Consider the following 56,881-nt stretch of genomic DNA (forward strand, 5'->3'; position numbering starts at 1 on the left):
CTCGGAGCAGACGGCTTCGGCTTCTCCGACACCCGCCAAGCCGCACGCCGCTACTTCAAAAACGACACCCACTCCATCGTCGCCAAAACCCTCCAACTCCTCGCCGCCAAGGGAGAAGTTGAAGAAGGTGCGCTGGAAAAGGCGATCGATAAGTACCGTCTCCTGGATGTGAATGCCGGGACCACCGGCGGATCAGGCGGCGACGCCTAGCAGGCAGCGACACGCAGCAATAACGCCAGCACCAACCGGACGGCGGCTTCCACCAACAGGTGGGGGCCGCCGTCGGGCTTTAATCAGCGCCTGTTCCGGCGCCGACAGGACGTGACCGCCGACAACTCGAGTTGTAGCCTTCTCACAAATGGAGCTTGCCAGCGATGCACCGTATGCTCGTTCCATGGCAGAGTCGACACAGTCCCCTTCAAAGCGCAAAGCAGCTACCCCGGCGCTTTCGCCGGAAAAGGCGGAGACTCTGAAACAACTCCGCGCGAACGTCGGACAGCTTTCCACCTCCACCATGCGGAAACTCGAGAAGTCCCTGCCTTGGTACAGTCGCCTGAGCTCGGACGAACGCTCCGCCCTGGGCCTTGTGGCGCAGAACGGCATTGCAGCTTTCGTGACCTGGTACGAACGCCCGAGTTCGCCGTCCTGGATCCTTACTGACGTCTTCGGGAACGCGCCCACTGAACTGACACGCTCCATCAGCCTGCAGAAAGCGTTGCAACTCATCCGGATCGTGGTGGAAGTTGTTGAAGACCAGGTTCCGGTGATCGCACCGGAGTCCGACCAGCCATCCCTGCGTGAGGCCGTACTGCGGTATTCGCGGGAAGTCGCGTTCGCTGCCGCCGACGTCTACGCCAGGGCAGCCGAGTCGCGAGGTTCGTGGGACACACGGCTGGAAGCCCTCATTGTGGACGCAATCCTTCGCGGTGAGAATACCGACGCCCTGCGGTCCCGAATCGCGGCCCTCGGCTGGAAGGCGCAGGAACGGTTCACGGTTATGGTAGGCAACTCGCCGTCGGAACCGAGCGCCAGCTACGTCAGTGAGCTGCGGCGTACCGCTGGCCGGTTCGCCGAGGACGCGCTGGTCGGTATCCAAGGTGACAGGCTCATCCTCATTCTGGGCGGTGTACAGGATCGTGATACGGCCTACGTGAAGCTCAGCGAGCTTTTCGCGCCGGGTGCTGTTGTTTATGGCCCCGAAGCCGGTTCATTGCTGGAGGCGAGCAGTTCAGCGCAGGCGGCATTCGCCGGCCTCACGGCCGCCCGCGCGTGGCCGTCGGCTCCCCGCCCCGTTGCCGCAGATGACCTGCTGCCGGAGAGAGTGGTATCCGGCGACGATGCCGCCCGCCGGTCACTGATCAAGAACATCTACAGGCCCCTGCTGGCAGCCTCGAATGGACTGGTGGAAACACTGGGAACGTACCTCGAACTCGGACACTCACTGGAGGCCACGGCGCGTGAACTGTTCGTGCACGCCAATACGGTGCGCTACCGTTTGAAGCGTGTCTGCGATGTCACAGGCTGGGATCCGCTCCTTCCAAGAGAAGCCTTCGTGCTTCAAACGGCCTTGGTAGTGGGCAGGCTTTCGGCCCAGCCGAAGGCCTCTCCCGAGCGTCACGCATCGCGTTCACAGAACTGAACCGTTGTAGACTTCCTACAAAGTGACCCAGTGAGCTTGGTGTACGGAAACACCACTGAATCACGTGGCAATTTGGAAAGCTGGATACGTGCTTGCAATCGTCTGCCCTGGACAGGGCTCCCAGACCCCAGGATTTTTGGCCCCTTGGCTCGAACTTCCTTCCGTAGAAGGCCAATTGGCCGCCATGAGCGAGATCGCAGGCATTGACCTCAAGGCCCACGGCACCACCTCCGACGAAGAAACCATCAAGGACACTGCCGTAGCGCAGCCCCTGATTGTCGCTGCCGGGTTGGTCGCCGCAAAGTCTTTGTTCGACGTCGAACTCAGCGCCTTGCCCGTCATCCTCGCGGGACATTCAGTCGGCGAAATTACCGCCTCGGCCCTTGCCGGCGTCCTCACCGAAGAGGAAGCAATGAGCTTTGTTCGGGAGCGCGCCAACAGCATGGCTGCCGCCGCCGCTGTCACACCCACCGGCATGAGTGCCGTAGTTGGCGGAGACCCTGCAGAGGTACTTGCGGCCATTGAGGCCTCGGGTGCCACTCCCGCCAACGTCAACGGAGCAGGCCAAACGGTAGCCGCCGGAACCTTCGAGCAGCTCCAGGTGCTTGCAGACAACCCGCCGGCCAAGGCCCGGGTTATCCCGCTCAAGGTTGCAGGAGCATTCCATACCTCACACATGGCACCGGCCGTGAGCGCCCTCGAGGCACTCAAGCCGTCGCTGAGTCCACAGAACCCGGCTGTCCCCCTGCTTTCCAACTTTGATGGCAAGGAAGTCACAGCGGGTACTGCTGCAGTCGAGAGCCTGATCGCACAGGTGTCCCGACCCGTCCGATGGGATCTCTGCATGGAAACATTGACCCAACGCGGCGTCACGGGCGTCATTGAATTGGCCCCGGCGGGTACGTTGGCCGGACTCGCCAAGCGTGGCATGCCCGGCGTAAAGACCGTCGCAGTCAAGACCCCGGACGATCTGTCCGCGGCACTCGCACTTTTCGCCGAACTGGAGGGTCAGGCATGAGCGCCCCCGTACTGAAGCAAGCGCCGGTCAACGAAAACACACGCATCCTTGGCATTGGCGCCTACCGCCCGGACGTCATTGTCACCAATGACGATGTGTGCCAGTGGATTGATTCCTCGGACGAGTGGATCCGCCAGCGGACCGGCATCATCACCCGCCACCGTGCCGCCGCCGACGTCAGCGTCATCGACATGGCCGAAGGCGCAGCACGTGAAGCCCTCCAGCAGGCCGGCATCGAAGCATCCCAGCTGGGCGCGGTCATCGTCTCCACCGTGACGCACCCGTACGCGACGCCGTCCGCTGCCGCTGCACTCACCGACCGTTTGGGCGCGACGCCGGCACCCGCGTTCGACATTTCCGCCGCCTGTGCCGGCTACTGCTACGGCGTAGCACAGGCAGATGCGTTGGTCCGCTCGGGCGCAGCACAGTATGTCCTGGTGGTGGGAGCCGAAAAGCTTTCCGATGTCATCGACAACCATGAGCGCACGATTTCTTTCCTGCTCGGCGACGGCGCAGGAGCAGTGGTGGTCGGCCCGTCCGACACCCCTGGCATCGGCCCCTCGGTGTGGGGATCGGATGGCAGCAAGTGGGACGCCATCGGCATGACCCACTCCCTCGAAGACGTCCGCAAATTGGGCGAATCTGCCCGTCACTCGGATGAAATCGACGACCCCGCCATCCTCTCCGCTACCCAGGATGTCTGGCCCACGCTGCGCCAGGATGGCCAGACCGTGTTCCGCTGGGCTGTATGGGAAATGGCAAAGGTCGCCCAGCAGGCACTTGACGCCGCAGGCATCGAGGCCTCCGATTTGGCCGCATTCGTGCCTCACCAAGCCAACATGCGCATCATCGACGAGATGGTGAAAAAGCTCAAGCTTCCCGAAACCGTTGTGGTTGGCCGCGACATCGCACAGGCCGGCAACACTTCGGCCGCATCCATCCCCTTGGCCACGCACCGCCTGCTGAAGGAAAACCCGGAACTCAGTGGCGGTTTGGCTCTGCAGATCGGCTTCGGCGCCGGATTGGTGTTCGGCGCGCAGGTAGTCGTTCTGCCGTAGACCTGGACCGGCCCCGGTGGCCTCCAGCCAACTGAATATGACTTACAGACCCAAACCGTATCCGCGGTTTGCCCCCTTTCCGGCAGCAGCCGGCACAACAAGAAAAGGAGCCAACAATGGCTAGCAACGAAGAAATCCTGGCCGGCCTGGCTGAAATCGTCAACGAAGAGACCGGCCTCGCCACCGAAGCCGTCGAGCTGGACAAGTCCTTCACCGAGGACTTGGACATCGACTCCATCTCCATGATGACCATCGTCGTCAACGCCGAAGAGAAGTTCGGCGTGCGCATTCCGGACGAAGAGGTCAAGAACCTCAAGACGGTTGGCGACGCAGTGAGCTTCATCGCCAACGCACAGGCCTAGTCCTGGCACCAGCTGTGCCGGGCCGGGATGCTGAATCCTGACCCGGCACAGCCGCACCACCACCCAAAGATTTTTCCAGCCGCCCTCGCCTTGAACCGTGACCGGACCGGCTGATCCGACAGAGAGTGATCGCATGGCACGCAAAGTAGTCATAACCGGTCTGGGGGCCACCACTCCCATCGGCGGCGACGTCCCCACTATGTGGCAGAACGCGCTTAAAGGGGTCTCCGGTGCCCACACGCTCAACGACGAGTGGGTGGCCAAGTACGACCTCCCCGTCCACTTTGCTGCCCGGTGCTCGACGCCGGCACTTGAGGTCCTGAGCCGCGTTGAAGCCAAGCGTATGGACCCGTCCACGCAATTCGGCGTCATCGCTGCCCGTGAAGCCTGGGCAGATTCCGGGATCTCGGAGATCGACCACGACCGCTTGGCGGTGGCTTTCGCCACCGGCATTGGCGGAGTCTGGACCCTGCTGGATGCGTGGGACACGTTGCGGGAAAAGGGACCCCGCAGGGTGCTGCCCATGACCGTTCCCATGCTGATGCCCAACGGCGTGGCCGCTGCGGTCAGTCTTGACCTCGGCGCCCGGGCCGGCGCGCACACTCCGGTGTCCGCGTGCGCGTCCGGAACAGAAGCCCTGCACTTGGGCCTTGACCTCATCCGCTCCGGCAAAGCCGACGTCGTGGTCTGCGGTGGAGCTGAAGCAGCAATCCACCCCATGCCGCTGGCCGCGTTCTCCTCCATGCAGGCTTTGTCCCGTCGTAACGACGAGCCCGAGCGTGCTTCGCGCCCCTACGACATTGACCGCGATGGCTTTGTCATGGGTGAAGGTGCAGGCGCGTTGGTCCTGGAAGCCGAAGAACACGCGATCGCCCGTGGTGCGCGTATCTACGCTGAACTGGCAGGCACGTCGGTGACGGCCGACGCCTACCACATCACAGCTCCGGACCCCGAAGGCCTCGGCGCCACCCGCGCACTCAAGGCCGCGATGTTCGACGGCAGGATCCAGGCGGAGGACGTCGTGCACGTCAACGCCCACGCCACCTCCACTCCCGTTGGCGACAAGCCCGAGTACACGGCCCTCCGTGCCGCCCTGGGGACCCACGTGGACAATGTGGCGGTCTCTGCCACCAAGTCGCAGATGGGACACCTCCTGGGTGCTTCAGGGGCCGTGGAGGCAGTCCTTACCGTTCTGGCGGTCTACGAACGCAAGGCTCCAGTTACCATCAACCTCGAGAACCAGGATCCCGAGATCCCACTCGACGTCGTGACCTCCGTGCGAGACCTGCCCAGCGGCGACATCGTGGCACTGAGCAACTCGTTCGGCTTCGGTGGACACAACGCTGTCATTGCAGTCCGCAACGTTTAGGGTTCACGCTCGAGTCGCTTGATGCCCGGCATGGTTTGATGCCTTATATAAAGGAGGGCCCCACCGTTTGGTGGGGCCCTCCTTTTGCTATGGGGATGAAGCCGGCGGGTCATCGATCGACCCGACAGTTTCTTTCGTAACGAGGCTAGCCGACTTGGTGCAACCAGCGGACGGGGGCACCTTCTGCTGCGTGGCGGAATGGCTCCAACTCCTCGTCCCAGGCTTCGCCCAACGCCAGTGACAACTCGTGGTAAACCGCAGAGGGATCTCCGGCACCAGACTCGTAGGCGTACCGGATGCGGTCTTCGGTGACCATGATGTTGCCGTGAACATCAGTCACGGCGTGGAAAATTCCCAGTTCAGGGGTGTGGGACCAGCGCGCGCCGTCTACACCTTGGCTCGGCTCTTCGGTCACCTCATAGCGCAAGTGCGCCCACCCACGGAGGGCGGACGCCAATTGAGCTCCGGTGCCGGGCGTGCCGACCCACGAAAGCTCTGCGCGGAACATTCCTGGCGCTGCAGGTTGAGGGGTCCACTCAAGATCGGTCCGCTTGTCAACGACCGATCCGATGGCCCACTCAACGTGCGGGCAGAGTGCCGTAGGGGCCGAGTGGATAAACAAGACACCGCGGGTTGTTGCAACAGACATTCCATCCTCCATAGCTGTAGGTACGTCTTCCCCAACGACCTCTGCACGGATGGCTTCTGCTGCGCCCGATGCCACGAATGTTCCATGGACCTTGCCAGGCTATTCAGTTTTTAAGGCATTACCTTGATTTTGGCACGGACAGAACCCTCAACTATGAATTGAAGGTTCCCCCGTAGTGCTTTCATTTTGCCGTACGCTGGCCGATTGCGCCAGTGCGGTCAGCCGTCAAGCCCTCGGGTGTGCCTGCTTGTAGCTGTTCCGCAGCCTGTCGACCGAAACGTGCGTATAGATCTGAGTGGTTGCAAGGCTGCTGTGACCCAGGATTTCCTGCACTGCGCGCAGATCCGCTCCACCGTCCAGCAGGTGTGTCGCTGCGCTGTGCCGTAAGGCGTGCGGGCCGGTTGCTGACGTATCTCCGAGTGCTTCCAGAAGTTCTTTGACCACGGACCGGACCTGGCGGGGATCCACGCGGTTTCCCCTGGCCCCCAGAAAGACTGCCGGCCCGCTCGAGCCGGTAACGAACGTGGGGCGGCCTCTTCGGAGCCAATCATCCACAGCGACTGCCGCCGGAACGCCATATGGCACCGTGCGCTCCTTATTCCCCTTACCGATAACACGCAGTGTCCGGCGGTCCGGATCCAGGTCATCGATGTCCAGCCCCGCGAGTTCTCCCACGCGGACTCCCGTGGCGTAGAGGAGTTCCACCATGGCCCGGTTCCTCAACGCCATGGCGCCGCCCTGGGCCGCTGCACTGTCCAAATCGGCCACCATCCGCGATATTTGCTGCTGGTGAAGGACCCCAGGAAGCGACTTCTCCCGTTTGGGTGCCTGAAGTCGGATGGCAGGGTCAACGGCTATCAGTTCCTCGCGGAGGGCCCAAGCCGTGAAGGACCGCGCGGTGGCGGCCCTTCGTGCCAAGGTTGCCCTGGCCATGCCCGCCTCACTTTGTGCACCCAGCCACCGACGCAAGGAGCCAAGCTCCACTTGATCGAGCGCGTCGATTCCCTCGCGGACGGCGAAGCCCAACAAGCTTTCGACATCGGCGACATAGGCCCGGATGGTATGGGCGGACCTGGCACGTTCGCCCTCAAGGTATCGCCGGAAACCCTTGAGGGCGTCCTGCATCTGGGCTGGCAAAGTCGTTGAATCCACTCTCCAACTCTGCCAGCACCAGCGCCTTTCGCCACGTATCAACATGCACCAGAAGAGCCCCTAGGCTTTCTTCGTGCGTTTCCAAGCGCCACGTTCCGAAACGGCCAACCCCAGCAATCCAAGCCTGCCCAAACCCGCCCGCACAGCGTCCGCGCTCAGACCGGCCACCACGGTGAGTTTCTCCACCGAACTGGCCGATCGGAGTGGCAATGCATCCAGCAGGATCAAGTCCTCCAGCGATAAGCCATCGTGCGCTGCGGCAGGCGAATCGACATCGCGAGGCATTGCTGTGCCACTCGGACTGGCCAACTCCAGAATCTCGCCTACATCCGTTACGCAAACGGCCCCACCTTCGCGCAGGAGCCGGTGACAGCCAGCCGAGTTCGCGCTGTGGATCGACCCGGGAACCGCGGCCACAGCCCTGCCCATGGTCTCCGCGTGATGCGCAGTGTTGAGGGCACCTGAACGCCACCGCGCTTCCACCACTACCGTGACCGAGGCCAAGGCAGCGATGATCCGGTTGCGCTGCAGGAACCTGTACCGGGTGGGGGCCGATCCCGGAGGTACCTCCGAGATGACTGCGCCCTGATTGGCGACGGCCCGCAGCAGTTCTTCGTTCCCCGACGGGTAGAAGCGGTCAACTCCCCCAGCCATGACAGCGATGGTTGGGACTGATGCGACACCACCGCTCAAGGCTCCGCGGTGGGCATGCGCATCAATCCCGTACGCGCCCCCCGATACAACCGTGTAGCCCCGTTGGGCCAACCCGTAGGCGAGGTCGCCGGTGACCGACCCTCCGTAACTGGTACTGTCCCTCGAGCCAACCAGGGCAACGGCCTGCGAGACCGCCGGGAGGTCCTGCTCCTGTCCCCGCCACCACAGGCACAAAGGCTCCTGAAGCCCGAGATCGGATAACTGCTGTGGCCACAAGGCATCACCGGGAATGATGATTCGGCCACCCAACCTCTTCATCGTCTCCACGTCGCGTTCGGGTGCGAGGTCAGGAACCCGTGGCGCCCAACGGCGCAGGCTTGCCGGGAGCCCTGGCCACGAGGCCGGGCCCCTTGCATCGGCAAGCAAGGCCGACAACTCCTGTTCCAAGGCCGCCCCGGCGGACAACTCGCCCGTGGCGACGCCAACCGCATCAATGGCACCGAGCGCCCTGACGAGCGCCAGCCCAACAGAATCCTGGGGTTCCATGAGCCGTGCCAGCGCCGCCCGCGCAAGCCGTTCGTTCCTCCGTGTATCCGATGTGCCCACTACTACGCTTCCTTTCGTCATGGCGCCCCTCACGCTCCTGTGGCTGCGCGACGCAAACCCAGCGCTTGACCGATATGGTCGGCATCCGGCGCGTCCTGATGCCCCAGGTCCGCCAGCGTCCACGCCAGCCGGAGAACGCGGTCATAGCCTCGGGCAGTTAACACACCCCTTTCCAGAGCTGTATCCAGAATTCGCGTTGTTCCCAATGGCAGTCTCAATTCGCCCCGCAAGGTTCGACCGGGCACCTGGGAATTGGTTTCAAGTCCGAACGGCTTCAGTCGTTCAAACTGGCGCAGCCGGCCAGCCAGGACGCGTGCGGCAACCATATTCGTGTCCTCTTCTGAGCCTGCCTGGCCGAAATCTGCCAAGGAAACCCGCTCGACCTGCAGTTGAATATCCACCCGGTCCAGCAAGGGCCCCGATATTCGGCCGAAGTAGCGACGTCGCATGGTGGCCGTGCACGTGCAGTCCATGCCCTTGCCGGCAGCTTTCCCGCACGGACAGGGGTTGGCTGCCAGGACCAATTGGAACCTGGCAGGGTAGGCCGCCGTTCCGGCTGATCGGTGGATCACCAATTCACCGCTTTCAAGCGGCTGCCGCAGGGCATCCAGCACCCGCCGTTCATACTCTGGTGCCTCGTCAAGGAACAGCACGCCCCTGTGCGCCCTCGAGGCAGCACCCGGGCGGGGAAGACCCGACCCCCCACCGATGATCGCGGCCGCCGTTGCCGTGTGATGCGGATTCTCGAAAGGAGGCCTTCTGACAAGCTTCACGGCAGATGTCTGAACTGCCGCCAGCGACCGGATCGCCGTAACCTCCATCGCTGCTTTGTCTTCAAGATCGGGCAAAAGCCCCGGCAGCCGTTCAGCCAGCATGGTTTTCCCCGCCCCCGGAGGTCCTGTCAGGAGCATGTGGTGCCCGCCCGCAGCGGCGACTTCCAACGCCCGCCGGGCTTCAGTTTGTCCTGAAACATCGCAGAGATCCGGGACCCGGGAGTCGGCGTCGCCACAGTCTTCCTGAAGATCGCCGTCCAGGGGGTCGTAGTCCAAGGCGAGATCCTTGGGATCGGCGCCGAAATCGAAAGCGAGCCGGGCCAATGTCCTGTACCCGCGGACCCTTGCGCCAGGGACCAAGGACGCCTCCGCGACGTTGGCCTCCGCCACCACAATGTCCGGATAGCCGGCCTGCACTGCGGCCATGACAGCCGGAAGGATGCCACGAACCGGCCGAAGCCTGCCATCGAGGCCAAGCTCCGCGATGAAGACGGTTCCGCCGATCGAACGGATGTCCTCTGCGGCGCAGAGGACTGCCATGGTGATGGCGAGATCAAATCCCGACCCCCGTTTCGGCAGCGAAGCGGGGATCAGGTTCGCCGTGATTTTTCGGCGGCTCAGGGGAATGCCGGAGTTTTGGGCGGCCGAACGGATGCGTTCCTTGGCTTCATTCAGTGCCGCGTCCGGTAGGCCCAGGATGACAAAGTTGGGAAGGGTTTGACCGATATCGGCCTCGACTTCAACAATGTAGCCGTTGAGGCCCACCAGGGCGACACAATGGCTGCGCCCGACACCCATTTAGCCCACACCCCGCAAGTGCTCAATCCGCGGTTCGCCAACCCCGTCATCGATCACCGACACAACGTCCACGCGCCTGCTGGGTGCGTGCAGCTCGTGATCCCGGCACCACGACGAAACAAGCCGATGTAAGCGCGCGAGCTTTGCCGCGCCAACTGCCTCGAATGGATGCCCGTAAGCCAGGCTCCGGCGAGTCTTCACCTCTGCCACGACGAGTGTCTCGTCGTCCAGTGCCACGATGTCGATCTCGCCGTCGCTGCACCGCCAATTGCGGTCAACGATCCGCATACCCTGGTTCTCCAGGAAATCCGCTGCCAGCGCTTCGCCGCTGCGGCCAAGAATGTCTTTGGCTCTCATAACCACCTCCGCTACCAGCTTTCACGCTGGCAACAGGGCGCGGCAGGGGTCCGTTGGGCTATGTGGGTAACCCGGTCAAATCAGGCTTGTGGAGGAGAGGTGTTGTTGACCAAACCGGCTAGTTGCCGAGGTCGCCCAGATCGCCGAGCCCGCCGTCCTTCGGTAAAGCAAGGTCTTCGTTGCGCGGCAGTTCCTCGACGTTAACGTCCTTGAACGTGATAACCCTGACGTTCTTCACGAAGCGGGCCGAACGGTAGACGTCCCAGACCCATGCGTCCTGCAGCGTCAGGTCGAAATAGACTTCGCCGTCGGCGCTGCGGGCCTGAAGGTCAACGTGGTTGGCCAAGTAGAATCGCCGCTCTGTTTCCACGACGTAGCTGAACAAACCGACGACATCCCGGTATTCACGGTAGAGCTGCAGCTCCATGTCGGTTTCATAGTTCTCAAGGTCCTCGGCGCTCATGGTTCCATCTTGCCTTATCCACCGTGCCCACTGCGCCACCAACGAACAGGGGCTACATTCGCGGACACAACTGACGTGTGCAACTACAGCAGATGCCAGCTCTGGCGGTGGTAGGCGCTGGGACCCTGCAGCCGTATCACTTCGCGATGGGCTGCGGTGGCATAGCCCTTGTTTTCATTCCACCCAAACACCGGCAGTTCTGAATGCAGATCCACCATGATCCGGTCGCGAGCAACCTTCGCAAGCACACTGGCGGCCGCAACGCTGAGGCAACTCATGTCGGCCTTGACGCGGGTATGGACGGGAGCCTCACAGGAGGGTCCAGCAGGTCCGGTGTCGAAGAGTGACGCCTGGACTTCGGGTGAAAGCCAGTTGTGACTGCCGTCGAGCAGCACAACGTCGGGGGTAACCCCGGATTCCAGAATTTCAAACCAAGCGCGGGTTCCGGCAAGCCGGAGCGCGCCGATGATGCCGATGTCGTCGATTTCCTTGGCAGTTGCATGGCCAACAGCGCAGGCCACAGCCCACTCGCGGACCAGAGGCTCAAGCCTGTCCCGGTCTTCGGGCTTGAGCAGTTTACTGTCCCGGACATCAGCCAGCAGGCCATGGTCTTCGAGATTGACCACAGCAATCCCCACGCTGACAGGTCCGGCCAGAGCCCCTCTGCCTACCTCGTCCACCCCAGCCAACAACCGCACCTCCGGCGAAAGGAAGGAGCGTTCAACGTCCAACGTTGGAAAACTCACTGGAGCCTTCGCCCTGGCCTGCGTCTTTGTGGGGGATGCGGTTTTCTTCCGCGTTGTTGCGGTAGCCATTATTTGCCGGCGGTACCTGCGGGCACGTTCTTGAAGACGTCCGGGTAGTTATCCAGGACAGTCCAACGGTTGACGGGCCAGGCAATGACGGTCGCCTTGCCCTCAACATCTTCCAGGTTGATAAAGCCACCGTTGACTTCCTGGTGGCTTCGGGAGTCCGCCGAGTGGTTACGGTTATCACCCATCACCCATACCTTGCCCTCCGGGACCACGATGTCGAACTGGTTCGGTTGGGGCACCTCCGCCGGATTGATATAGGTTTCGTCCAACGGCACGCCGTTGACGGTCACACGGCCACCCGCATCGCAGCACGAGACCCGATCTCCAGGCAAACCGATGACTCTCTTAACGAGGTGCTGTTCGTTGTCGTCAGCCGCGAGGCCGATGAATTCCAAACTATCCCCCACCCAGTCCATGGGTCCGGCGGGCTTCTTGGTTACTGCCGGAAGCCATCCTTGGGAGTCCTTGAAGACCACCACGTCTCCACGTGCCAAGTCGAAAGGTTCCGGAACCAGCAGGTTAATGAAGATGCGGTCGTTGACATCCAAGGTGCTTTCCATTGATTCCGAGGGAATATAGAAGGCCCTGAACAGGAAGGTCTTGATGAGGAAGGACAACACCACCGCGATGGCGATCACGGTGACGATCTCCTTGACCCACACCAAGAGCTGATTCCCGCGAGGCTTGCTGTCCTCGGCAGCGGCCGACGTCCCGGCATCCACTGCACCAGATCCGCCGTCATCGCGCACACCGGACGTTCCGTCGTCGGCCTCTACGGATTCAGCGACGCCGGCAACGCCGGTGGTGCCGTCCGAGAGCCGGGCGTCGTCATCATGGCGCTCGGGGTTCTCTGGAGCTCTGTCCGGCATCTACTGTCCGTTCTTCGAAGGTAATACGGCCTGCGCGGAGCGAGGCATATCTGCAAATCTATCAAGTGGCCAGATGATCTGGACCGGCGATCCGATAACCCGGTCGATAGGAACCATGCCCCCGCCGGGCGCACCCAGGAGTCCGCGTGAGTCAGCGGACCGTGAGCGATGATCCCCCATCAACCACAGGCGCCCTTCCGGAACTACGACGTCGAACTTCTGGTTGCTCGGCGCGTCCCCGGGATAAACATAGGGTTCCTCAAGGACCTGACCGTTGACTGTGAGGAGTCCGTCAGCGCCGCAACACTGGACGTGGTCGCCCGGAACGCCGATGACGCGCTTCACATACGTTGTGTCGCTGCCGGTCAGCCCAAACCACTGGCTTGCGGCGGCGGCTGCGTCAAACAGGGGCCCCTTGCCACTGTTGAGTGGCGCGAACGAACCGCGGCCATCGAAGACCACTATGTCACCGCGCCGGATCGGTTCAGCATTGAACGCGGTCCGCGAGACAAGAATCCTGTCCCCGTTGCCCAGCAACGGTTCCATGGATTCGGAGGGGATGAAATACACATCGATCCAGAGAGAGCGGACCAGGCCGCTGCTGGCGATCGCCAGCACCAGTGCCAGCAACGCAAAACGCCAGCCCTGTTTCCGGGGCTGGCGTTCTGACTGATCCATGATTCGTATCCCTGTTGCGTTGCGGATTGCTCCGGCACAAACCGGGCACGAATCCTGGACCCGTTGCGTAAGTCGCGGGGACTTACTTGGCGAAGTCGCGCTTTTCCTTGATCTTCGCAGCCTTACCGCGCAGTGCGCGCATGTAGTAAAGCTTGGCGCGACGGACGTCACCCTTGGTGACGACCTCGATCTTGTCGATGATCGGGGAGTGTACCGGGAAGGTACGCTCTACGCCGACACCGAAGGAAACCTTGCGGACGGTGAAGGTTTCGCGAACGCCGTCACCCTGGCGGCCCAGGACGAAGCCCTGGAATACCTGGACACGGGAGTTCTTGCCTTCGATGATGTTGACGTGAACCTTGAGGGTGTCGCCCGCGCGGAACTCCGGAACATCGCTACGCAGCGAAGCTGCATCTACGCTATCGAGGATATGCATTAATCCACTCCTGGTGAACGCCACAGGTCATTCACTTTGGGTCACGGCGGACAAGCCCGCGGCACGAAAGCCAGCCGGAAATCTCCGCCGAAGTTTCTTAGTGTCCGGCTCCGCCACTGATTGGCGGCGCCGGGTTGTCCGGCTGTTGGCTACGCTCCCCCTGTGGCAGGTGCTAGCCCAGCAGACACAAGGGTTAATTCTGCCACATGCCGATCCATCCGACCAATCATGTGGCTACTTTGTGTTGCCGCCGACGTCAAAGGCAGGGTCAGTTTTGCGCGTCGCCGGCGGGACGGCTGCGCAGGCGGCCATCAACGACGTCGTAGCCAAGTTCCCCGAGGGCGTTACGGTCCGCGCGACTCAGCTGACCGGCGTCGAACTCCGCAAGCAGGTCCGGACGGCGTTCGGCGGTGCGGCGGAACTGTTCGTGCCGGCGCCACTGCGCAATTTTGCCGTGGTTGCCGCTGAGCAGGATGGCGGGAACCTCATGCTCACGCCACGAGGACGGCTTGGTGTACACCGGATACTCCAGCAGGCCATCCGAGTGGGATTCCTCAATCAAGGATTCGGGGTTGCCCACCACACCGGGAAGCAAGCGACCGATTGCTTCAACCATTGCCAGTACCGCAACCTCGCCACCGTTGAGGACGTAGTCGCCCAGACTGACGGGCCGCACGGTAAAGTGCTCCTGCGCCCAGTCGATGACACGCTCGTCGATTCCCTCATAACGCCCGCAAGCGAAGACGATCTGCTCTTCTTCCGCGAGTTCGTAGGCCAACGCCTGATTGAACCTCTCCCCTGCGGGCGAAGGCACAATCAGTACCGGTTTGGCGCCTTCGCGCACCCCGGCCACGGACTCCAAAGCCTGCGCCCACGGCTCCGGTTTCATCACCATTCCGGCGCCACCACCGTAAGGGGTGTCGTCCACGGTCCGGTGCTTGTCCGTGGTGAAAGAGCGCAGATCATGGACGTTGAGTTCCAACAGTCCGTCCTGACGGGCCTTGCCGATGAGCGACAATTCCAACGGAGCGAGGTACTCCGGGAAGATGCTGACGACGTCAATCCTCATTCAGGCATCATCCCCGGCGCCGTCATTTGGCTGTTCCGCCGAGTCATCGTTGATCTCGAAAAGACCTGCCGGCGGGGTGATGAGGATGTACCCTTCCTCGACGTTAACCTCTGGCACAATCTCGTCAACGAAGGGAACCAGGATCTCCTTGCCATCCTCGGACTTGATCATGAGCAAGTCCTGTACGGGCATGGTGTTGAGGGCTGCAACCTTGCCCACCACCTGCGAACCAACCCGCGCCTCCAAGCCCACCAGTTCGTGCTCGTACCAGCCCTCGTCATCGTCGTCGTTGTCGAGGTCTTCGGTTTCGATGAAAAGCTTCGCGCCGCGGATCACTTCTGCGGCATTGCGGTCGGCAATTTCTTCGAATCCCAGCAGTAGGATGTCCTTGTTCCACCGGGCGCTGCGGATGGTCAATGGACCTGCAGACGCCGGCTCCACCACAAATTCCGTTCCGGCAACGAAGCGTTCAGCGGGGGCGTCGGTGAGTACTTGGACTGTAACTTCACCGCGGATGCCGTGGGGTTTGCCGATCCGGGCCACCTGGAGCTGCATGGGTTCCTCTGAATTCTCGTTGTTGCCCGCGCTGCCGGGCAGACACGGAATGAAATGTTGGATAAAGCAATCCGGCCCCTCCACCATATTCGGTGAAGGGGCCGGATCTAAGACAAGTATTGCTGAGCGCGTTACCGGCGGCGGTCGGTGTCGACGACGTCGACCCTGACCTGCTCGCCACCTGCCAAGGCTGCAACTACAGTGCGCAGTGCGCGTGCGGTGCGTCCTTGACGGCCGATCACCCGTCCGAGGTCGTCCTGGTGAACACGCACCTCGAGGGATTCCCCGCGGCGGTTGTTCTTGGCACTGACCTTGACATCCTCAGGGCTGTCAACGATCCCACGGACCAAGTGCTCGAGCGCTTCTGCCAGCAACTTACTCAGCCTCGGTGGTCTCTGCTTCAGCCTCGGCCGGAGCTTCAGCAGCTTCGTCCTTCTTGGCCTTCTTGGTGATGGCTTCCGGAATGATGACGGAACCCTTCTCCGGTGCAACGAAAGCAGCCTTCGGAGCCTTGGTCTTCAGGGTGCCTTCCTGGCCCGGGAGGCCCTTGAACTTCTGCCAGTCACCGGTGATCTTGAGGATCGCGGCAACCTGCTCGGTCGGCTGGGCACCAACGGAAAGCCAGTACTGGGCGCGCTCGGAAGCGACCTCGATGTACGACGGCTCTTCGGTGGGGTGGTACTTGCCGATCTCTTCAATGGCACGGCCATCGCGCTTGGCGCGGGCATCCATGACGACGATGCGGTAGTACGGTGCGCGCATCTTACCGAAGCGCTTAAGGCGAATCTTTACGGCCACTTTTGTGGTCACTCCTGTTTCTTGAAACGAGGCGAACCCGTCGTTCTGCACCCGTGGGGCGGGCCTTACTTGGGGGTTCAAAGGACAAGATTTAGGCACGGAGAGAGGGGCCGCACCGATCGAGTACCTGTCTATTGTGCCAGATGCCGGAAGTATTTACGACTTGCGCCACTCCGACGCCATATTCCGGATGGCAAGGAACTCGTCAGAGGGACCAGACATACAACCCGGAGCGTTCCGCGTTTTCCACGTCGGCTGCCAGGGTGGCCAGCTTGTGGACGAACTGACGGGACTCATCAGGGCCGAACGGCATGTCTTCCTCGGCCGCCCAAGCGTCAGCTACATCCTCAAGGACATTGCCCTCGCCCTCGCTTTCGTACGTGAGGAGTTCCGCCAGGGCCCTCACCATGGCTTCGGGCACACCCAGCAGCGCGTCAGTGGTGACATCCACCATGGCCAGTTCGTAGTCCGCGCCGGCGGCGTGAACAGCCTTCCCGGCAAGGTCGCCGAGCTGCTCGACTTCGAAGTCGGTAATGTCGGGAATCCTGACGGCCGAAGCCGCAGCGTCGGCGCCGCGTTCCAGGGCAGCTGCCCGCTTGAGTGCTTCATCGTGGGTGGCAACAAAGATTTCGGCAAAGCCCATGGAAAGTACTCTCAATCCTTCGTGCTGACGGGGCGTCGGCACAGAATCTGAGAGATTCCATGCCGCCTACGCCCAGCCTAATGCAGTCTGCAGCCACCACAGCGCGACTAGCGGACGGCGACGCGCAACTGATTAAGCCAAGGGTCCTGGAACCGAAGCTCAGAACCCGTGTGATGGCTCTGTACGCCCGCCACTTTCAAGCGGTCCGCCAAGGCTGCCACGTCATCACCCGACGGCACCTCGATCACCACTTCGCCCAGGCCCAGGGTGTCGCGGCGAGGCCCGGCACCACGGCTGTTCCACACGTTCATGGCCATGTGGTGGTGGTAGCCCCCAGCCGAAACGAACAGTGCTTGGCCGTGCCAGCCGGCAGTCTTTTCAAAGCCAAGCGTGTCCACATAGAAGTCCTGGGCTGTTTGCACGTCGCCCACCTGCAAGTGCACGTGCCCGATGCCGGCGGCGGCCTGCCGCTGTCCGGCCACGGCGTTTTCAGTCAAGTGTTGCTGGAGGAAGCGCTGCGGCGGAAGCGCGACATTGTCCATGACAACCGTCTTGCCGTCCCACTGCCACAGCTCCCGGGGCTTGTCGTAGTACAGCTCGATTCCATTGCCTTCCGGATCCGTGAAATAGAAGGCTTCACTGACCAGGTGGTCGGCACTGCCCGCGAAGGCCCTTGGCTGGTACTCGGCGGCCGTGGCAATGGTTGCGGCCAGCGATGGCTGGTCCTCGAACAGGATTGCCGTGTGGAACAGGCCGGCTTCGCCACGCCCCGGAATCTGGAGGCCAGCCGCCGGGGACAGGTGCACCACGGGCTTTCCTACTCGCCCAAGGTACAGACCTCCATCCTGCTCGGCCACTACATCCAGTCCGAGCGCGCGCTGGTAGTAGTCGCTCATGACCTTCATGTCGCCTACTTTGAGCATGACTGTGCCCATGGTGAGTTCGGCAGGAAGGAGGTCCTGGCTGGATACTGTGGTCATTCGAAGCTCCCGAATCTGAGGTGGCCGCCTTTCGGCACCTTTCTATACTAGTAAATTACTTGAAGCTTCAATTTATTCCTAGCGGACGACTTCTCCCCGCAAGACAATGTGCTTGAGGTCCGCGACGGTCCCGATCTGTCGACGCGGATCCTCGTGGCAAACGACGACGTCGGCACTGGCACCTTCGCTGATTCCTTCGGCTCCCAGCCACTTTCGGGCCCGCCAGCAGGCGGCGTCGAGGACAGCGGCCGGCGGCAGGCCGGCGTCGTGCAGTTCCCGCATCTCGTCCGCTATCCGGCCGTGCCGGATGACGCTGCCGGCATCCGTTCCCGCGTAGATGGCCACCCCGGCTTCAAACGCCTCCAACACCCTTTCGCGGCGACGCTGCCAAAGGCGTGTCATATGGTCCGCGTAGTCGGGGAACTTGGGCGCAGCTTGGGCGGCGATATCCGGAAAAGTCGCGATGTTAACCAACGTCGGAACAATCGGGACGGACTGCTCAACGAGACGGGGTATGTGCCGGGGCAAGAGGCCAGTGGCATGTTCAATGCAGTCAATCCCAGCGTCGAGCATGTCCTCGATGGTGTCTTCGGCAAAACAATGGGCCGTCACCCTGGCCCCTTCGTCGTGGGCGGCCGCGATGGCATCCCGGACGACGTCCGCGGGAAAGGACGCTGCGAGGTCACCGGCGTCACGGTCAATCCAGTCGCCGACCAGCTTCACCCAACCATCACCGTCACGGGCCTCCTTCCGGACGGTTTCGACCAAGTCACCCGGCTCAATCTCATGCCCCAAGCCGCGAAGATAGCGTCGGCTTCGGGCGATGTGGCGGCCTGCCCTGATAAGCCGGGGGAGGTCGTGGCGTTGTTGGACCCAGCGAGTGTCGGTGGGCGAGCCTGCGTCGCGAATCAGCAGCGTTCCGGCGTCGCGATCGGCCTCGGCCTGGGCGAGCGTCGTCGCTTCGTCCACAGCACCGCCTGCCCCGAGTCCAATGTGGCAGTGGGCGTCAACAAATCCGGGGAGGACCCAGCCGTCCAGCACTTTATCCGGGGACGCCAGAGGGCGCTGGAACGTCAGGACACCGTCCACGGACCAGAGCCCCTGGCGTTCCGCATCTGCCGCCACCAGCACAGTGCCGCTGAATTCGATGATGTGAGCCATGGAAAAAGCCTAGCCCGCACCATGCCTGCGGAATGGACATGATCGGATATGACTGGGGACCAGCGTGCCGGCTGTGGTAGCTTCATCTACGACCACACGGGGGCCCCTGCAGGGGCTGAGATCGGACTGACGCAGTCTGCGACCGTTGAACCTGTCCGGGTAATGCCGGCGAAGGAAGTGAGTAATCCTTTGAGCACCACAGAAACACAGCACAGCCCTGCCCAAGAACAGTCCAGCACCGGCCAAAATGCGGCGGAAACCGTCACGCAGTCGCTGAAATCCCATTCGCTGGCTTGGCTGGAGGACCCCTCGAACGGCATCCGCGTCCCCGTCACGGAGATTGCTTTGGAACCCTCCCCCAACGGTGAAGCGAACGCACCCCTGCAGGTGTACCGAACTGCCGGGCCGGGCAGCGACCCGGTAGTGGGTCTCGAACCGTTCCGCGCCGCCTGGATCGAAGGCCGCGGCGACACCGAGGCGTACTCAGGGCGCGAAAGGAACCTGCTCGACGACGGCAAGTCGGCCGTGCGCCGCGGAGCAGCGTCCGCCGAGTGGAAGGGCGCCCAGCCAGTGCCCCGCCGCGCCGTCGAAGGTAAGACCGTCACCCAAATGCACTACGCCAAGCAGGGCATCGTGACGCCGGAAATGCAGTTTGTCGCACTGAGGGAGAACTGCGACGTGGAGCTGGTCCGCAGCGAAGTCGCCGCCGGCCGGGCCATTATCCCCAACAACATCAACCACCCGGAATCCGAGCCGATGATCATCGGCAAGGCGTTCCTCGTGAAGATCAACGCCAACATCGGCAACTCGGCCGTCACGAGCTCCATTGCGGAGGAAGTCGACAAACTCCAGTGGGCAACACAGTGGGGCGCGGACACGGTCATGGACCTGTCCACCGGCGATGACATTCACACCACGCGCGAATGGATCATCCGCAACGCCCCCGTTCCCATCGGAACAGTGCCCATCTACCAGGCCTTGGAAAAGGTCAACGGCGAAGCCAACAAGCTCACGTGGGAAATCTTCCGCGACACCGTGATCGAGCAATGCGAGCAGGGCGTGGACTACATGACCATCCACGCCGGTGTGCTGCTGCGGTATGTGCCCTTGACGGCCAACCGTGTCACGGGCATCGTGTCCCGCGGCGGATCGATCATGGCAGGCTGGTGCCTGGCACACCATCAGGAAAACTTCTTGTACACGCACTTCGACGAACTGTGCGAAATCTTCGCCAAGTACGACGTCGCGTTCTCTCTCGGAGACGGCTTGCGTCCCGGCGCCACAGCAGATGCCAATGACGCGGCTCAGTTCGCCGAGCTGGACACGCTCGCCGAACTGACCCAAAGGGCGTGGGAGTTTGACGTCCAGGTCATGGTGGAAGGTCCCGGCCACGTGCCGTTCCATTTGGTCCGCGAGAACGTCGAACGGCAGCAGGAACTCTGCAAGGGAGCCCCTTTCTACACACTGGGCCCGCTGGTCACCGATGTGGCCCCCGGCTACGACCACATCACCTCGGCCATTGGCGCCACCGAAATCGCCCGTTACGGCACGGCCATGCTCTGCTACGTCACGCCGAAGGAACACCTGGGGCTGCCCAACAAAGACGACGTCAAGACCGGCGTGATCACGTACAAGATCGCCGCACACGCCGCCGACCTCGCCAAGGGACACCCCGGAGCCAACGAACGCGACGATGCCCTGTCCAAGGCAAGGTTCGAGTTCCGCTGGCGGGACCAGTTCGCCCTGTCCCTGGACCCTGTTACCGCTGAAGCCTTCCACGACGAAACACTGCCCGCGGAACCGGCCAAGACCGCACACTTCTGCTCGATGTGCGGACCGAAGTTCTGCTCCATGCGCATCAGCCAGGACATCCGCGACGAATATGGCTCGGCGGAGTCCCAGGCTGCCATTGCAGAAATGTACAGCGGGATGCGGGAGAAGAGCCAGGAGTTCCTGGCGGCAGGTGGCAAGGTCTACTTGCCCGAACTGCAGGTTCCCGCAAACCAGGGCAGCGGCAGCTCAGGAAGCCTGAACTGACATTGCCTTGCCGACGTTGGCGACAAAGGACCGGATGGCCCGGTCTCCGTCGACGGAATCCTGGGGCCGGTGCCCTCCCGCTGCGACGCGGCGGACGGCACCGGTCTCTTCCAGGTAGCGGGCAATTTCCTCATACAAGGGTTCCCACCCACCGGTCAAAACCAGGGTGGGAACCCCCGGAACGATGTGCAGGGGCGCCTCCCAAGGTGGCGCCTGCAGCCGGAGTCGTTGCGCAGACCGCCGCGCTTCCGGGGTGTCCAGTCCCCCGGTCTTCACGGAATATGCACGGCGGAAATACTCGCGCTCGTAGTCGGCATCGCTGAGTTGGCTTCGCACGTGGTACAGCGGTTCCATCAGCGCCCGGTGCGACGCCGTTGCCGGCAACTCGGCCGTCAAGGACAGGCATGCCGGTTCAACCAGCGACAGGGAATGCACCAGGTCCGGACGCTCCAACGCGGTGAGCATCGCGGACACAGCACCCTGTTCGTGGGCCACTACGTGTCCGCCGCCTGAATCGAGGAGTGAAGCGACAAGGATGGCGACGTCAGCGGCAACGTTGGATTCCTGCGGTGCCGCCACGGGATCAAAGCCGTGACGGCGCAGGAACAGGGCGTCGTACGTCAACGCCATTCCATGCTGCTTGGGCCATGCCGCAGCACCGAAGCTTCCTACGCCGTGGACGAAGACTACGCGCTGCTTGTGCATGGGTTCACCCTATTCGAGGCCCCCGACAGCACTGGTTACTTACCGAGGAACTTGTCAAAGCCCTTGGGAAGGTTGAGGGACGACGGGTCGAAGTCCGCAGCGCCCTGACCGAAGGCTGCGCCCGAGGGTGCTGCCGAGGCTGCGCTGGCCCGTTTGGCTTCCGCGTCACGGAGTTCCTGGGCTGCTTTGGCGGGGTTACCCGAGCGTGCCTTCTTCTTGGGTGCGTTCTTGCCACCCTTGCGGCCGCCACCGGGACCACCCATGCCCGGCATTCCGGGCATACCCGGCATGCCGCCACCTTGGGCCAGTTTCTTCATCATCTTCTGGGCTTGGCCAAAACGCTCCAGGAGACCGTTGACCTCGGAGACGTGAACACCGGAACCCTTGGCGATGCGGGCGCGGCGCGAACCGTTGATGATCTTGGGAGCGACGCGTTCGTGCGGCGTCATGGAACGGACTATTGCCTCGACGCGGTCGATCTCTTTTTCGTCGAAGTTCTCCAGCTGCTGCCGGATGTTCTGCGCACCCGGCATCATCATGAGCATCTTCTTCATGGAGCCCATGTTGCGGATCTGCTGCATCTGGGCCAGGAAGTCGTCCAGGGTGAAGTCTTCCTGGTCAGCGAACTTCTTCGCCATCCGGGCGGCTTCGTCCTTGTCCCAGGCCTTTTCAGCCTGCTCAATCAGGGTGAGGACGTCACCCATGTCAAGGATGCGGGATGCCATGCGGTCCGGGTGGAAGAGCTCGAAGTCATCGAGGCCCTCACCTGTGGACGCGAACATGACGGGCTTGCCGGTGACCGACGCAACGGACAGCGCGGCACCACCGCGGGCATCGCCGTCGAGCTTGGACAGCACGATGCCGGTGAAGTTGACGCCTTCATCGAAGGCCATCGCCGTATTGACGGCGTCCTGGCCAATCATTGAGTCGATCACGAACAGGACTTCATTCGGGATGATCGCTTGGCGGATACGGCGGGCCTGGTCCATCATTTCGGCGTCAACACCGAGGCGGCCGGCGGTGTCAACAATCACGACGTCGTGCAGCTTCTGGCGTGCTTCCTCAACACCGGCCTTAGCGACGGCGACGGGGTCACCTGCAGGGTGCTCAAGTTCGGAGGTGGCACCCGGGTGCGGAGCAAAGACAGGTACACCCGCCCGCTGACCGACAACCTGAAGCTGCGTGACCGCGTTGGGGCGCTGGAGGTCACAGGCCACCAGCATGGGGCTATGGCCCTGGGCCTTGAGCCACTTGGACAGCTTGCCGGCCAGGGTGGTCTTACCAGCACCCTGGAGACCCGCGAGCATGATGATGGTGGGGCCGGTCTTGGCAAGTCGGATACGGCGGGTTTCGCCACCGAGGATCTCAACGAGTTCCTCGTTGACGATCTTGACGATCTGCTGGCTCGGGTTCAACGCGCCGGAGACCTCGGCGCCCAAGGCGCGTTCGCGGACACGCGAGGTGAACTCGCGGACCACAGGTACGGCAACGTCCGCGTCCAGCAGTGCACGACGGATCTCCCGGACGGTGGCATCAACATCGGCCTCGGAGAGGCGGCCCTTGCCACGGAGATTCTTGAAGGTTGCTGTCAACCGGTCAGAGAGTGAATTGAACACGCGCCGTGCACTTCTTTCGATGGTCTACGAATGGCGGCCAATGCGGCTCACCAGAGTCTTGACGATTCTTGCCCCAACAAATATGTCTCAACTACGGGACTCGACTATCTAGGGTACCAAGTCGCACCTTCAAGATGGCATGCTGGCACAGTGACCAGCAAAACAACTGTAAAAACGTTGCTCATCCTCGGTGCCTCAGGTGACCTGACAGGCCGATTGCTCCTTCCCGGCCTGGCCGGGCTCCTTGCCACAGGCCGGGCTGAGGGATTGCAGTTGGTGGGGGCCGGCTCCGATGCTTGGTCCCCCGGGCAGTGGAAGGAACGGGTCCGCGGCGCTTTTGAGGCCGCGTCCGGTGCAGCTGACCCGGCCGGGCGCAAAGCCCTCGCAGCTGTTGCCGACACGACGGCTTACCATCAGGTCGATGTCACCGCCGATGGCGCCCTGGCCGCACTTCTGGCGACCTTGGACGGTCCTGTGGCCATCTATTTCGCGTTGCCTCCCCATGTCAGCCAAAAGGCCTGCGAGGTGCTGCGAAGGGAGGATCTGCCGGCGGGCACGCGTTTGGTCATGGAGAAGCCTTTCGGCACCAGCGCATCCTCGGCGAGGGAACTCAACGCAGTCCTGGCCACTCTGGTCCCGGAGGATCACATCCACCGCGTGGACCACTTCCTGGGCAAAGCCACTGTGCTGAACATCCTTGGCCTGCGATTCGCCAACCGGTTCCTTGAGCCGGTGTGGAACCGGGAGCACATTGAAAAAGTCGAGATCGTCTTTGACGAAGACCTCGCCCTTGAGGGTCGCGCGAGGTACTACGACGGCGCAGGTGCCCTCCGAGACATGATCCAGAGCCATCTGTTGCACATCATGGCGCTTCTGGCTATCGACGCGCCGGCCAGCATCGGCCATAGAGACCTCCGGGATGCGGTCGCCAGCGTGCTTCGCGCCAGCAGCATCGCATCCCCATACCGGGATTCGACACGGCGCGCCCGCTACGCCGCAGGAAAAATCGGCGAGCGGACGGTGCCGGATTACGCTGCGGAAGAAGGCGTGGATCCTGCCCGCAACACCGAAACACTGGCAGAGGTCCGGGTGACCATCGACAACTGGCGTTGGAAAGGTGTCCCGTTCATCCTTCGCTCCGGCAAAGCCTTGGGGCTCCGGCGCAAGGAAGCGGTGATCACGTTCCGGCCGGTCCCCCACCTGCCCACAGGATTCACAGGAGTTGACTCCCCCAACCAGTTGCGGATCGGGTTCGGCCCCGACACCCTCCAACTCGACGTCGACGTGAACGGCCCCGGCGACATTTTCAGTTTGGACCGCGCCAGCCTCGTGGCCGAGCTGAACGCCGCAGGCATGCTGCCCTACGGCGAAGTCCTGGAAGGCGTCATCACTGGCGATCCCCTGCTGTCCGTCCGGGGCGACACCGCTGAGGACTGCTGGCGGATCATCGAACCAGCCCTGCGGGCATGGGAGCGCGGTACCGTCCCGCTGGACGAGTACGACGCCGGCAGCGTGGGTCCGGCGGACTGGCCCCCCGCCGTCGGGAGTTAGTAAGGCCGGCGCCGCTGCAGCGGTGGACGACAGAGACGAACAACGCAAGTGGGCCGGGTACCTGAGGTACCCGGCCCACATGCTGTTCAGTACTTAGATTGCGGCTGAGCCGCGTTCCCCGGTCCTGACACGAACTGCTTCGTAAACATCCACGGTCCAGACCTTGCCGTCTCCGGCACGTCCGGTGTTTGAACTGGCGATGAGGACATCCAGGATGTCATCTGCCTGCTCGTCCGTGGCAAGAACCTCAATGCGGATCTTCGGCAACAAGTCCACGTTGTACTCGGCGCCGCGGTACACCTCGGTGTAGCCACGCTGCCGGCCGTAGCCGCTTGCCGCGCTGACCGTCAGGCCCTGGACCCCATACGCTTCCAGGCCTTCCCGGACTGCTTCAAGCTTCTCCGGACGGACGATCGCTGTGATGAGCTTCATGCCTGGACACTCTCCTTGCCTTCTGCGGGCGCCTTCTCTTCAGACTTGCCTGTCACGATGTCGTGCAGCGGCTGGAAGCTTCCCCCGTGGCCGCTGACACCGAACTCGTAGGCGGTCTCGGCGTGCAGGCTGAGGTCAACACCCACATTTTCCTGCTCAGTGGAGACCCGGAAGCCCATGGTCTTGTGGATGGCAAGGGCGATGATCGCGGTCATGATGGCCGAGAATGCGATGGCGATGCCGGCCGCTGCGAGCTGGGCCCACATCTGCGTCATTCCGCCACCGTAGAAGAGGCCGCCACCAACACCGTCGGTGGGCAGGGCGATGAAGCCCAGAGCCACGGTGCCGATGATGCCGGAGACCAAGTGCACGCCGACAACGTCCAGGGAGTCATCGAAGCCCCAACGGAATTTGAGGCCGACAGCCAAAGCCGAGGCCACACCGGCAACGACACCCAGGCCCAAGGCACCTACGGGGCTGACGTTGGCACAAGCGGGGGTGATGGCGACCAGGCCGGCAACAACACCGGAAGCTGCACCGAGCGACGTCGGGTGGCCGTCACGGATGCGTTCGGTGACAAGCCAAGCGATCATGGCCGCTGCGGGAGCTGCCAGGGTGTTGATCCAGATGAGGCCGGCCTGCTCAGCAGTTGCTGCTGCGCCACCGTTGAACCCGAACCAGCCGAACCAGAGGATAGCTGCACCGAGCATGACGAACGGGATGTTGTGCGGGCGGTGGTTCGGATCCTTGCCGAAGCCACGACGGTTGCCAATGATGAGAACCAGAACCAACGCGGCTACACCGGCGTTGATGTGGACCACGGTACCGCCGGCAAAGTCGATGGCCGGGCCGAGGGCCTTGCCGATTGCGCCTTCCGGACCGAACAGGCCGCCACCCCACACCATGTAGGCAAGCGGGCAGTAGACCAGGGTGACCCAGACCGGAACGAAGATGCTCCAGGCGCCGAACTTGGCGCGGTCGGCGATTGCGCCGCTGATGAGGGCGACGGTGATGATGGCGAAGGTGGCTGCGTAGCCCGCCTTGATCAAACCATCCGGAGTAGTGATGCCTTCAAGGCCGAACGTAGCGAACGGGTTACCCACGATCTCCATGAAGCCCTCGCCGGAGCTCATTGATGCGCCCCACAGCACCCAGACAACGCCGACAATACCGATGGAGATGAAGCTCATCATCATCATGTTCAGGGCTGCCTTGGCGCGGGTCATGCCGCCGTAGAAAAATGCCAGACCGGGTGTCATGAACAGCACGAGTGCCGCCGCCACCATGACCCATACGTGACCTGCGGTAAGTTCCATGGTGCACGTTCCTCTCTTGCTAGATCTGCGGTTCAACCGCTGTCCTGACGCCGTTTGCGTCCTGCTTAAGATTTTTGTGCCGCCGTGTTTCACCTGCGCGGGTTTTAGATTGCGGGCTGGTTACAACAACCTCCCCAACGTAAATGGTGCATATCCCCGGTGTTACGGATATGTTTCATGCGTCACACTTCCCCGGAAATACCCAGAAATAAAGGACTTGCACCACATGCCCCAAACTCCCAGATCCGTTGCAACACCAAGGATCCGGCCGGAGAAGGTACCCCTGCCGCGGGACATTAAGGTGATGTTGGCCGCAGCGTTCCTCATTGCCTTGGGCTTCGGCCTGGTCGCTCCGGTCCTCCCGCAATTTGCCACCACTTTCGACGTCGGTGCCACGGCTGCAGCCGTCATCGTCAGCATTTTCGCCTTTATGCGCCTGGTATTTGCCCCGGCCGGTGGTGCCCTGATCGGACGGTTCGGAGAGCGGAACGTCTACGTTTCAGGACTCCTGATTGTTGCGGCGTCAACGGCCGCGTGTGCGTTCGCGCAGGACTACTGGCAGCTCCTCATCTTCCGCGGCCTCGGCGGAGCCGGCTCGGTGATGTTCACCGTGGCTGCGATGGGTCTGCTCATCCGGCTTGCCCCGCCGGAGCGCCGCGGGCGGGTCTCCGGCGCGTACGCCTCGGCATTCTTGATTGGCAGCGTGCTGGGTCCTGTGGTGGGAGGCCTGCTCGCAGGGTTCGGGCTCCGTGTGCCATTCCTTGCCTACGCTGCGGCGTTGCTCGTGGCAGCCCTGGTGGTCCGGACCATGCTCAGCGGCGAAGGCAAGGCCGCAGAAGATTCGGCGCCTGCCCCGGCTATGACCTTGAAGGAAGCCCTGGCCGACTCGGCCTACCGGGCGGCCGTATTCTCAAGTTTCGGCAATGGCTGGGTGACCTTCGGGGTACGCATGGCCACCATCCCGTTGTTCGCCGTTGCGGTCCTGGAATCAAGGCCCGAGACAGCAGCCTGGGCACTGGCGGTGTTCGCCGTTGGCAATGCGCTCGCTCTGACGTTTTCCGGTCGGCTCGCCGACGCCTGGGGTCGGAAACCGCTGCTCATTTCAGGACTGCTCATTACGGGGCTGGCCACGGGCGTGATCGGGCTGACTGCTGATCTGCCCGCGTTCTTCGTCGCGTCCGCCGTGGCGGGCTTCGGGTCCGGCTTGCTCGGCCCCGCCCAACAGGCCGCCGTCGCCGACGTCATTGGCCGGGGACGCTCGGGCGGCAAGGTGCTGGCGGTCTTCCAAATGGCCGCAGACACCGGGGCGATCATCGGCCCCGTGGTGGCCGGGGTGCTCGCCGACCAGTACGGTTACGGGCTGGCGTTCGCGGTCACCGGCGGAATCCTGCTGCTCACGGCAGTGGGCTGGCTGCTGGCACGCGAACCGCTGAAGCGCACACTGAGCCCGGTGGTTAACCACGACTGACTGGCAACAGTGATTGGGTCTGAGGAATCAAACCAAGCACGGTTGCCAGTCAGCGGGGATTAGTTGAGGAGTGCGTCCACAAAGCCTTCGGCGTCGAACGGCGCCAGGTCATCGGGACCTTCGCCGAGCCCGATGAGCTTGACCGGGACCCCCAGCGACTTCTGGATCGCCACAACAATGCCACCCTTTGCGGTGCCATCCAGCTTGGTCAGGACGATGCCGGTGATGTTGACGACCTCGGCGAAGACGCGTGCCTGGTTCAGTCCGTTCTGGCCGGTGGTTGCGTCCAGGACCAGCAGGACCTCGTCCACCTCGGCCAGCTTCTCGATGACGCGCTTGACCTTGCCAAGCTCATCCATGAGGCCGGTCTTGTTCTGCAGGCGGCCAGCGGTATCCACCATGACGACGTCGACTTCCTGGTCGATGCCGGCCTTCACGGCCTCGTAGGCAACCGAGGCGGGGTCGGCGCCGTCGATGTCGGACTTGACCGTCGGAACTCCGACGCGCTGGCCCCACGTGGCCAACTGCTCGGCGGCAGCGGCACGGAAGGTGTCAGCGGCACCCAGCAGGACATCCTTGTCTTCGGCCACCAGCACACGCGCCAGTTTGCCAACCGTTGTGGTCTTGCCCACGCCGTTGACGCCAACAACGAGCACGACGGCGGGCCGGTCACCTTTGCGTTCGACGTTGAGTGACCGGTCCATGCTTGGATCCACGAGCTTGATCAGTTCCTCGCGCAGCATGGCTTTGACGTCCTCGGGGCTTCGGGTGCCCAACACTTTGACGCGTTCACGCAAGGCATCCACCAACTGGGTGGTGGGTTCGGTGCCGAGGTCAGCCAGGAGCAAGGTCTCCTCGACCTCATCCCACACATTCTCGTCAATTTTGTCCCCCGACAGCAGCGCCAGGAGGCCCTTGCCGAGGATGTTGTTGGACTTGACCAGACGGGCCCGGAGACGGTTCAGGCGACCTTCCACCGGTGCCGGAGTCTCAACGGCAATGGTTTCCAAGCCGGCAGCGTCATCCGGGACGTCTGCGCCTTCCACGGCTCCATCGAATTCGGGGGCAGGTGCTTTGACGGCCGGCTCGGGCCGGTCCTCCACCAACGTTCCGCCGCCTGCTGCGGGCGACTGTACCGGATCATTGGAATCTCGTGTTCCGGGGTATTTCGCCCCGGATTTCCGGGCTTTCATCAGCACCGGCACGAGTCCGCCGATCACCACGAGCGCAGCAACTATGGACAAAATAATGGGAAGGAATTCGTTCACTCCCCTACCTTCTCACAAAGCTACGCCCCGGCACCGAGCCTCTGGCTGATGACGGTGGACACGCCGTCGCCACGCATGGTGACCCCGTAGAGGGCGTCAGCCACCTCCATGGTGCGCTTTTGGTGAGTGATCACAATGAGCTGGCTGGACTCTCGCAATTCCTCAAAAATGGTGATGAGCCGGCCCAGGTTCGTGTCATCGAGTGCCGCTTCGACCTCGTCCATGACATAGAACGGCGACGGTCGCGCCTTGAAAATCGCCACGAGGAGGGCAACGGCTGTCAACGAACGCTCCCCGCCGGAGAGCAGCGAGAGCCGCTTGATCTTCTTGCCCGCCGGCCGGGCTTCCACTTCGATGCCCGTGGTCAACATGTCGTCGGGGTCCGTGAGGACGAGCCTGCCTTCCCCGCCGGGGAAGAGTCGCGCGAACACATGATCGAACTGCGCCGACGTGTCCGCGAAGGCCTCGGCAAAGACCTGCTGGACGCGGTTGTCCACCTCTTTGATGATGTCCAGCAAGTCCTTCCGGCTGGATTTCAGGTCCTCAAGCTGGGTGCTGAGGAACTGGTGCCGTTCTTCAAGGGCAGCAAATTCCTCGAGGGCAAGGGGATTGACCTTACCCAGCGCGGCGAGTTCCCGCTCCGCTTTCCTGAGGCGCTTTTCCTGCTCCTCGCGGACAAACGGCTTTCCCTCCACCACAGGTTCACCGTGCTCGTCCACGGGAGCGCGAAGCTCCGCCCACTTGTCCGCGGACGCGACGGCCGGAAACGGCACCGGCTGATCGGGACCGTAATCGGCCACCAACTGCTCGGCTGAGAGGCCAAGCTCTTCGATGGAGCGCGTCTCCAAAGCCTCGATCCGGAGCCTCTGCTGCGCCCTGGCCATCTCGTCTCGGTGGACCGAATCCGTAAGTTCGGCGAGTTCACGGGCCAGTGCATCGTTACCGGAACGGATCTCCGTCAGTTCCTTCTCCAGAATTTCCCGCGTCTGCTCCGCGAGGTCGCGCTCCTTACCGGCGACGTCCACGGAGATGTCGATGAACCGGAGGGTTTGTTCGACGGCGGTCGCTACAGCAGCCGCCCGGTGCGCCTGCGCACGGCGCCTCTTGGCTCGTCGGGCGGCTTCTTCGCGGGCACGGCGTTCCGTCGCTGCGGCCCGCTCCAGCGAAGCTGCCCGGTTGCTGATGGCGCCCAATTGTTCTTCTGCTGTTCGAAGGGCGAGTCGCGCTTCCATTTCGAGGCCGCGGGCCGTCCGGGCTTCTGCGGCCAGTTCGTCGCGCCGATCGGTGGATGGTTCCTCGTCTGGTGCCTCCTGCGCGGCGGCGAGCCGTTCGGCGGCGACTTCGAGATCCAGTTGGGCCTCGGCAATGTTGGCCTCGGCCTTGGCCAATGACGCGGAAAGCCGTTCGCTCTCTCCCACGGCACTGCGCAGCACCGAATTGAGATGCCCCAACCGCTCGGCCACAGCTGCCAGCCGGGCGTCCGAGTCGTGCAACCTGTCCAGCGCAGCGTCCGCGCGGTCCTGCGCCTCGGCACGGCGCGATTCGGCGCCAGCCAGGGCAAACCGTCCCCGTTCAAGACGCGCGGCCACCTCCAGGAGGCGGGCACCGGCGTCGTCGACTGCTGCCTGGATTTCCAGCAGCGACGGCGCCGTTGCCGAACCGCCAAAGGCCACCATCGCGGTGAAGACGTCGCCGGCGCGGGTCACCGCCTTGAGCTGCGGATGAGTTTTGATCAGCGCTGCCGCAGATGTGAGGTCATCGACGACGGCGGTCGAGGCCAGGAGCGCGACGGCGCCCTGTGCTGAAGAGTCAGAGACCTGCACGACGTCGAGCGCCCAGCGGCAGTTCGGCGGCAAACTTGGTAGCTGCTCTTGACTCGTTGTGACCATGGGCTCATCCGGACTGCCGGCAAGCAGCAAGGCCGCCCGTCCGGCGTCGTCATCCTTCAATAGCTGGAGCGCCACGGTGGCCGCACGGGTGTCCGCCACGACGAGCGCGTCAGAGCTGCTGCCGAGCGCCGCGGCGACTGCGGCCTCGTACCCCGATTCAATGGTCAACCGTTCCGCGAGCGGACCCAGAACGCCTTCAACACCGGACGAAAGGAGCCGTTCGGTCCCGTCCTTGCGGTTCAAACCCAAGTGAAGGGCATCGCGCCGGGCAGTGAGCGAGTCGCGTTCCCGTACCGCCTCGCGTTCCCCTGCCTTTAGTTCCTCGATCTCCGCCAGCACGGCGTCGAGGACATCGTTGGCATTCTCGTACTCCGCGTCGAGGCTCTCCTCACCGTCTTCCACCCCGGCCACCTGCGATTCCAAGGCCGTGAATTCGCTCTGTGCGAGGCGGCGTCGCTCGTCGCCTGCCGACAAGGACTCTCGAAGGCGTCCCCGTTCGGCCTCGGCGGCCTCCGCCCGGGACCGGGCAGCCGCAAGCTGTCCGGCGAGCTTGGCAAGCCCCTCCCGGCGGTCCGCAGCCGCGCGGAGCATGGCAGTCAGTCGTTTGTCCTCAGCGGCTGCGAGCGCCTCGGCCGCGTCTTTGGCCACTGTGGCTTCGAGGAGCCCGGCCTGTTTGGCCAGGATGTCGTGTTCAAGGGCCGCCTGTTCTTCGCGGACTTTGGCGGCCTGTCGCTCCAGTTGTTCGGGATCGCGACCTGTTTCCGCGGCGGCTTCCGAAGAACCCAGGAGGCGCCGCCGTTCGGTGGCCAGGGAGCCCAGCGAGCGCAGGCGTTCCCGACTTGCTGAGAGCGTGTACCAGTTGTCCCGTGCAGCGTTGAGGCGCGGGGTTGCTTCGGCCGCTTGCTGCTCCAGGGCGGCCTGGCGTCGCCGGCCATCGCCCAACCCGGCCTCGACTACCTGCCGGCGTTCCTTGAGGGCAGCTTCATCGGCTACGTCCTGCTGCAGGGCGCTCATGAGCTCGACGAGGTCGTCCGCCAAGAGCCTTGCCCTGGCGTCACGGACATCAAACTGGACTGTCTGCGCGCGACGGGCAATCTCGGCCTGCTTGCCCAAAGGTGTCAGTTGGCGGCGAATCTCTGCCGTGAGGTCTCCGAGCCTGGCGAGGTTTGCCTGCATGGCTTCGAGCTTCCGAACGGTCTTTTCCTTGCGGCGCCGGTGTTTGAGAATTCCTGCGGCCTCCTCGATGAAGCCGCGCCGGTCCTCCGGTGTTGCGTGCAGGACCCTGTCCAGCTGTCCTTGTCCCACAATGACGTGCATTTCACGTCCGAGCCCGGAATCCGAAAGGAGTTCCTGGATGTCCAGGAGGCGACAGGGTGCTCCGTTGATGGCGTACTCGGAGCCGCCGGTCCTGAACAGTGTCCGGGAGATGGTGACTTCGGTGTACTCGATGGGAAGCACATTGTCTGCGTTGTCGATCGTCAAAGATACGTGGGCCCGGCCCAAAGGGGGCCTTCCGGACGTGCCGGCGAAGATGACGTCTTCCATTTTTCCGCCTCGGAGGGTCTTGGCGCCCTGCTCCCCCATGACCCATGCCAGCGCATCCACCACGTTGGACTTGCCCGAACCATTCGGACCGACGACGGCAGTGACGCCAGGCTCGAAGTCGAACGTCGTGGCCGACGCAAACGACTTGAATCCGCGGACAGTCAGACTTTTCAAATGCAAGGCGCTTCGGTTCTCCTGGGTGGCCCGGGTGGCTGTATCTCCCTAAATCTACTGCCGTTTTGGTCGAATCCACGGATCCGTCGCCGGAAAGCCTTGCGGGCGGCATTTCACACCCCTACACTCCTGCCAAGGGTTACTTGGTGAATTCGTTCCGGTGATCTGGCTTTCGCCTGATGGTTCGTTGGGTTGAGGTTGGATACGGTCCAGTTATTTCGGAACGACGACGCAAGTGAAGATACCCGAGTGTTCTACAACTGAAGATCTTGGTTTGACCCTGGCTGGGGAGCGGCAAGCAGGGACCGGGCGAAATGCGCGGACCCGTCTCGCAATAGGCGTACCACTCCAGGAGTTCCCATGCCCGGTCTTTCAGCTAACCGACCATCTTCAGTCCTGAAGCGCCTCGTGGCGCCCTTGGTGCTGATCCTGATCACCGCTCTGCTTCCCCTTACGGCCCCGGCTGCCACTGCGGCCGGTCCGTGCGACCCCGTGGTCAATCCGGTGGTCTGCGAAAATTCCAAGACAGGGAGCCCGCCGTCAGAGTGGGATATTTTCGGTGCCGGCGACGACAGTATCCAAGGTTTCTCAACGGAGATCAGCGTCAACGCAGGGCAGCCGATCCGCTTCAAGGTCGACACCAGCGCGCCCACGTACACCATCGCCATCTACCGCACGGGGTGGTATGCCGGCAACGGTGCCCGCAAGATCGCGGACGTGACGCCGTCGGTCCTTCGCCAAAACCAGCCCCAATGCTTGCGGGACGTCGCCACCGAGCTGTACGACTGCGGCACGTGGGCCGTGTCCGCGACGTGGCAGGTGCCGTCAACAGCCGTTTCCGGCGTCTACATCGCGCTTCTGACCCGGCCGGACACCGGTGGGCAGAGCCACATCACGTTCATTGTCCGTAACGACAGCAGCCACTCCGACGTCGTGTTCCAGACTTCGGATACGACCTGGCAGGCGTACAACACGTACGGCGGCTCGGACTTCTACCAGGGCGCGGCGAACGGCCGGTCCTACAAAGTCAGCTACAACCGGCCGATGGCCACCCGCGACGGGCCCAATGGCCGCGACTTCTACTTCGCCAACGAGTACCCCATGGTCCGCTTCCTGGAGCAGAACGGGTACGACGTGTCCTACATCAGCGGCCTGGACACGGACCGAAGCGGTTCGCTGTTGTTGAACCATAAAGTCTTCCTTTCAGTTGGACACGATGAGTATTGGTCCGGAGCTCAGCGGGCCAACGTCACAGCAGCCCGGGATGCCGGAGTGAATCTCCAGTTCCTCTCCGGCAACGAAATGTACTGGCGCACGCGCTACGAGCCCTCGTCCGTGGACGGCGGCGCCGGCAGGACTCTGACGTGCTACAAGGAGACGTGGGCGAACAGCAAGATCGATCCCAGCCCTCAATGGACAGGCACGTGGCGGGATCCGCGGTTCGCATCACAAGCCAACGGCGGTGGCCTGCCGGAGAACGCCGTGACCGGAACGATCTACATGTCCAACCACTCCGACCTGCCGGTCACCGTGACGGCAGAAGAGGGCAAGACCAGGTTGTGGCGCAACACGTCGCTGACATCACTGCCAGCAGGCTCGTCCGCGGCGCTGGCCGCGCACACTGTGGGCTACGAATCGAACGAGGACCTGGACAATGGCTTCCGTCCGGCAGGGTTGATCCGGTTGTCCACCACGGTGGGTGCCGTGCCTCAATACCTGCAGGACTTCGGTAATACAGTGGCACCCGGTAGCACCACGCACCATGTCACTCTCTACCGGGCAGCCAGCGGTGCACTCGTGTTCTCCGCTGGCAGCATTCAGTGGACTTGGGGCCTGGACCAGGAACACGACGGCGACGGCGCGGCCGCTGATCCACGGATGCGGCAGGCGCAAGTCAATCTGCTGGCCGACATGGGCGCCCAACCGGCAACCCGTGCCGCGGGCCTGGTTGCAGCTGTAGCCAGCACCGACACCGCAAAGCCCACTGTTTCCATCACGGCCCCGGCCAACGGCGCCACTGTTGCCCACGGCAGCAACGTCACCGTCAGCGGCACTGCTGCCGATACTGGCGGCGTGGTGGCCGGCGTCGAGGTTTCCACGGACGGCGGCAGCACCTGGCATCCGGCCCAAGGCAAGCAGAACTGGACGTACACGTATGTCCAGAAAGGCCTCGCAACGGCAACCATCCAAGTGCGGGCCATCGATGACAGCGCCAACATTGGGACGGCTGTCAGCCGTAGCCTTGTCCTGAGCGGACCGTACAGTGTGTTCGGCCAAACCGTTCCTGCCACGCCCGATTCGGGCGACGGCGGGGCTTACGAAATGGGGTTGCGCTTCACCCCGTCGGTGGACGGGTTCATCACCGGTGTCCGGTTCTACAAGAGCAATGCCAACACAGGAACGCACATCGGTTCACTGTGGAGTTCATCCGGCGAGCGCCTGGCCACGGCCACGTTCACCAATGAGACGGCCAGCGGTTGGCAAACCACCCTGTTCAGCCAGGCCGTCCCCGTGGCGGCCGGGCAAAAGTACACGGTCTCCTATTGGGCACCCAACGGCCACTACGCCACCAAGGATTTCCAGTGGGCGAGTTTCGGATCTACGGCTGCCCCGCTGACGGTCGCAGGTGGCTTCGGGGCCGAACCGGCGGGCGTCTACAGCACGTCGCAAAGTTTCCCCACAACGAGTTTCAACGGAGGAAACTACTTCGCCGACGCCCTGTTCAGCACTGTGGACGGTTCGCCGTTGACCGTTTCTGGACAGTCACCGATCCCGTCGTCGTCGAGTGTCTCGGTTGCCACCAAGGTCAGCGCGGTCTTCTCCAAGCCCGTAACAGCGGCAAGCGTCCAGTTGACCCTGCGGTCCTCTGCGGGCACGGTGGCCGGCACCACGAGCTACGACGCCGCCACCAGGCGCGCAACCTTTACCCCGACGTCCCAGCTGGCGTTCAGTACGGTCTACACTGCCACGCTGGCTGGTACTGACTCCATTGGCGGTCAAGTGACATCCGGCGGCACATGGTCCTTTACCACCGGCGCGACCCTGCCTGTTCCCGGAGCCTGCCCGTGCAGCCTCTACGACGACACAGTGACACCAGGTTTGGCCGAACTGCGGGAAGGCGTTCCGCTAACGCTGGGCGTTCGTTTCTCCAGCGTCTCGGCGGGCGAGGTGACCGGCATCCGCTTCTACAAGTCGGCCGGCAACACCGGAGTCCACAACGGTGCTTTGTACTCAGCATCCGGACAGCAGTTGGCTACCGTGACGTTCTCGAACGAGAGCTCCTCCGGGTGGCAGACGGCGATGTTCAGCCAGCCGGTCCAGATGGCCGCGAACACGGAATACATTGCGGCCTACAAGTCCTTGACGGGTACGTATTCCGCGACTGCCAATGGATTCGGTTCCGGTATGAGCGTTGGACCCCTGCGGACAGTATCGGATGCCGGCGCCTACACGTACAGCGGTGACTTCCCAGCCTCGCGGTCCACGACCAGCTATTTGGTTGACGTCGTGGTCACGGTACCCGCAGCACCCTTCACCGTGGGTTCACAGTCTCCCCTGCCGAATGCGTCCAGTGTCCCGCTGAACACTACGGTGAGCGGCGTACTGTCCGAGGCGGCAGTGGCTTCCAGCGTCAGCCTGGCGTTGAAGGTGACCAACGGCGCTTCCGTGGCAGGCTCCTCCAGCTACGACCAGGCGACCCGGAAGGTCACGTTCACCCCGAGCGCCGCACTCGCTGCAGGTACGTCGTACACGGCCACGGTGACAGCGACGGCGGTATCCGGCCAGCCGTTGTCGGCCGGTGGAACGTGGACATTCACCACAGTTCCGACCCCGCGCACACCGGGAGTCTGCCCGTGCACGTTGTACCAAGACACTGTGGTGCCGACGACTCCCGATGCCAACGACGGCGTGCCGTTGACCTTGGGCGTACGCTTCGCCAGCTCCACCTCGGGCCTGGTGACGGGTGTCCGGTTCTACAAGGCGGCGGGTAACACCGGAACGCACACCGGGTCCCTGTACACGGCGGCCGGGCAGCTCCTGTCCACCGTCACCTTCAGCAACGAATCCAGCATGGGTTGGCAGACGGCAAACTTCAGCCAACCGGTCACGATCGATGCCGATGCCGAGTACGTCATGGCCTACACCGCACCGACCGGAAAATACTCCTACACGGCCGGAGGATTCGGTGAAGGGTTTACGAGCGGGCCACTGCGGACGGCGCCGGACTCCGGTGCCTTTAGCTACAGCACAGGATTCCCCAGCTCATCGTCCACCACCAGCTACTTGGTGGATCTGGTATTCAGCGTTACAGTGCCGCCACTGACGGTCACGGAGCAAGTACCGGCGCCAGGAGCCACCGGGATTCCCACCGACGTCAAGCCGGCCATTACTTTCTCGGCAGCCATCAACCCCGGAGCGTCGTTCAACGTAACGATCAATGGTGCTGCGGTGGCCGGTACGGCCGCATTGTCTGCGGACAGCCGTTCCATGACTTTCACTCCGAATACGGCACTGCCCAACAGCACAGTGGTGTCCGTGAGTGTGGCGAACGTCGTCTCCCAGCAAGGACAAACCGTGCCGACCACCAGTTGGCAATTCACCACGGCAAGCCCTGCAACCCAACTGTCCACAATCTTTGGCTCGCTCGTGCCGCAAGTCGCAGCAGCCTCAGATTTCATGCCGGTGGAGTTGGGGACGGCCTTCACGGTTTCCCAAGCCGGGAACGTGACCGGCATCCGTTTCTACAAGGGAACGGGGAACACCGGAACCCACGTTGGTTCGCTGTGGAACTCGGCCGGAACGCGGCTGGCCCAGGTGACCTTCACCAACGAGACGGCCACCGGGTGGCAGACGGCAACTTTGTCTACGCCGGTGGCCCTCAGCACGGGCCAGACGTACGTGGTGTCCTACCGGGCACCGAACGGGCGCTATTCGTACACGTCGGGCTTCTTCAACCAGACCTGGACCAGCGGAGTCTTCACGGCCAGCGGACCCAACAACGGCCGCTACCGGTATGGCTCCGGCGGTGTCATGCCAGCGAACTCGTGGAATGCAACGAACTACTTTGTGGATGTGGTCTATTCCACCACGGTTGCACCGGCCCCGGCACAAGCGACGGCTACAGCCACTCCCACGCCAACGCCGACTCCGACTGCGACCTCCACGGCGACGGCGTCGCCAAGTCCCTCGCCCAGCCCAACGCAATCCGACGGTTTGTTGTGCGGACTGTTGGGTCTCTGCTGACCTGAAGCCCTTTGGAACGGTGGTTCCAACGGTGGTATTCACATAACTCCGGCCCGCGGACACGCGGGCCGGAGTTATGTGTGAAGGTTTCAGCGAACCACGCTCGGCGACCAAGCATGTTCGATGAAAAGTTTGGGGTCGGATCCCGGATCCGTGCCCAGCTCCCAGATATCGCTGTCGCCGTCTGTGCCGTCGTGCGGCAGCCCGTACAGCAACGTCTGGTTATCCAGCCATTCGATCTGGTCGTCAACGCTCCGCTTCTCGGAGAGAACCGTTTCCCGTCCCGTAGCGAGGTCGAGAACAGCGACGTTCCAATGCGCGTCCAATGGCCCGGCGTCGTTCTTCTTGTACGCGATCCTCATGCCGTCAGGCGACACGGACGGGCACTCAACATTGTCGTGGACGGCCGTGAGGGTCTTGGCTGAGATACTCCCCCGTACAAGCCAAATCCGCCCGGCCGATGCAGCCGTCGCGTAGAAAACGTCGCTTTGGCCGGGTACAAACGTCACGCCCCAGATGTTGCGGTCGGTGGCTACCAGTCGTTCTCCATTCACCATCAGGGCGAAATCTTCCAGGTTGCCGGTTCCACCGTTTTGCGTAGTGATCTCGGTGGCCGTTGAAAACCCGGCAACGGCATAGGAGTGGCCGGAAACGAAAACTGTGGTGGCAATCATGCTCGCATCGGGGCTGATTCGCGTCCTGCTCGGGATGCCGGGAACCGCCCAAGCACGTTCCTGCTTCCAGTTGCGGTCCAGGACGGCAGCTTCGAAGGCCGTCACCAGGCCGCGCTTCGTTGTCAGGCAGACGATGGTGGCAGATGTCCCGTACACACGGTCACAGGCCCGCTCACTCACGGCTCTTGTGCCGGACGGCGCGGACAAGGGAACCGTCGCGGCGTTCCCATAACCCTGCCCGCTGGCCGTGTTCCTAAACAGTACGAAAGGTACTTCCGGCAGCGCCTGGCCCGCGGTGACACCGACGGAAGGTGCGGCAGTGCGGCTCTCCTCAAAACGTTGGTAGGCGCCCACGGCGTACACCCCGGCTGCCGCCAACACCAGGGCCGTGACCGCCAGCAGAATGCCCCACCGCAGTTTGCCTCCGGTTACCGTACTGCTCATGCCCTGCCCATCCCGGACTTGGCCCCGGGCAGGATGAAGATGACCACAACAACTGCGCATGCCAGCAGCCCTGCGGCAACGAGCATGGCGGTGGAGGCACCCACGGCATACCAGAGCACACCGAAACCGGCGGAGGCCAGCATTCTGCTCAGCGCCACCACAGTCTGAGCGGAAGCGATGCCGGTGGCCAGCTTTCCTGCGGGCGTCAGTTGGCTGGCCAGTGCGGCCAGCACGCCGTCCGTTGCGGCATAGAAGGCGCCCAGGAGGACCAAACACCCCAGGGTCGCCCAGAGTCCGCCCCACGGGGCAGCAGCCAGCAGGTAACAGAGCAGCAGGACCGCATGTCCTCCGACGAAGACCGGCACCTTGCCCACCCGGTCGGCCAACCGGCCCAGCGGAACGGCGAAAGCCAGGAACACCACGTTGGTCCCTACAAAGAGGAGGGGAAACCACTGGACTGCAAAGGAATCTCTGTTCTGCAGCACCAAGTAGATGAAGCCGTCACCCACGGTCAACAAGCCAAGGAGCCCGGCAGCAATAAGGAGCTTGCCGAGGCCCGGTTCCTTGAAATGGCGCCAGGAGAAGGCAAAGAGCCGGCGTTCGTCCCCCGCCGCTGCCTTGTTTGCAACCATACGTCCGTGTGCCCTCAGGTCCGGAACAACGAGCGCGAGGACAGCAACCCCGATCACTGCGAACGCCAAGGAGACAACGAAGACCGTGCTGAAGCCATTGGGAATCATGAGCAGCACAAAGAAGGCAATCAAAGGACCAGCGGCAGCACCGATGTTGTCCAGCATGCGGTGGACACCAAACGACCGTGCCAAATGCTCCGGTTGCGCCGAGACAGTGATGAGGGCATCCCGCGGCGCTGTTCGGATGCCTTTGCCAATCCTGTCACCGGTCACGATTGCCGCGATCGCCCAAAATCCACCAGCGAACAGGAAACCGATCCTGGCCACCATGGACAGTCCGTAACCGGCGAGGGCTATGCGTTTGGGATGGCCGCTGCGATCCGCGGCCCAGCCGGCAGCGATCCTCACGATCGCACTGGCACCTTGATTGATTCCGTCGATAAAGCCAAACGCAATGGTGGACAAACCCAGGAAACCGGTGATGTAGAGCGGGAGGATCGCCGTGACCGACTCGGAGGAAACGTCCGTCACCATGCTCACGATGCCGAGCCAAAGAATGACCGGGGACAAACGAAACGGCACTTCGGTGGTTAGTGCCGTCCGGGTGCCTGATGGCTTATCCCGCTTGCCGCCGCTGCGGTCCGAGAGAGAGATATACATGCGGGCCCCTAGTTCGCCGTCGTATGCAGGCTGCCCAAAAGCTGGAAGCGCGAAGCGCCCGTTCCCGTGGTGGACACCGAAACCGTCACGGTGTCCGTGCCCCGCACGAACCTTGCTGCTTGGGCGCCCTCTACGGCTGGCGCGGGCTCGGTCCAGAAGCCGTGTGCGGCCAGGGACTGGGTGAAGGAGCCCAACACCTCGTCCTGGGTCAAATCCACGATTCCGTCAGCCGTCAGCTGCAACCTGTCGCCTGATACGGAAATACCGGTGGATGCGATGGTTGTCCCAGGAGGCAGCACCAGAATATTTCCCGGCCACCCATCCACCAGTTCACCCTGCGCCGAGCCAGGATCAGGCAATTCTGTGACCAACGGCGCCGGTTCGGTCGGCGCAGGGAGTCCCGTAGGGCTGGCGGTCACCGGAGGCAGGACCTCCAGGGGCTTGGCGGTTGGCGCTGGAGTCTCGCCGCTCCCCGCCGGACCGCTCGCAGACGCGTCTGACGTCGGGCTGCCGGGACTCTGCGTGGCCGCACCGTTTGACGGAGCTGAGGTCCCGGATGCGCTGGGACTGGACGACGAGGCCGAATTCTGGGCGGCACTTGGGCCTGGCTTCGCCATTTGGTCAAGCACGATAGCGACGGCGGCAATAATCACAGCGAGGCAGATGCCCACAATCACCAACCGCCGCGCCATCATGGCTTACCCGTGCCCGCCGCGCTTGTTGTGCCGCCGAGGAGCTGATGTGCCCTGGACTCGAGTCCGTCGTCGACGAAGTCATAGATAAATGACGCCAACCAAATGACCACCGTAGCGGCCACCCATCCAACGATCCCGCTGATGGCGAATCCGTTGGAGAAGATGCTGGTGAGGATGAGGATAGCCAAGGTTGCCAGCAGGCCTGCCGCCACGGTCAGGGCCTTGGTGACCAGCCACGTGCGCCGGTCCGCCTGCGCGTCCCGGCGACGGCGGAAGAAGGCCAGGATCAAGGGCTTAATCAGAAGCGTGGCCGCCGTGAAAACCACGACGGCCCAAAGGAACCCGGCGCCCAAACGGACCCCGGGAAGAACTGACGCCACCCACAGTGTGATGGCGTTGAAGACCAAAGCAATGGCGATCCGAATCACCAAGGATTTCATGGGGACAGTCTGCCATTGCCATCCCGATTCCGGAACAGTTTTGGCGCTACCAGCGTCCATTCCTTGGCCGCGGCTGACAAACCGGGCAGGTGTAGGAAGAACGGTTCATGAATTGCTCACGTTTAATGATGCTGTGCAGGCCCGCCGCTTCACAGCGGCCGCAGGTTTCACCGGCACGCCCATAGGCGTTAAGCGATCGAGCGAAATACCCTGAATCGCCATTGACGTTCACATACAGGGAATCAAAACTTGTTCCCCCTGCCGCCAGGGCAGCATCCATCACGTCCTTGACGGCTTGGATCAGCCGTTCCGCATCCGGACGGCGCAAGGTATCGGTCGCCCGCGCATAATGCAGCCGCGCACGCCACAAAGCCTCGTCCGCGTAGATGTTGCCGATCCCCGAAATGACCGACTGGTCCAGCAAAGCGCGCTTGAGTCCGGTTTTCCGAGACTTGATCTTGCTGTAGAAGTCATCGAAGGAGAAGTGCGGGTCCAAGGGATCCCGGGCAATATGCGCTGCTTCCTCCGCGATCTCGGGCAGCGGCGTTTCACCCAAGCCGCCTGGACCGCCGTCGGGAGTAGGAACCAAGGAGGTCACGAACAGTCCCCCGAAAATGCGTTGGTCAACAAAACGCAGCTGTTCGGGCATGCCTTCGGCGGCGCTAAGCCGGATCCTGACCTTGAGGTGTTTCTCGTCGGGGACGTGCGGATCCTGCATGAGGAGTTGTCCGCTCATGCCAAGGTGTGCCATGAGGGCGACGCGGGGAAGTGGGGCATCCGCCTCAGGTCCAGGAGCCTGGTCCACAAGGTCGGCCACCTCCATGGCCAGAGGCATCCAAAGGAACTTGCCGCGCCGGACAACATCCAGCACGGTAGCGTGTTCCAGATTGCCCACAAAGTCCTCGGCGCCAAGGCTGTGACGTCGGATGGAGCGTTGGTCCAGAACATCGACGCCCGTAATGGTGCGCCCGCGGACCCACCGCGCGAGACCGCGCCGAACGACTTCTACTTCGGGAAGTTCAGGCATCGCTCACGCGGAAGGCGTTTGGTCCAAGGCCGTCAGTGCACGCCAAGCATCGGCCGCAGCTTCCTGCTCGGCTTCCTTCTTGGAGTGGCCGGAACCGCGTCCGTAAGGAGTTCCACCAATGTTAAGGACGGCCTCGAACGTGCGGGCGTGGTCCGGTCCTGAACCTTCCACCGCATAGTGGATGGCACCCAGCTGCCGGCTGGCCGTCAGTTCCTGGATGCTTGTCTTCCAGTCGGTTCCCGCACCAAGGGCGCCGGCATCCTTCAGAAGCGGGCCAACGAGCCGCATGACCAGCTGGCGGGCAGTCTCGATGTCGTTGGACAGGTATGTGGCACCGATCAAGGCTTCCATGGTGTCGGCCAGGATGGAGGCCTTGTTTTTGCCATCGGTAAGTTTCTCGCCTTGACCGAGGTAAATAAACTCGCCAATGCCGAGTTCCCGGCCGATTCCGGCCAGGGCGCGGGTGCTCACGACGGCGGAGCGCCGCTTGGCGAGCTCGCCTTCGGGCAGCGCGGGGTTCTCGCGGTACAGCGAGTCCGTCACGGAGAAACCCAGGATCGAATCGCCGAGGAACTCGAGGCGCTCGTTGGTGGGGATCCCGCCATTCTCATACGCATATGAGCGATGTGTCAGAGCAAGACGAAGCGTCTCGGTGTCAATGGAGACACCGAGACGCTTCAGAAGCTCTTCAGTTGAAGACATCCTTTGTCAGCCAGTAGGCAGATTAGGCGTCAGCGACCTTGCGGCCCTTGTATTCAAGGAACAGCGCAGTGCCGGCGGAGTCGGTAACGACCTTTGCCTGGTGCGGCAGGCTGTACGTAACCTGTCCGTTTTCAATCGTCTTGACCAAGTTGGGGGCAGTTGCCTTCCACTGGGCACGGCGGGCGCGTGTATTTGCGCGAGACATTTTCCGCTTGGGAACAGCCACGGCTATCTCATTTCTCTCTTAGTCCAACACTTACTAATCAGTTTGCCGGTCAGTCTTAGCCAGATCAGCTAGGGCAGCCCAGCGAGGATCCATGACCTCGTGGTGGTGCCCCGGCTCGTCTTCCAGGCGCGCTCCACATTCGGAGCAAAGGCCCTGGCAGTCTTCCCGGCACACCGGCTGGAACGGCAGCATGGTTACAACTGCGTCCCGCAACACCGGCTCAAGATCGATTAGATCGTGCTCGACTCGACGTTGCTCTTCATCGTCTTCTTCGTCCGAAAGCTCAACGCCCTCATAGAAGAAAAGTTCTTGCACATTGACTTCAAGGTCATACGCAAGGGGATCCAGGCATCGACCGCATTCGCCAGTAACTTCGACAATCGCGGATCCGGATACCAGAATTCCTTCGTGTACGGCCTCAAGACGAAGATCCAGCTCGACTTCCGAGCCTTCCTTCACGCCAATGAGCGCCACACCAAGGTCACTTGGCGCGGGTACATGTTCATTGAGTGTCCGCATGGTCCCTGGACTGCGTCCAAGGTCCTTGACTACCAGCGCCAAGGGCGAACTTGCATCTCGCTTAATGAGAACTCCTGTAGAACATATGACCGACGTACCATCTTAGCCTGATCACGCGTGAGGACTCAAACCGGCGCCAGGCGCACAGAAAGCACGTTGGTTTTCAGCTGGGACACTCCGCATGATGCTGCGAGGTACCCGTCAAGCCTACCCCTTCCGCGGCGGTTCTGCGCCAGGCTCGCCAGCGAGCAACCGCTTCAGCACGGATTTGGGAACGAAGTCGGAGACGTCCCCGCCAAGGACATTCACCTCTTTGATCAAGGTGGAGGACAAATGGAGATAATGCGACTCTGCAGGGAGGAACACCGTTTCGACGCCGGTCAACTGGCGGTTCATGGTGGCCATGGGCAGTTCGTAGTCGAAATCCGAGGACGAGCGCAGGCCCTTGACGATGGCCGAGACTCCGCGATGGCGGCAATACTCCGCAAGAAGTCCTTCCCCCATTGGTTCGACGATGATGCCTCTGAGGGACGCCAGTGTCTCCCGGGCCATCTCCATTCGATCTTCCAGGCTGAACCGGTACTTCTTGGTGTAATTGGTGGACACGGCCACGATGACTTCGTCAAACAGGCCAGCGGCCCGGGCGATGACTTCGAGATGTCCGTTGTGGATGGGGTCAAAGGATCCAGGGCATACCGCACGTCTCATGGAACGAACCTACCCCATAGCTTCACCGGGATACCATGGCTGACATGGCACCCCCCGGCAGCTCCGCATCCATCAAGACGACCACCGCACCTGCTGATTCTGCAGCACCGTGGCAGCGGGCCGCCACCGGAGCAAACCTCCTTTCACCCGATGGAAACCTGGGCGTCACCATCTTTGAGGAAATGACCACCCTGGCCGTGGCCACCGGGGCAATAAACCTCGGGCAAGGGTTCCCTGACGAAGACGGGCCGGCAGAGATCAAGGCCGCAGCCCAGGCAGCCATCGCTTCGGGCGCCAACCAATACGCGCCCGGCAAGGGCATCCCGGCATTACGGGAAGCTGTGTCCGAACACCAACAGCGTTTCTACGGTCTGACACCCGATCCACAGACCGAAGTCATCGTGACCACGGGAGCCACCGAAGCGATTGCCGCTTCGCTGCTCGCCTTCATCCAGCCGGGCGACGAAGTGCTGACCTTCGAGCCCTTCTATGACTCCTACGGCGCCATCATTGGAATGGCTGGGGCGCAACACGTCACCGCTCCACTGCTCGCTCCGGACTTCCTCCCGGACCTTGAGGCCTTGGAAGGCGCCTTCAGCGGCCGCACAAAGGTTGTCCTGCTGAACAACCCCCATAACCCCACCGGTGCCGTCTTCCCGCAACACGTCCTGGCAAAGGTTGTTGAGTTGGCAGCCAAATACAATGCCATCATCGTCAGCGACGAAGTCTACGAGCACCTCACGTTCGGCGTAGCCCACATCCCGGTGGCCACGTTGCCAGGAGGGGCCGAGCGGACCATCACCATTTCCTCTGCAGGCAAGACCTTCTCTTTCACCGGCTGGAAGATCGGCTGGCTCAGCGGCCCCGAGCATCTGGTGGCAGCGGTGCGTACCGTCAAGCAGTTCCTGACGTACAGCTCCGGCACACCGTTCCAGAGTGCAATCGCCCTGGGACTTGCCCTTCCAGATGACTTCTACACAGGCATCGCCGCAACATTGCAGCGCAAGCGGGACATCCTTGCCGAGGGCCTCCGGGCAGCCGGCTTCGGCGTCTACAACCCGAGCGGCACCTACTTCATCAACGTTGATACCGCTCCACTGGGCATCAGTGATTCTGTTGACCTGGCGCGCCGATTGCCCGGATTGGTTGGCGTCGCGGCAATTCCCGTCCCTGTCTTCTGCCACCCCGAAGGTGCTGAGCGAACCCGCAGCCTGCTGCGCTTCGCTTTCTGCAAGAAGACCGATGTCCTGGTAGAGGCCGCTGCACGCCTCGCTACCCTCCGGGAAAAGCTCTGAGCCGCGCGGGCGCAGGCCATCACGAGGCCTCACGGTTCCTTCGCACCACAGGCCAGCATGCCGTCATAGATCGCGACACCCTGGTTGAGGGCGCCTACATCCTGGCGATCGGTGGTGCTGAACAGTCCCACGTCAATCTGGCCGAACCCGCCGAGATCTTCTACGAATACTTGCGCAGGATCGGCCATGTGGTTGACCTGGCGGCACCAACAGGACGGGCCTTGTCCGTTCTCCATTTGGGGGCGGGCGCACTCACCTTGGCACGCTATATCCAAGCCACGCGTCCGGGTTCGGAACAGTACGCCGTAGAACTCGAGCGTGAACTGCTGGACTTCGTCCTCCAATACCTGCCGATGCCTGCGGGCACCCGATTGCACACACACATCGGCGACGCACGCGATGCCCTGGCGGAGCTGCCCGCCGAGTCAAGGTTCGACGTCGTGATCCTTGATATCTTCTCCGGACCCGAGGCGCCTGCCCACATTGCCTGCCAGGAATTTTACGAAGAGGCCAGGAACCGCCTCCGGCCCGAGGGCGTGCTGATTGTCAACGTCGGCGATGAACCGGCGCTCTCCCTCGTCAGAAGCCAAGTAGCCGCCATGCGTCAGGCAATGCCGGATGTTGCGGCGTTCTCTGAGGCAGGGATGTTCGACGGCCGATACCCGGGCAACATCATCCTGGTGGGAACGCAGGCCCCATGGCCGCAACAGTGGACAGCGGAGCTCTTGGCGCGCGGCCCCCACCCGGCCGCGGTCCTGACCGGCGTCGAACTGGACAAGATCAGCGGCTAGGCGGGTTCAGCGAACCACAGCTTGGTCTCACCGTACTTCTTGTCGGCGAAGCATTCCATGGACTCCGGCCACAAGGGCTCAGGGCTCCGCGACGAACGTTCCACAACCACCACGGCGCCCTCATCCAGATGCGGCGCCAGCTTGGACAACACTGCACTGAGCGCGGGCTCGTCGAGGGGGTAGGGCGGATCCAGGAAGACAAGGTCCCACAGCGTGGCCTCTGCAGCCCGTTCAAGGAAGGACTCCACCTTGGAACGATGCACTGAGACTGCCTTACCGCCCAGGATCTGGTTGACGAGGTCTCCGTTGCGTTGGCAAACGTCGCAGGCTCGGGCATCGAACTCCACGAGGTCCACCTTGCGTGCACCGCGGCTGGCACTCTCGATCCCCAGGGCCCCGGAACCGGCATAGAGGTCCAGCACCCGGGCGTCGTCGATGACGGCAAGCGCCTCCAGACGGGAGAACAAGGCCTCCTTGACCCTGTCAGTGGTGGGCCGGGTGGCAGTCCCCGCCACGCTGGACAGAGGATTGCCACCGGCTACCCCGGCAATAATGCGGCTCATGCAGCAGCCACACCTGATCGGCCGGACGGCCGGGAGTCCCTTGCCGCGTAAAGCTCTCTATCCGCGTTCAAGGAACGCCTCCTTCTCGGGGTTCAAGTATTCGTCGATGGCCGCGGCCAACACTGGTTGATGCTCGAGTGCAGGGTCTTGCGCCACCAGCCCCTGGGCGTCAGCACGCGCCCGGGCAATGATGTCCTCGTGTTCCAGTACACGGAGCAGCTTAAGCGTAGAGCGACCACCGGATTGCGAAGCTCCCAGGATGTCACCTTCCCGCCGCAGTTTGAGGTCCTCCTGCGAGAGCTCGAAGCCGTCTGTAGTGGACGCGACTGCATCCAGCCGGCGCCGGCTTGGATGGCCGGGTTCCAGTGTCGTGACCAGCAGGCACGTGCCGGGCAACCCCCCACGGCCCACGCGGCCACGCAACTGATGCAGTTGTGAAATGCCGAACCGGTCCGCGTCAAGGATCACCATCATGGTGGCGTTGTGGACATCCACGCCCACCTCAATGACGGTGGTGGAAACCAGGAGCTTGGTCTGGTTGGCCGCGAACGACGCCATGGTTTCCGACTTCAGCTGCGGATCCTGGCGGCCGTGCAGCGGCGCCACGGGGACGCCGGCCAAGCTCGGCTCCTGCAGCAGGCTATCAACTACCGACGTCACGGACGCCAGTTCGCGAGCGGACCCTTCGTCCGACAGTTCCGCGTCGCTGGGTTCCGCTTCACCCGGACTGAAATCGCCGTCGTCGTCCGAGCCGATCTTGGGGCACACCACATAGACCTGGTGCCCGGCGTCGACTTCCTCGCGCGAACGCTTCCAGATGCGGTCCGCCCAGCCGGGGTTCTCCGCCAATCCCACAACGTGCGTGGAAATTGGAGCACGGCCCGCGGGGAGCTCATCGAGGATGGAGGTCTCCAGGTCGCCGAACACGGTCATGGCAACGGTCCTGGGAATAGGAGTGGCCGTCATGACCAGCAAGTGCGGCGGCCGCTGGGCCTTGGCACGCAAGGCGTCGCGCTGCTCAACTCCGAAACGGTGCTGTTCATCCACCACAATCAAGCCGAGGTCCTGGAAGCTGGTCTTGTCCGAAAGAAGTGCGTGGGTTCCAATCACAATTCCGGCATTTCCCGAGGCAGCATCAAGCATGGCCTGCTTGCGTGCCGCCGTGGGCATGGAACCCGTCAACAGTGTCACCTGCACTGCATCGGGGCCGGCTTCTCCGCCCAGCATCCCGGCACCACCAAAAAGGTGGTCGCGCGCCAAAGGACCCAGCGTTTTGCGGATTGAATCGAAGTGCTGTGCGGCGAGGACCTCCGTGGGCGCCAACAACGCCGCTTGTCCCCCGGCGTCCACCACTTGGAGCATCGCCCGGAGGGCCACGATGGTCTTGCCGGAACCGACCTCCCCCTGGAGCAGCCTGTTCATGGGGGTGTCCTGGGCAAGTTCCTCTGACAGTGTCTTGCCGATGGCCGACTGGCCTGCCGTAAGAGTAAACGGGAGGTTCTGGTCGAACTGGCCCAGCAGCCCTCCGGAACGTGGCCGGCGAGCTGTGGCCTCTTCCGCGGCAAGTTGCGCACGGCGTCGCGCCAAAGCGGTCTGCAAGACCAGCGCTTCCTGATAGCGGAACCGCTCTTGCGCCCGCTGCCAGTCCATGGCTGTATCCGGAGAGTGGATAAGACGGTATGCCTCGGCTACGCTCAGCAGCCCATCCCTCTGGACGATTCCGGCAGGAAGGGGGTCCTCCAACGCGTCCAAGTCCATGGTCTCCATCAAGGCTGTGACCACCTTGTGGATCGACCAACTGGTCAGCTTTGCCGTTGCCGGATACACCGGGATGGGCATGGCAGCCAGCTTTTCGGGGTCCAGCGATCCATGGGCGTCCGGGTCTTCATCCAGGAGCAGGAAGTCCGGATTCGTCAGGCCCAGGGCGCCCCCGTACCGGCTCACCTTGCCCGAGAACATGGCGCGGCGTCCCGCGAGGAGTTCGGCTTTGGCCCGGAATCCGTTGAAGAAGCTGACTTTGAGAGTGCTGTGGCTTCCACCGGCTTCATCAGTGACCACAACGTCCGTGATGGAACCACGCCGCGCCCGCATTTGCCTCGTGCTGTTGGACAACACGCGGGCAATCAGGGTGACTTCTTCGTCCAGAGGAAGGTTGCTGATGGGCGTCAGCTCTCCCCGGCTCAGGTAGCGGCGCGGGAAGTAGTTCAGCAGCGCCCCCGTGGTCCTCAGACTGAGGTGTTTTTCAATGACCGCTGCAGAGCGCTTACCGATCCTGCGTTCCAGGGGCAGTTCAAGCTCAGAGTTCATGCCGTGGCTGGCCTGCGGTGGTACCGGAATCTTCATGGTCCGCAGTTTCTCCACCGGCTTCACGGGGCAACGCCAACTGGCTGACTGCGATGTCTGTGGGGTCGCCCAGGGAACGAATGAGTGCCACTGCCGGCTCGGGGTCCGGAACATGGACGTGAACGCGCCAACGGTAGCTGGTCTCGCCTTCCGACTCGTCGTCATCGAGGCTCGCCGTGCTGCCCACTTGGCTCATAATCACAGAGTCACCCATCTCGTCGAGACGCTGTCGAAGCGTGGCAGCCGCCAGCGGGGAGAGGTTGATAGTGCACATGACCTCCACGCCGTCATCGGCCGGCATGTGCTCGTGGATGTGGGGATCCTGGAGCCTGTAACCGTGCAGGCCCTCAAGGAGTTCGTCCTGCAATTCCTCCCCCAGGACGGCGGAGCGCAGGCAATCCAACACCAGCAACATGCCGACGCCACCGGCATCCACCACGTGTGCTTCGTGCAAGGGAGCAAGTTCGTTCTCTGTTCGGATAACGGCCTGCAGGGCAGCTTCCACTACCGCGTCCAAAGCAAGGCCCAGTGAATGGTTGCTGTCGTCGCCGCCCTGCGCGGAGTCGACAGCTTGGGCTGCACGCGCGGCAGCTTCCAGGACTGAGAGCATGGTCCCCGAGACGGGATCGCTGAGCGCTGACCACGCTCGGATTTGTGCCCTGTTGAGCGCTGTTGCGAGGAGCGGCGCGCTGAGCCGGGATTTGCCGGCCAGCGGCTCCGCGGCAGCGCACAGGAAAACGGCGAAGAGGGTGCCCGAGTTGCCGCGTGCTTGCTCCATGGCAGCCTGACCGGCGCGCGAAAGGAGGGCCCCGACGTCGTTACCTGTTTCCGTGGCGTCCGGCGATGTGCCCGCGAGTGCCGAGACGGCCGCGCGGGCAGTGAGGTACAGGTTGGTGCCGGTATCGCCGTCGGCTACGGGAAAAATGTTGATCGCATTGAGGCGGTCGCTATGGTTGCCAAGGACCACCTCCGTTTTGCCGAGCCAACGTTTCATCGCATGCGCATTGGCGGCGATCTTAGTCTGCAAAATGATCCCATCCCACGGTGTCGGCAGCTTGCCCGGCAATCCGGACACCGCTGCCTTGTGACGGGGCAACGGCCTGCACTGAGCCTATCGCAGTGAACCCCTCCGGCAGCTGAATTCCAGCTGGGAAGGTGGCGAGCAGCCCATGGTCTTCTCCCCCGCCCAAAACCCAGGACATGGCGTCACGCCCCAGCTCTGCGGCCGCAGGTTCAAGGGCCAGCGCGTATTGCGCCAGCGCCACAGGATCAAAATCAAGCACCACGTTGCTGGCAACGGCGAGCCGGCCAGCGTCTCGCAGCAAGCCATCCGAAATATCCATCAGCGCCGTTGCGCCGTTGCGCGCAGCAAGTGGGCCGGCTGCCAACGGCGGCACGGGCCTGCACTGGCTGTCCAGGAGCGCGCGCTGGGCGGCTGTCAGGCTTACGACTGGGATATGGCTCTCCAGCAGCGCCAGTCCTGCGGCAGCCCGCCCCAGGGTTCCGGCCACGGCCACGACGTCCCCTTGCTTTGCTCCGGAGCGCAGGACGGGCAGAAGTCCGTCCAGGGTTCCGACGACGGCGACAGTCACCGCGATCTCGCGGCCCCTCCCGAGGTCTCCCCCGGCAACAGAGCAGTCCGGTGCGCCCAGACCAACGATCCCTGCCGTGAGGCCATCTGCGAAGCCCTCCACCCATTCCACCGGTGTATCCGGCGGCATGGTCAGGCTAACGACCAACGACGTGGCGCTGCCGCCCATGGCGTTGATGTCGCTCAGGTTCTGCGCCGCGGACTTCCACCCGACGTCGAACCCGGTGGTCCGGTATCCGTTGTTCCACTCCAGCCGGAAATCCTGGTCTTGGGTTTGGGTATCAATGGAGATCAACATGCGCCCATCCGGCGCCGCAACCATGGCGGAATCATCTCCTGGCCCCAACAGAATGCTGGGGCTCTGGTTCAGGCGCGGAAAGATCCGGGCAAGGAGCTCGGACTCGGAGAGATCGGCAACGGTCAGTTCTTCTAGGGGCACGGCACTACGCTATCGCGATCCACGGACAGAATAGCGCCGTGGCCTCCCGAAGCAACGGCAGCACCAATGTGACCGGTGCTACGTACCGTCCGGGCGGCCCATGTGTGCGGGATAGGCTGGATGAATGCACCGAAAGTCCCTTCGCCGGATCGCCATGCCCATCACTTTGGCGACAGTAGCCGTCCTTGCGTTGTCAGCATGTTCACCCACCGTGGATGTGACCGCGGCAGCGGACGCCGCCAATCCGGCGTGCGCACCGATGATGGTGGCACTGCCGGATGCGATCGGCGATGCCTCCCTGCGCAAAACCAACAGCCAGGCGACAGCTGCATGGGGAGACCCCTCGCAGGTCATCCTGCGTTGCGGAGTGAACCCGCCTGGCCCCACCACGGACCGATGTGTCAGCGTGAACGACGTCGACTGGGTCATCAAGGAAGGCGAGCCCTTCTATACGCTGACGACGTTCGGACGCGAACCGGCTACCGAGATCCTCATGGATCCGGACAAGATCAGCTCCGCCACCGTCCTCGCCGACCTCGCGGCAGCGGCCGGCAAGATCAAAGCAACCCGCCATTGCGTGGGCCAGGAAGACCTGCAGAACCTGCCCTCCACCAAGTAGGGCACCCAACCGGGTCGCAGATCAGGGCCGTTTTGAAGGCTCAAAACGGCCCCGATCCGTTACGTGCTTGGGTTAGCGCAGGCCGGTCTTGCGCGTCAGCGCCAGCTGGATGAGTTCATCGATCAGCTCGGCGTAACCCAGACCGGACGCCGCCCACATCTGCGGGTACATGCTCTTCGGGGTGAACCCCGGCATGGTGTTGATTTCGTTGATGATCAGGTCTCCGGCCGGAGTGTAGAAGAAATCCACCCGGCTTAGTCCTTCAGCACCCACGGCATCGAACGCGACTGCGGCCAGTTCACGCACCCGCGCAATGGCCTCGTCCGGCATGTCCGCCGGGCAACTCAAAGCAGCCGCGCCGTCTTCAACGTATTTGGCGGCGAAGTCGTAGAACTGGTGCTCGCCGGCGGCAACCGCGATTTCGCCAGGCATGGACGTCCGGGGGGCTTCTGTGCCGCGACCCTGAAGGACCGCGCATTCGATCTCGCGGCCCACGATGCCTGCCTCAATGACCAGCTTCAGGTCATGGCGACGGGCTTCCTCAATGGCTGCATCCAGGCCCTCCAGCGAATCCACCTTGGAAATTCCCATGGACGAGCCCGCGCGGGCAGGCTTGACGAAGACCGGGAAGCCAAGCTTGTCGACACGTTTCCGGACGGCTTCGGCGTCGGTGAGCCATTCGCGGTCCGTGACGGCAACGTAGGGTCCCACGGTCAGTCCGGCGGATTCGAAGACCACCTTCATGAAGTGCTTGTCCATCCCGACCGCCGATGCCAGGACTCCAGCGCCCACATAGCGGGTATCGGACAATTCCAGGAGCCCTTGGATGGTCCCATCCTCGCCCCATGGACCGTGAAGCAAGGGGAACACAACGTCCACGGAACCAAGTTCCTGCGGCACTGTGTTGGGTTCGGTCACTATCAGCTGGTGCTCTCCGCCGACTTCGGCCAGCGTGACCGTCTTGCCCGACGGTGCAACCTCAGGCAGGGCTGCAGAGCTCAGGGACCATTGGCTGGTGTCTCCTGAGGCCAGGACCCATTGTCCCGATTTGGCAATGCCGATCGGCACCACCTCGTATTTGCTCTGGTCGATGGCGCCCATCACGCCGGCCGCGGTAACGCAGCTAACGGCGTGTTCGCTGGAACGCCCACCGAACAGGATCGCAACCCGGGTTCGCCGGCCGGTCGGGGAAGTGGTTTCTTCAGTCACCATCAGTAGTCGCCTTCGGACTTCAGTGCCCGGGCCAACAGCCGAGGCCCCAGGTCATCAACGGACATTTTGCCTTCAAGCACGGCAACGACGGCAGCCGTGATGGGCATTTCTACACCTAGTTTTCCCGCCAGCTCATGAACGGCGTGGCCGGACTTGATGCCTTCCGCGGTCTGTGTCATGTGGGCATTCACCTCATCAAGGGTGAGTCCCTCGCCAAGCAGTCTCCCTGCCGTATGGTTCCGTGACAGCGCCGACGAACACGTAGCAACAAGATCGCCCAGGCCAGCGAGGCCGGCCATGGTCTGCGCTTCCCCGCCAAGTGCCAGTGCAAGCCGGGATGTTTCGGCGAGCCCCCGCGTAATGACGGAGGCCTTGGTGTTGTCACCCATCTGGCGACCTTCGCAAATGCCGACGGCGAGTGCGATGACGTTCTTGACGATCCCACCGATTTCGACGCCCACCACATCGGTGCTGGTGTACGGACGGAAATAGGGTGCCGTGCAGCACAGCGCAATGGCTGCAGCGGTTGGTCCGTCGCTGCACGCAACGACGGACGCAGTGGGCTGTTCCCTGGCAATTTCCATGGCCAGGTTGGGGCCTGACACCACAGCGACACGCGATTCCGGAATTCCCAGCTCCTGCGCGATGACCTCGCTCATGCGGGCATCCGTGCCAAGTTCAAGCCCCTTCATCAGCGACACGACGATCGCATCAGGAGCCAGAAACCGCTTCCAAGCACCCAATTGCGGCCGAAGCGACTGGGCGGGAACAGCCAAGACAACCACCTGGGCGTCCCGGAGGACCTCCTCCACGTCAGTGGAAGCCGTCACGGCGGCCGGGAGCTCAATCTCCTTGAGGTACTGCTCGTTGCGGTGGGACGCGTTGATTTGCTCAACGACTTCCACACGGCGTCCCCAGATCCTGATGGAACGCTCCGCGCCTGTGGCTGCGGCAGCGTCCGCGAGGATCTTGGCGAACGTCGTGCCCCAAGAACCGGCCCCAAGGACTGCAATGGTGGTTGGGGCGAACGCAGGATTCCCGAGAGCTGTCACTTGCCGCCCTCCGTTTCGTCTGCGTCGCCCTGGACATCGGCGGCATCGCTTGCCACGGGGTCGGTGGCTTTGCCTTTGGCCGGCGCAGAACCGCGTTCCACGAAGCGGCCGTGCTTGGCCTGGTTGTTCTTGCTCGGATCCCAACGTTCCGCTGGGGGTTCCTCGCCTCGCAGGGAGGCCAGGAGCGCTGTGACCGCGTCCATGATGACGTCGGTGGCTTCGGACAGCGTGGTCCGGTCCATTGGACGGTCCTTGAAAGCGCTCAAGTCCACGGGATCGCCGACCAGCACACGGACGGTTTTCCTGGGGAAAATATGAAAGGACTTGGCATAGCGCGGGAAGACTTCCTGGGCGCCCCAATGTGCCATGGGAACTACCGGCGCCCCAGTCTGGAGCGCAAGGCGGGCTGCACCCGTATGGCTCTTCATGGGCCACAGATCAGGATCGCGGGTCAGGGTTCCCTCGGGATAAATGATGATAGCTCCGCCTGCATCCACCACGTCTTTGGCGACTTGCAGCGAGCGGTTCGCCCCCGCCGTCGAACGTTCCACCGGAATCTGCGTCGTTGCGCGCAGCAAGGCGCCCAACACGGGCGCCTTGAAGAGTCCTGCCTTGGCCAGAAAGTGCGGCGGACGCTTTTGGTTGTACAACATGTGTCCGATGACGACGGGGTCGATCTCGGTGCAGTGGTTGGGTGCGGCGATGAACCCGCCGGCGGGGAGCTTTTCAAGCCCTTCCCACTTTTTGGCCATCAGGAGGTTCATCAGCGGACGGGCAAGGCCCGCCAGGAACATGAACGTGGCACGGCTCTTGGCCGATTCCTTCAAAGGGTCCCCCGCTACTTGGTCTCAGTGATATCGAAATCGGCGCCCAGGCCAGCCAGCTTTTCGGTGAAACGCTCGTAGCCGCGGTTGATGATGTCAATGCCGGTGACACGGGATGTTCCGGTGGCAGCCAGTGCTGCGATCAGGTGGCTGAAGCCGCCGCGGAGGTCCGGGATGTCGATCTCGGTACCGCGGAGGGGCGTCGGACCCGAAATGACGGCGGAGTGCAGGAAGTTCCGCTGACCGAACCGGCACGGGACGCTGCCAAGACATTCGCGGTGAACCTGGATATTGGCGCCCATGCGAGCCAGCGCATCGGTGAACCCGAATCGGTTCTCGTAGACGGTCTCGTGAACGATCGAAACACCCTCCGCCTGGGTCAGCGCGACCACCAGCGGCTGTTGCCAATCGGTCATGAAACCGGGGTGGACATCGGTCTCCAGCACCAACGGGGTCAGCTTGCCGCCCGGGTGGTAGAAACGAATGCCGTCGTCGCCGATGTCCATGCCGCCGCCCACCTTGCGGTAGGTGTTCAGGAACGTCATCATGTCACGCTGCGAGGCACCCTCAACGAAGATATCGCCCCGGGTAACCAAGGCGGCCGAAGCCCAGGACGCAGCTTCATTGCGGTCTGCGAGGGCCCGGTGGTTGTAGCCGCCCAGGTCCTTGACGCCTTCGATCCGGATGGTGCGATCCGTCTGGACACTGATGATGGCGCCCATTTTCTGAAGCACGGCGATCAGGTCGATGATCTCGGGCTCCGTTGCGGCACCACTGAGTTCGGTGATGCCTTCCGCGCGCGTGGCACTGAGGAGAACCTGTTCAGTGGCGCCAACCGAGGGGTACGGGAGGGAAATCTTTGCCCCATGCAAACCGTGCGGAGCGGAAATGTGGATACCGCCGGGACGCTTCTCCACAACCGCGCCGAACTGGCGCAGCACGTTCAAGTGGTAGTCGATCGGCCGATCACCGATCTTGCATCCGCCGAGGTCGGGAATGAAAGCCTCGCCGATCGCATGGATCAACGGGCCGCACAGAAGGATCGGGATTCGCGAATCGCCCGCATGAGCGTCGATCGCGGTGCTGGACGCCGTCTTAGCATCCTTGGGATCCAAAGTGAGATCACCCGTCGCCGCATCCTTCACCACGGTCACCCCGTGGAGCTGCAGCAGGCTGGTGACAACCTCAACATCCTTGATTTCCGGCACGTTCCGCAGCACCGATGGTTCACTGCCCAACAGGGCTGCCACCATTGCCTTGGGCACAAGGTTCTTGGCA

54 protein-coding genes and 1 riboswitch (1 of these 55 cut by a window edge) are annotated in these 56,881 nt (G+C 62.9%); of the genes, 13 read left to right on the forward strand and 41 right to left on the reverse strand.

The genetic code is table 11. The features are described 5' to 3' along the window. The 6 genes from ACIQC5_RS21260 to ACIQC5_RS21285 all read left to right on the forward strand — a co-directional run. The coding region (locus tag ACIQC5_RS21260) for a hypothetical protein (protein ID WP_400287043.1) at window positions 1–210 on the forward strand (210 nt) is incomplete at its 5' end. 184 nt (window positions 211–394) lie between these two features. After that, window positions 395–1,639, forward strand: coding sequence for a PucR family transcriptional regulator (locus ACIQC5_RS21265; protein ID WP_400287045.1), 1,245 nt, complete (start codon window positions 395–397; stop codon window positions 1,637–1,639). A gap of 88 nt (window positions 1,640–1,727) precedes the next feature. Continuing rightward, the gene (locus ACIQC5_RS21270; protein WP_400287047.1) at window positions 1,728–2,657 is read left to right on the forward strand and encodes an ACP S-malonyltransferase; all 930 of its coding nucleotides are present in this window, start codon (window positions 1,728–1,730) and stop codon (window positions 2,655–2,657) included. Then, entirely contained in the window at window positions 2,654–3,715 is a 1,062-nt protein-coding gene (locus tag ACIQC5_RS21275) for a beta-ketoacyl-ACP synthase III (RefSeq protein ID WP_400287049.1), read from the forward strand. The genes ACIQC5_RS21270 and ACIQC5_RS21275 overlap by 4 nt, the downstream gene beginning before the upstream one ends. A 116-nt stretch (window positions 3,716–3,831) precedes the next feature. After that, window positions 3,832–4,077, forward strand: a complete 246-nt coding sequence (locus tag ACIQC5_RS21280; RefSeq protein WP_011692310.1) for an acyl carrier protein — start codon at window positions 3,832–3,834, stop codon at window positions 4,075–4,077. 133 nt (window positions 4,078–4,210) lie between these two features. After that, window positions 4,211–5,446: a beta-ketoacyl-[acyl-carrier-protein] synthase family protein gene (locus ACIQC5_RS21285; protein WP_400287051.1), complete on the forward strand. Its 1,236-nt coding sequence runs from the start codon at window positions 4,211–4,213 to the stop codon at window positions 5,444–5,446. Window positions 5,447–5,591: 145 nt separating this feature from the next. Here ACIQC5_RS21285 and ACIQC5_RS21290 read toward each other — a convergent pair whose 3' ends face one another. The 17 genes from ACIQC5_RS21290 to ACIQC5_RS21370 form a co-directional block, all read right to left on the reverse strand. After that, the gene (locus tag ACIQC5_RS21290) at window positions 5,592–6,095 is read right to left on the reverse strand and encodes a DUF3145 domain-containing protein (protein WP_400287053.1); all 504 of its coding nucleotides are present in this window, start codon (window positions 6,093–6,095) and stop codon (window positions 5,592–5,594) included. A 225-nt stretch (window positions 6,096–6,320) separates the two neighbouring features. Further along, complete coding sequence (locus ACIQC5_RS21295; RefSeq protein ID WP_400287147.1) at window positions 6,321–7,220, reverse strand: tyrosine recombinase XerC; 900 nt, start codon at window positions 7,218–7,220, stop codon at window positions 6,321–6,323. 87 nt (window positions 7,221–7,307) lie between these two features. After that, window positions 7,308–8,528 (reverse strand): DNA-processing protein DprA, encoded by a 1,221-nt coding sequence (dprA, locus tag ACIQC5_RS21300; RefSeq protein ID WP_400287055.1) that lies wholly within the window; start codon window positions 8,526–8,528, stop codon window positions 7,308–7,310. Between the two features lie 8 nt (window positions 8,529–8,536). Continuing rightward, window positions 8,537–10,078 carry a YifB family Mg chelatase-like AAA ATPase gene (locus tag ACIQC5_RS21305; RefSeq protein WP_400287057.1) on the reverse strand — a complete coding sequence of 514 codons (1,542 nt, stop codon included), beginning with the start codon at window positions 10,076–10,078 and terminating at the stop codon, window positions 8,537–8,539. Continuing rightward, entirely contained in the window at window positions 10,079–10,435 is a 357-nt protein-coding gene (locus tag ACIQC5_RS21310; RefSeq protein WP_400287059.1) for a YraN family protein, read from the reverse strand. It abuts the gene before it with no gap. A 118-nt stretch (window positions 10,436–10,553) separates the two neighbouring features. Next, the gene (locus tag ACIQC5_RS21315) at window positions 10,554–10,898 is read right to left on the reverse strand and encodes a DUF2469 domain-containing protein (RefSeq protein ID WP_216923842.1); all 345 of its coding nucleotides are present in this window, start codon (window positions 10,896–10,898) and stop codon (window positions 10,554–10,556) included. Window positions 10,899–10,981: 83 nt separating this feature from the next. After that, window positions 10,982–11,713: a ribonuclease HII gene (locus ACIQC5_RS21320; protein ID WP_400287061.1), complete on the reverse strand. Its 732-nt coding sequence runs from the start codon at window positions 11,711–11,713 to the stop codon at window positions 10,982–10,984. After that, a complete protein-coding gene (lepB, locus tag ACIQC5_RS21325) occupies window positions 11,713–12,582 on the reverse strand; it encodes a signal peptidase I (RefSeq protein WP_400287062.1) in 870 nt (289 codons plus the stop codon). Before lepB (ACIQC5_RS21325) ends, ACIQC5_RS21320 begins: the two co-directional genes overlap by 1 nt. Beyond that, window positions 12,583–13,260 carry a signal peptidase I gene (gene lepB / locus ACIQC5_RS21330; RefSeq protein WP_400287064.1) on the reverse strand — a complete coding sequence of 226 codons (678 nt, stop codon included), beginning with the start codon at window positions 13,258–13,260 and terminating at the stop codon, window positions 12,583–12,585. Between the two features lie 82 nt (window positions 13,261–13,342). Further along, window positions 13,343–13,696: a 50S ribosomal protein L19 gene (gene rplS / locus ACIQC5_RS21335; protein WP_090818948.1), complete on the reverse strand. Its 354-nt coding sequence runs from the start codon at window positions 13,694–13,696 to the stop codon at window positions 13,343–13,345. 268 nt (window positions 13,697–13,964) lie between these two features. Continuing rightward, window positions 13,965–14,765, reverse strand: coding sequence for a tRNA (guanosine(37)-N1)-methyltransferase TrmD (gene trmD / locus ACIQC5_RS21340; RefSeq protein WP_400287066.1), 801 nt, complete (start codon window positions 14,763–14,765; stop codon window positions 13,965–13,967). Beyond that, window positions 14,766–15,320 (reverse strand): ribosome maturation factor RimM, encoded by a 555-nt coding sequence (gene rimM / locus ACIQC5_RS21345; protein WP_400287068.1) that lies wholly within the window; start codon window positions 15,318–15,320, stop codon window positions 14,766–14,768. It lies immediately after the preceding gene. Window positions 15,321–15,451: 131 nt separating this feature from the next. Beyond that, entirely contained in the window at window positions 15,452–15,694 is a 243-nt protein-coding gene (locus tag ACIQC5_RS21350; RefSeq protein WP_207614856.1) for an RNA-binding protein, read from the reverse strand. A gap of 1 nt (window position 15,695) precedes the next feature. Further along, window positions 15,696–16,118 carry a 30S ribosomal protein S16 gene (gene rpsP / locus ACIQC5_RS21355; RefSeq protein ID WP_377670688.1) on the reverse strand — a complete coding sequence of 141 codons (423 nt, stop codon included), beginning with the start codon at window positions 16,116–16,118 and terminating at the stop codon, window positions 15,696–15,698. A 205-nt stretch (window positions 16,119–16,323) separates the two neighbouring features. Continuing rightward, the gene (locus tag ACIQC5_RS21360) at window positions 16,324–16,761 is read right to left on the reverse strand and encodes a hypothetical protein (protein ID WP_400287070.1); all 438 of its coding nucleotides are present in this window, start codon (window positions 16,759–16,761) and stop codon (window positions 16,324–16,326) included. Window positions 16,762–16,868: 107 nt separating this feature from the next. Next, window positions 16,869–17,741 carry a VOC family protein gene (locus tag ACIQC5_RS21365; protein ID WP_400287072.1) on the reverse strand — a complete coding sequence of 291 codons (873 nt, stop codon included), beginning with the start codon at window positions 17,739–17,741 and terminating at the stop codon, window positions 16,869–16,871. A 78-nt stretch (window positions 17,742–17,819) separates the two neighbouring features. Continuing rightward, window positions 17,820–18,902, reverse strand: a complete 1,083-nt coding sequence (locus ACIQC5_RS21370; RefSeq protein WP_400287073.1) for an amidohydrolase family protein — start codon at window positions 18,900–18,902, stop codon at window positions 17,820–17,822. An 86-nt stretch (window positions 18,903–18,988) separates the two neighbouring features. Further along, a riboswitch (TPP riboswitch) is annotated at window positions 18,989–19,096 on the forward strand. Between ACIQC5_RS21370 and thiC the strand changes: the two genes are divergently transcribed. After that, window positions 19,092–20,939, forward strand: a complete 1,848-nt coding sequence (gene thiC / locus ACIQC5_RS21375) for a phosphomethylpyrimidine synthase ThiC (protein WP_400287075.1) — start codon at window positions 19,092–19,094, stop codon at window positions 20,937–20,939. It overlaps the preceding riboswitch by 5 nt. Here thiC and ACIQC5_RS21380 read toward each other — a convergent pair. Next, window positions 20,922–21,644, reverse strand: coding sequence for an alpha/beta fold hydrolase (locus ACIQC5_RS21380; protein WP_400287077.1), 723 nt, complete (start codon window positions 21,642–21,644; stop codon window positions 20,922–20,924). The genes thiC and ACIQC5_RS21380 overlap by 18 nt on opposite strands. 35 nt (window positions 21,645–21,679) lie before the next feature. After that, the gene (gene ffh / locus ACIQC5_RS21385) at window positions 21,680–23,260 is read right to left on the reverse strand and encodes a signal recognition particle protein (protein WP_400287079.1); all 1,581 of its coding nucleotides are present in this window, start codon (window positions 23,258–23,260) and stop codon (window positions 21,680–21,682) included. 30 nt (window positions 23,261–23,290) lie between these two features. Between ffh and ACIQC5_RS21390 the strand changes: the two genes are divergently transcribed. Further along, window positions 23,291–24,811: a glucose-6-phosphate dehydrogenase gene (locus ACIQC5_RS21390; protein WP_400287081.1), complete on the forward strand. Its 1,521-nt coding sequence runs from the start codon at window positions 23,291–23,293 to the stop codon at window positions 24,809–24,811. A 93-nt stretch (window positions 24,812–24,904) separates the two neighbouring features. Here ACIQC5_RS21390 and ACIQC5_RS21395 read toward each other — a convergent pair whose 3' ends face one another. Both ACIQC5_RS21395 and ACIQC5_RS21400 read right to left on the reverse strand, forming a co-directional pair. Further along, entirely contained in the window at window positions 24,905–25,243 is a 339-nt protein-coding gene (locus ACIQC5_RS21395; RefSeq protein WP_223933265.1) for a P-II family nitrogen regulator, read from the reverse strand. Beyond that, complete coding sequence (locus ACIQC5_RS21400) at window positions 25,240–26,559, reverse strand: ammonium transporter (RefSeq protein WP_400287083.1); 1,320 nt, start codon at window positions 26,557–26,559, stop codon at window positions 25,240–25,242. The genes ACIQC5_RS21395 and ACIQC5_RS21400 overlap by 4 nt, the downstream gene beginning before the upstream one ends. Window positions 26,560–26,785: 226 nt before the next feature. Here ACIQC5_RS21400 and ACIQC5_RS21405 point away from each other — a divergent pair, with 226 nt between their 5' ends. Beyond that, on the forward strand, window positions 26,786–28,027 hold the full coding sequence (locus tag ACIQC5_RS21405; protein WP_400287085.1) for an MFS transporter: 1,242 nt from the start codon (window positions 26,786–26,788) through the stop codon (window positions 28,025–28,027). A 59-nt stretch (window positions 28,028–28,086) separates the two neighbouring features. On the opposite strand, the gene ftsY is transcribed toward ACIQC5_RS21405, so the two are convergent. Both ftsY and smc read right to left on the reverse strand, forming a co-directional pair. After that, a complete protein-coding gene (ftsY, locus tag ACIQC5_RS21410; protein WP_400287087.1) occupies window positions 28,087–29,295 on the reverse strand; it encodes a signal recognition particle-docking protein FtsY in 1,209 nt (402 codons plus the stop codon). Between the two features lie 20 nt (window positions 29,296–29,315). Continuing rightward, window positions 29,316–32,909, reverse strand: coding sequence for a chromosome segregation protein SMC (gene smc, locus ACIQC5_RS21415; RefSeq protein WP_400287089.1), 3,594 nt, complete (start codon window positions 32,907–32,909; stop codon window positions 29,316–29,318). A gap of 354 nt (window positions 32,910–33,263) precedes the next feature. Between smc and ACIQC5_RS21420 the strand changes: the two genes are divergently transcribed. Beyond that, window positions 33,264–38,147 (forward strand): DUF4082 domain-containing protein, encoded by a 4,884-nt coding sequence (locus tag ACIQC5_RS21420; protein ID WP_400287091.1) that lies wholly within the window; start codon window positions 33,264–33,266, stop codon window positions 38,145–38,147. A gap of 89 nt (window positions 38,148–38,236) precedes the next feature. On the opposite strand, the gene ACIQC5_RS21425 is transcribed toward ACIQC5_RS21420, so the two are convergent. The 9 genes from ACIQC5_RS21425 to coaD all read right to left on the reverse strand — a co-directional run bounded on the left by ACIQC5_RS21425 (window position 38,237) and on the right by coaD (window position 44,874). Then, a complete protein-coding gene (locus ACIQC5_RS21425) occupies window positions 38,237–39,265 on the reverse strand; it encodes a TolB family protein (RefSeq protein WP_400287093.1) in 1,029 nt (342 codons plus the stop codon). Continuing rightward, window positions 39,262–40,557: an MFS transporter gene (locus ACIQC5_RS21430; protein ID WP_400287095.1), complete on the reverse strand. Its 1,296-nt coding sequence runs from the start codon at window positions 40,555–40,557 to the stop codon at window positions 39,262–39,264. The genes ACIQC5_RS21425 and ACIQC5_RS21430 overlap by 4 nt, the downstream gene beginning before the upstream one ends. Window positions 40,558–40,565: 8 nt before the next feature. Next, the gene (locus tag ACIQC5_RS21435) at window positions 40,566–41,252 is read right to left on the reverse strand and encodes a hypothetical protein (protein ID WP_400287096.1); all 687 of its coding nucleotides are present in this window, start codon (window positions 41,250–41,252) and stop codon (window positions 40,566–40,568) included. After that, the gene (locus ACIQC5_RS21440; protein ID WP_400287098.1) at window positions 41,249–41,692 is read right to left on the reverse strand and encodes a hypothetical protein; all 444 of its coding nucleotides are present in this window, start codon (window positions 41,690–41,692) and stop codon (window positions 41,249–41,251) included. The genes ACIQC5_RS21435 and ACIQC5_RS21440 overlap by 4 nt, the downstream gene beginning before the upstream one ends. 46 nt (window positions 41,693–41,738) lie before the next feature. After that, on the reverse strand, window positions 41,739–42,719 hold the full coding sequence (gene mutM / locus ACIQC5_RS21445) for a bifunctional DNA-formamidopyrimidine glycosylase/DNA-(apurinic or apyrimidinic site) lyase (protein ID WP_400287100.1): 981 nt from the start codon (window positions 42,717–42,719) through the stop codon (window positions 41,739–41,741). 3 nt (window positions 42,720–42,722) lie between these two features. Next, window positions 42,723–43,421 carry a ribonuclease III gene (rnc, locus tag ACIQC5_RS21450; protein ID WP_400287102.1) on the reverse strand — a complete coding sequence of 233 codons (699 nt, stop codon included), beginning with the start codon at window positions 43,419–43,421 and terminating at the stop codon, window positions 42,723–42,725. A gap of 22 nt (window positions 43,422–43,443) precedes the next feature. Continuing rightward, window positions 43,444–43,647, reverse strand: a complete 204-nt coding sequence (gene rpmF, locus ACIQC5_RS21455) for a 50S ribosomal protein L32 (protein WP_011775139.1) — start codon at window positions 43,645–43,647, stop codon at window positions 43,444–43,446. A gap of 33 nt (window positions 43,648–43,680) precedes the next feature. Then, window positions 43,681–44,208 (reverse strand): YceD family protein, encoded by a 528-nt coding sequence (locus ACIQC5_RS21460; protein ID WP_400287104.1) that lies wholly within the window; start codon window positions 44,206–44,208, stop codon window positions 43,681–43,683. Window positions 44,209–44,373: 165 nt separating this feature from the next. Then, on the reverse strand, window positions 44,374–44,874 hold the full coding sequence (gene coaD, locus ACIQC5_RS21465) for a pantetheine-phosphate adenylyltransferase (protein WP_400287105.1): 501 nt from the start codon (window positions 44,872–44,874) through the stop codon (window positions 44,374–44,376). 35 nt (window positions 44,875–44,909) lie between these two features. On the opposite strand from coaD, the gene ACIQC5_RS21470 reads away from it, so the two are divergent. Next, window positions 44,910–46,169, forward strand: coding sequence for an aminotransferase class I/II-fold pyridoxal phosphate-dependent enzyme (locus tag ACIQC5_RS21470; protein ID WP_400287106.1), 1,260 nt, complete (start codon window positions 44,910–44,912; stop codon window positions 46,167–46,169). A gap of 29 nt (window positions 46,170–46,198) precedes the next feature. On the opposite strand, the gene ACIQC5_RS21475 is transcribed toward ACIQC5_RS21470, so the two are convergent. Continuing rightward, window positions 46,199–46,357, reverse strand: coding sequence for a hypothetical protein (locus ACIQC5_RS21475; RefSeq protein WP_400287108.1), 159 nt, complete (start codon window positions 46,355–46,357; stop codon window positions 46,199–46,201). Between ACIQC5_RS21475 and ACIQC5_RS21480 the strand changes: the two genes are divergently transcribed. Further along, window positions 46,307–46,960: a spermidine synthase gene (locus tag ACIQC5_RS21480; protein WP_400287148.1), complete on the forward strand. Its 654-nt coding sequence runs from the start codon at window positions 46,307–46,309 to the stop codon at window positions 46,958–46,960. The genes ACIQC5_RS21475 and ACIQC5_RS21480 overlap by 51 nt on opposite strands. Here ACIQC5_RS21480 and rsmD read toward each other — a convergent pair. From rsmD to thiL, 4 genes are read right to left on the reverse strand one after another with little or no spacing between them, the layout of a single operon-like run. Beyond that, on the reverse strand, window positions 46,957–47,541 hold the full coding sequence (rsmD, locus tag ACIQC5_RS21485; RefSeq protein WP_400287149.1) for a 16S rRNA (guanine(966)-N(2))-methyltransferase RsmD: 585 nt from the start codon (window positions 47,539–47,541) through the stop codon (window positions 46,957–46,959). The two genes, ACIQC5_RS21480 and rsmD, sit on opposite strands and share 4 nt — an antisense overlap. Before the next feature lie 39 nt (window positions 47,542–47,580). Then, window positions 47,581–49,830, reverse strand: a complete 2,250-nt coding sequence (locus tag ACIQC5_RS21490; RefSeq protein WP_400287150.1) for an ATP-dependent DNA helicase RecG — start codon at window positions 49,828–49,830, stop codon at window positions 47,581–47,583. Beyond that, complete coding sequence (locus ACIQC5_RS21495; RefSeq protein WP_400287110.1) at window positions 49,820–50,860, reverse strand: DAK2 domain-containing protein; 1,041 nt, start codon at window positions 50,858–50,860, stop codon at window positions 49,820–49,822. Before ACIQC5_RS21495 ends, ACIQC5_RS21490 begins: the two co-directional genes overlap by 11 nt. 22 nt (window positions 50,861–50,882) lie before the next feature. Further along, window positions 50,883–51,896: a thiamine-phosphate kinase gene (gene thiL, locus ACIQC5_RS21500; RefSeq protein ID WP_400287112.1), complete on the reverse strand. Its 1,014-nt coding sequence runs from the start codon at window positions 51,894–51,896 to the stop codon at window positions 50,883–50,885. Between the two features lie 124 nt (window positions 51,897–52,020). On the opposite strand from thiL, the gene ACIQC5_RS21505 reads away from it, so the two are divergent. Further along, complete coding sequence (locus ACIQC5_RS21505) at window positions 52,021–52,515, forward strand: DUF3515 family protein (RefSeq protein ID WP_400287113.1); 495 nt, start codon at window positions 52,021–52,023, stop codon at window positions 52,513–52,515. 72 nt (window positions 52,516–52,587) lie between these two features. Here ACIQC5_RS21505 and ACIQC5_RS21510 read toward each other — a convergent pair whose 3' ends face one another. The 4 genes in view from ACIQC5_RS21510 to murA are tightly spaced (at most 11 nt apart) and all read right to left on the reverse strand, a layout consistent with a single transcriptional unit that may run on beyond the window. Beyond that, the gene (locus ACIQC5_RS21510; protein WP_400287115.1) at window positions 52,588–53,727 is read right to left on the reverse strand and encodes a D-alanine--D-alanine ligase family protein; all 1,140 of its coding nucleotides are present in this window, start codon (window positions 53,725–53,727) and stop codon (window positions 52,588–52,590) included. Beyond that, on the reverse strand, window positions 53,727–54,779 hold the full coding sequence (locus ACIQC5_RS21515) for an NAD(P)H-dependent glycerol-3-phosphate dehydrogenase (protein ID WP_400287117.1): 1,053 nt from the start codon (window positions 54,777–54,779) through the stop codon (window positions 53,727–53,729). The genes ACIQC5_RS21510 and ACIQC5_RS21515 overlap by 1 nt, the downstream gene beginning before the upstream one ends. After that, on the reverse strand, window positions 54,776–55,606 hold the full coding sequence (locus tag ACIQC5_RS21520; protein WP_400287119.1) for a lysophospholipid acyltransferase family protein: 831 nt from the start codon (window positions 55,604–55,606) through the stop codon (window positions 54,776–54,778). The genes ACIQC5_RS21515 and ACIQC5_RS21520 overlap by 4 nt, the downstream gene beginning before the upstream one ends. Window positions 55,607–55,617: 11 nt before the next feature. Continuing rightward, window positions 55,618–56,881 carry the 3' portion of a UDP-N-acetylglucosamine 1-carboxyvinyltransferase gene (gene murA, locus ACIQC5_RS21525; protein ID WP_400287120.1) on the reverse strand. 62 nt of this gene lie beyond the right edge of the window, so 1,264 of the gene's 1,326 nt are visible here — the last part of the coding sequence; its start codon lies off the right edge, out of view — the gene reads right to left on this strand; its stop codon occupies window positions 55,618–55,620.

Origin of the sequence: Paenarthrobacter sp. NPDC092416 (genome assembly GCF_044755025.1) — a bacterium.
Classification (GTDB): domain Bacteria; phylum Actinomycetota; class Actinomycetes; order Actinomycetales; family Micrococcaceae; genus Arthrobacter.

Excerpts from the sequence above, each read along its gene's own strand:
- ACIQC5_RS21425 (WP_400287093.1), bottom strand. The coding sequence starts at position 39,265 with ATGAGCAGTACGGTAACCGGAGGCAAACTGCGGTGGGGCATTCTGCTG.
- ACIQC5_RS21290 (WP_400287053.1), bottom strand. The coding sequence starts at position 6,095 with ATGTCTGTTGCAACAACCCGCGGTGTCTTGTTTATCCACTCGGCCCCT.
- ACIQC5_RS21370 (WP_400287073.1), bottom strand. The coding sequence starts at position 18,902 with ATGGCTCACATCATCGAATTCAGCGGCACTGTGCTGGTGGCGGCAGAT.
- ACIQC5_RS21400 (WP_400287083.1), bottom strand. The coding sequence starts at position 26,559 with ATGGAACTTACCGCAGGTCACGTATGGGTCATGGTGGCGGCGGCACTC.
- ACIQC5_RS21380 (WP_400287077.1), bottom strand. The coding sequence starts at position 21,644 with ATGCACAAGCAGCGCGTAGTCTTCGTCCACGGCGTAGGAAGCTTCGGT.
- ACIQC5_RS21315 (WP_216923842.1), bottom strand. The coding sequence starts at position 10,898 with ATGAGCGCCGAGGACCTTGAGAACTATGAAACCGACATGGAGCTGCAG.
- ACIQC5_RS21395 (WP_223933265.1), bottom strand. The coding sequence starts at position 25,243 with ATGAAGCTCATCACAGCGATCGTCCGTCCGGAGAAGCTTGAAGCAGTC.
- ACIQC5_RS21265 (WP_400287045.1), top strand. The coding sequence starts at position 395 with ATGGCAGAGTCGACACAGTCCCCTTCAAAGCGCAAAGCAGCTACCCCG.
- ACIQC5_RS21310 (WP_400287059.1), bottom strand. The coding sequence starts at position 10,435 with ATGAGAGCCAAAGACATTCTTGGCCGCAGCGGCGAAGCGCTGGCAGCG.
- ACIQC5_RS21320 (WP_400287061.1), bottom strand. The coding sequence starts at position 11,713 with ATGGCTACCGCAACAACGCGGAAGAAAACCGCATCCCCCACAAAGACG.
- ACIQC5_RS21420 (WP_400287091.1), top strand. The coding sequence starts at position 33,264 with ATGCCCGGTCTTTCAGCTAACCGACCATCTTCAGTCCTGAAGCGCCTC.
- ACIQC5_RS21285 (WP_400287051.1), top strand. The coding sequence starts at position 4,211 with ATGGCACGCAAAGTAGTCATAACCGGTCTGGGGGCCACCACTCCCATC.
- ACIQC5_RS21280 (WP_011692310.1), top strand. The coding sequence starts at position 3,832 with ATGGCTAGCAACGAAGAAATCCTGGCCGGCCTGGCTGAAATCGTCAAC.
- ACIQC5_RS21430 (WP_400287095.1), bottom strand. The coding sequence starts at position 40,557 with ATGTATATCTCTCTCTCGGACCGCAGCGGCGGCAAGCGGGATAAGCCA.
- rnc (WP_400287102.1), bottom strand. The coding sequence starts at position 43,421 with ATGTCTTCAACTGAAGAGCTTCTGAAGCGTCTCGGTGTCTCCATTGAC.
- ACIQC5_RS21365 (WP_400287072.1), bottom strand. The coding sequence starts at position 17,741 with ATGACCACAGTATCCAGCCAGGACCTCCTTCCTGCCGAACTCACCATG.
- ACIQC5_RS21495 (WP_400287110.1), bottom strand. The coding sequence starts at position 50,860 with ATGAAACGTTGGCTCGGCAAAACGGAGGTGGTCCTTGGCAACCATAGC.
- lepB (WP_400287062.1), bottom strand. The coding sequence starts at position 12,582 with ATGCCGGACAGAGCTCCAGAGAACCCCGAGCGCCATGATGACGACGCC.
- mutM (WP_400287100.1), bottom strand. The coding sequence starts at position 42,719 with ATGCCTGAACTTCCCGAAGTAGAAGTCGTTCGGCGCGGTCTCGCGCGG.
- dprA (WP_400287055.1), bottom strand. The coding sequence starts at position 8,528 with ATGACGAAAGGAAGCGTAGTAGTGGGCACATCGGATACACGGAGGAAC.
- ACIQC5_RS21295 (WP_400287147.1), bottom strand. The coding sequence starts at position 7,220 with ATGCAGGACGCCCTCAAGGGTTTCCGGCGATACCTTGAGGGCGAACGT.
- lepB (WP_400287064.1), bottom strand. The coding sequence starts at position 13,260 with ATGGATCAGTCAGAACGCCAGCCCCGGAAACAGGGCTGGCGTTTTGCG.
- rplS (WP_090818948.1), bottom strand. The coding sequence starts at position 13,696 with ATGCATATCCTCGATAGCGTAGATGCAGCTTCGCTGCGTAGCGATGTT.
- ACIQC5_RS21305 (WP_400287057.1), bottom strand. The coding sequence starts at position 10,078 with ATGGGTGTCGGGCGCAGCCATTGTGTCGCCCTGGTGGGCCTCAACGGC.
- ACIQC5_RS21275 (WP_400287049.1), top strand. The coding sequence starts at position 2,654 with ATGAGCGCCCCCGTACTGAAGCAAGCGCCGGTCAACGAAAACACACGC.
- ACIQC5_RS21435 (WP_400287096.1), bottom strand. The coding sequence starts at position 41,252 with ATGATGGCGCGGCGGTTGGTGATTGTGGGCATCTGCCTCGCTGTGATT.
- ACIQC5_RS21475 (WP_400287108.1), bottom strand. The coding sequence starts at position 46,357 with ATGGCCGATCCTGCGCAAGTATTCGTAGAAGATCTCGGCGGGTTCGGC.
- trmD (WP_400287066.1), bottom strand. The coding sequence starts at position 14,765 with ATGAGGATTGACGTCGTCAGCATCTTCCCGGAGTACCTCGCTCCGTTG.
- ACIQC5_RS21405 (WP_400287085.1), top strand. The coding sequence starts at position 26,786 with ATGCCCCAAACTCCCAGATCCGTTGCAACACCAAGGATCCGGCCGGAG.
- ACIQC5_RS21360 (WP_400287070.1), bottom strand. The coding sequence starts at position 16,761 with ATGGGCTTTGCCGAAATCTTTGTTGCCACCCACGATGAAGCACTCAAG.
- ACIQC5_RS21505 (WP_400287113.1), top strand. The coding sequence starts at position 52,021 with ATGCACCGAAAGTCCCTTCGCCGGATCGCCATGCCCATCACTTTGGCG.
- ACIQC5_RS21470 (WP_400287106.1), top strand. The coding sequence starts at position 44,910 with ATGGCTGACATGGCACCCCCCGGCAGCTCCGCATCCATCAAGACGACC.
- ACIQC5_RS21390 (WP_400287081.1), top strand. The coding sequence starts at position 23,291 with ATGGCGGCCAATGCGGCTCACCAGAGTCTTGACGATTCTTGCCCCAAC.
- ACIQC5_RS21510 (WP_400287115.1), bottom strand. The coding sequence starts at position 53,727 with ATGGTGACTGAAGAAACCACTTCCCCGACCGGCCGGCGAACCCGGGTT.
- coaD (WP_400287105.1), bottom strand. The coding sequence starts at position 44,874 with ATGAGACGTGCGGTATGCCCTGGATCCTTTGACCCCATCCACAACGGA.
- ACIQC5_RS21440 (WP_400287098.1), bottom strand. The coding sequence starts at position 41,692 with ATGAAATCCTTGGTGATTCGGATCGCCATTGCTTTGGTCTTCAACGCC.
- rimM (WP_400287068.1), bottom strand. The coding sequence starts at position 15,320 with ATGCAGCTCCAGGTGGCCCGGATCGGCAAACCCCACGGCATCCGCGGT.
- ACIQC5_RS21490 (WP_400287150.1), bottom strand. The coding sequence starts at position 49,830 with ATGAACTCTGAGCTTGAACTGCCCCTGGAACGCAGGATCGGTAAGCGC.